This is a genomic window from Herpetosiphon geysericola (assembly GCF_001306135.1).
Classification (GTDB): domain Bacteria; phylum Chloroflexota; class Chloroflexia; order Chloroflexales; family Herpetosiphonaceae; genus Herpetosiphon; species Herpetosiphon geysericola.
In genome coordinates this window covers 57,672-115,342 of sequence record NZ_LGKP01000012.1, presented here as the reverse complement: position 1 = coordinate 115,342, position 57,671 = coordinate 57,672, and the positions used below count along the sequence as shown (strand labels likewise).

Annotated in this window: 47 protein-coding genes (2 of these 47 cut by a window edge); 28 read left to right on the top strand and 19 right to left on the bottom strand. The window is 49.2% G+C overall.

Features of this window, described 5'->3' with window-relative positions:
- Window positions 1–3,641: the 5' portion of a right-handed parallel beta-helix repeat-containing protein gene (locus tag SE18_RS06795; RefSeq protein ID WP_054533680.1), read on the bottom strand. The gene continues 787 nt to the left of window position 1, outside the view; 3,641 of the gene's 4,428 nt are visible here — the first part of the coding sequence; the start codon lies at window positions 3,639–3,641; the stop codon falls past the left edge of the window.
- 368 nt (window positions 3,642–4,009) lie between these two features.
- Between SE18_RS06795 and SE18_RS06790 the strand changes: the two genes are divergently transcribed.
- The 9 genes from SE18_RS06790 to SE18_RS06750 all read left to right on the top strand — a co-directional run bounded on the left by SE18_RS06790 (window position 4,010) and on the right by SE18_RS06750 (window position 13,142).
- On the top strand, window positions 4,010–4,867 hold the full coding sequence (locus tag SE18_RS06790; protein WP_054533679.1) for an MmyB family transcriptional regulator: 858 nt from the start codon (window positions 4,010–4,012) through the stop codon (window positions 4,865–4,867).
- Window positions 4,868–5,159: 292 nt separating this feature from the next.
- The gene (locus SE18_RS06785; RefSeq protein WP_054533678.1) at window positions 5,160–6,008 is read left to right on the top strand and encodes an ABC transporter permease; all 849 of its coding nucleotides are present in this window, start codon (window positions 5,160–5,162) and stop codon (window positions 6,006–6,008) included.
- Between the two features lie 2 nt (window positions 6,009–6,010).
- Window positions 6,011–7,294: an ABC transporter ATP-binding protein gene (locus SE18_RS06780; protein ID WP_054533677.1), complete on the top strand. Its 1,284-nt coding sequence runs from the start codon at window positions 6,011–6,013 to the stop codon at window positions 7,292–7,294.
- Window positions 7,294–8,535 carry a glycosyltransferase gene (locus tag SE18_RS06775; RefSeq protein ID WP_054533676.1) on the top strand — a complete coding sequence of 414 codons (1,242 nt, stop codon included), beginning with the start codon at window positions 7,294–7,296 and terminating at the stop codon, window positions 8,533–8,535. The genes SE18_RS06780 and SE18_RS06775 overlap by 1 nt, the downstream gene beginning before the upstream one ends.
- Entirely contained in the window at window positions 8,528–9,202 is a 675-nt protein-coding gene (locus SE18_RS06770; protein WP_054533675.1) for a class I SAM-dependent methyltransferase, read from the top strand. The genes SE18_RS06775 and SE18_RS06770 overlap by 8 nt, the downstream gene beginning before the upstream one ends.
- Before the next feature lie 2 nt (window positions 9,203–9,204).
- Window positions 9,205–10,242, top strand: coding sequence for a glycosyltransferase family 9 protein (locus SE18_RS06765; RefSeq protein ID WP_054533674.1), 1,038 nt, complete (start codon window positions 9,205–9,207; stop codon window positions 10,240–10,242).
- Entirely contained in the window at window positions 10,235–11,218 is a 984-nt protein-coding gene (gene rfaE1, locus SE18_RS06760) for a D-glycero-beta-D-manno-heptose-7-phosphate kinase (RefSeq protein ID WP_083469761.1), read from the top strand. Before SE18_RS06765 ends, rfaE1 begins: the two co-directional genes overlap by 8 nt.
- Before the next feature lie 11 nt (window positions 11,219–11,229).
- A complete protein-coding gene (locus SE18_RS06755) occupies window positions 11,230–12,006 on the top strand; it encodes an O-methyltransferase (RefSeq protein ID WP_054533672.1) in 777 nt (258 codons plus the stop codon).
- The gene (locus SE18_RS06750) at window positions 12,003–13,142 is read left to right on the top strand and encodes a glycosyltransferase family 4 protein (RefSeq protein WP_054533671.1); all 1,140 of its coding nucleotides are present in this window, start codon (window positions 12,003–12,005) and stop codon (window positions 13,140–13,142) included. The genes SE18_RS06755 and SE18_RS06750 overlap by 4 nt, the downstream gene beginning before the upstream one ends.
- A gap of 671 nt (window positions 13,143–13,813) precedes the next feature.
- On the opposite strand, the gene SE18_RS06745 is transcribed toward SE18_RS06750, so the two are convergent.
- On the bottom strand, window positions 13,814–15,076 hold the full coding sequence (locus tag SE18_RS06745; RefSeq protein WP_054533670.1) for a chloride channel protein: 1,263 nt from the start codon (window positions 15,074–15,076) through the stop codon (window positions 13,814–13,816).
- A gap of 30 nt (window positions 15,077–15,106) precedes the next feature.
- Window positions 15,107–16,267 carry a metallophosphoesterase gene (locus SE18_RS06740; RefSeq protein ID WP_054533669.1) on the bottom strand — a complete coding sequence of 387 codons (1,161 nt, stop codon included), beginning with the start codon at window positions 16,265–16,267 and terminating at the stop codon, window positions 15,107–15,109.
- Between the two features lie 510 nt (window positions 16,268–16,777).
- On the opposite strand from SE18_RS06740, the gene SE18_RS06735 reads away from it, so the two are divergent.
- From SE18_RS06735 to SE18_RS27115, 5 genes are read left to right on the top strand one after another with little or no spacing between them, the layout of a single operon-like run.
- Window positions 16,778–17,701 (top strand): phosphotransferase family protein, encoded by a 924-nt coding sequence (locus SE18_RS06735; protein ID WP_054533668.1) that lies wholly within the window; start codon window positions 16,778–16,780, stop codon window positions 17,699–17,701.
- On the top strand, window positions 17,698–19,143 hold the full coding sequence (locus tag SE18_RS06730; protein WP_054533667.1) for a zinc-binding metallopeptidase family protein: 1,446 nt from the start codon (window positions 17,698–17,700) through the stop codon (window positions 19,141–19,143). The genes SE18_RS06735 and SE18_RS06730 overlap by 4 nt, the downstream gene beginning before the upstream one ends.
- Before the next feature lie 53 nt (window positions 19,144–19,196).
- Window positions 19,197–20,429, top strand: coding sequence for a DUF262 domain-containing protein (locus SE18_RS06725; protein ID WP_083469760.1), 1,233 nt, complete (start codon window positions 19,197–19,199; stop codon window positions 20,427–20,429).
- The gene (locus SE18_RS06720) at window positions 20,426–21,607 is read left to right on the top strand and encodes an AAA family ATPase (RefSeq protein ID WP_054533666.1); all 1,182 of its coding nucleotides are present in this window, start codon (window positions 20,426–20,428) and stop codon (window positions 21,605–21,607) included. The genes SE18_RS06725 and SE18_RS06720 overlap by 4 nt, the downstream gene beginning before the upstream one ends.
- A gap of 3 nt (window positions 21,608–21,610) precedes the next feature.
- Window positions 21,611–22,558: a hypothetical protein gene (locus SE18_RS27115; protein ID WP_152976567.1), complete on the top strand. Its 948-nt coding sequence runs from the start codon at window positions 21,611–21,613 to the stop codon at window positions 22,556–22,558.
- 81 nt (window positions 22,559–22,639) lie between these two features.
- Here the strand turns inward: SE18_RS27115 and SE18_RS06710 are convergent, their stop codons facing one another.
- Window positions 22,640–22,936 (bottom strand): hypothetical protein, encoded by a 297-nt coding sequence (locus SE18_RS06710; RefSeq protein WP_054533664.1) that lies wholly within the window; start codon window positions 22,934–22,936, stop codon window positions 22,640–22,642.
- 100 nt (window positions 22,937–23,036) lie between these two features.
- Here SE18_RS06710 and SE18_RS06705 point away from each other — a divergent pair, with 100 nt between their 5' ends.
- Window positions 23,037–23,375, top strand: a complete 339-nt coding sequence (locus SE18_RS06705; protein WP_054533663.1) for a hypothetical protein — start codon at window positions 23,037–23,039, stop codon at window positions 23,373–23,375.
- Here SE18_RS06705 and SE18_RS06700 read toward each other — a convergent pair.
- Window positions 23,348–23,659, bottom strand: a complete 312-nt coding sequence (locus SE18_RS06700) for a hypothetical protein (RefSeq protein ID WP_054533662.1) — start codon at window positions 23,657–23,659, stop codon at window positions 23,348–23,350. The two genes, SE18_RS06705 and SE18_RS06700, sit on opposite strands and share 28 nt — an antisense overlap.
- 79 nt (window positions 23,660–23,738) lie before the next feature.
- Between SE18_RS06700 and SE18_RS06695 the strand changes: the two genes are divergently transcribed.
- Window positions 23,739–24,230, top strand: a complete 492-nt coding sequence (locus SE18_RS06695) for a hypothetical protein (RefSeq protein WP_054533661.1) — start codon at window positions 23,739–23,741, stop codon at window positions 24,228–24,230.
- Here the strand turns inward: SE18_RS06695 and SE18_RS06690 are convergent.
- From SE18_RS06690 to SE18_RS06665, 6 genes are all read right to left on the bottom strand, one after another.
- Complete coding sequence (locus SE18_RS06690) at window positions 24,202–24,714, bottom strand: shikimate kinase (RefSeq protein ID WP_054533660.1); 513 nt, start codon at window positions 24,712–24,714, stop codon at window positions 24,202–24,204. The two genes, SE18_RS06695 and SE18_RS06690, sit on opposite strands and share 29 nt — an antisense overlap.
- A gap of 440 nt (window positions 24,715–25,154) precedes the next feature.
- Window positions 25,155–26,447, bottom strand: a complete 1,293-nt coding sequence (gene aceA / locus SE18_RS06685) for an isocitrate lyase (protein ID WP_054533659.1) — start codon at window positions 26,445–26,447, stop codon at window positions 25,155–25,157.
- Window positions 26,448–26,620: 173 nt separating this feature from the next.
- The gene (aceB, locus tag SE18_RS06680) at window positions 26,621–28,213 is read right to left on the bottom strand and encodes a malate synthase A (protein ID WP_054533658.1); all 1,593 of its coding nucleotides are present in this window, start codon (window positions 28,211–28,213) and stop codon (window positions 26,621–26,623) included.
- Window positions 28,214–28,906: 693 nt separating this feature from the next.
- On the bottom strand, window positions 28,907–30,589 hold the full coding sequence (locus tag SE18_RS06675) for an MDR family MFS transporter (RefSeq protein ID WP_054533657.1): 1,683 nt from the start codon (window positions 30,587–30,589) through the stop codon (window positions 28,907–28,909).
- A 12-nt stretch (window positions 30,590–30,601) separates the two neighbouring features.
- Window positions 30,602–31,246 carry a TetR/AcrR family transcriptional regulator gene (locus tag SE18_RS06670; RefSeq protein WP_054533656.1) on the bottom strand — a complete coding sequence of 215 codons (645 nt, stop codon included), beginning with the start codon at window positions 31,244–31,246 and terminating at the stop codon, window positions 30,602–30,604.
- 176 nt (window positions 31,247–31,422) lie between these two features.
- Complete coding sequence (locus SE18_RS06665; protein WP_054533655.1) at window positions 31,423–32,901, bottom strand: helix-turn-helix domain-containing protein; 1,479 nt, start codon at window positions 32,899–32,901, stop codon at window positions 31,423–31,425.
- Window positions 32,902–33,103: 202 nt separating this feature from the next.
- On the opposite strand from SE18_RS06665, the gene SE18_RS06660 reads away from it, so the two are divergent.
- The gene (locus SE18_RS06660; protein ID WP_054533654.1) at window positions 33,104–34,114 is read left to right on the top strand and encodes a GNAT family N-acetyltransferase; all 1,011 of its coding nucleotides are present in this window, start codon (window positions 33,104–33,106) and stop codon (window positions 34,112–34,114) included.
- Between the two features lie 322 nt (window positions 34,115–34,436).
- Here the strand turns inward: SE18_RS06660 and SE18_RS06655 are convergent, their stop codons facing one another.
- Entirely contained in the window at window positions 34,437–36,173 is a 1,737-nt protein-coding gene (locus SE18_RS06655; RefSeq protein ID WP_054533653.1) for a serine/threonine protein kinase, read from the bottom strand.
- Window positions 36,174–36,184: 11 nt separating this feature from the next.
- Window positions 36,185–36,835: an FHA domain-containing protein gene (locus SE18_RS06650; RefSeq protein WP_054533652.1), complete on the bottom strand. Its 651-nt coding sequence runs from the start codon at window positions 36,833–36,835 to the stop codon at window positions 36,185–36,187.
- A 125-nt stretch (window positions 36,836–36,960) separates the two neighbouring features.
- Between SE18_RS06650 and SE18_RS06645 the strand changes: the two genes are divergently transcribed.
- Window positions 36,961–37,176, top strand: coding sequence for a response regulator transcription factor (locus SE18_RS06645; RefSeq protein ID WP_054533651.1), 216 nt, complete (start codon window positions 36,961–36,963; stop codon window positions 37,174–37,176).
- A gap of 222 nt (window positions 37,177–37,398) precedes the next feature.
- Here the strand turns inward: SE18_RS06645 and SE18_RS06640 are convergent, their stop codons facing one another.
- Entirely contained in the window at window positions 37,399–38,385 is a 987-nt protein-coding gene (locus SE18_RS06640; protein WP_054533650.1) for a helix-turn-helix transcriptional regulator, read from the bottom strand.
- Window positions 38,386–38,586: 201 nt separating this feature from the next.
- Here SE18_RS06640 and SE18_RS06635 point away from each other — a divergent pair, with 201 nt between their 5' ends.
- The 3 genes from SE18_RS06635 (at window position 38,587) to SE18_RS06625 (ending at window position 41,025) form a co-directional block, all read left to right on the top strand.
- Window positions 38,587–38,808: a helix-turn-helix domain-containing protein gene (locus SE18_RS06635; RefSeq protein ID WP_054533649.1), complete on the top strand. Its 222-nt coding sequence runs from the start codon at window positions 38,587–38,589 to the stop codon at window positions 38,806–38,808.
- Window positions 38,809–39,064: 256 nt separating this feature from the next.
- On the top strand, window positions 39,065–39,289 hold the full coding sequence (locus SE18_RS06630; RefSeq protein ID WP_054533648.1) for a response regulator transcription factor: 225 nt from the start codon (window positions 39,065–39,067) through the stop codon (window positions 39,287–39,289).
- 155 nt (window positions 39,290–39,444) lie between these two features.
- Window positions 39,445–41,025, top strand: a complete 1,581-nt coding sequence (locus SE18_RS06625) for a M23 family metallopeptidase (RefSeq protein WP_054533647.1) — start codon at window positions 39,445–39,447, stop codon at window positions 41,023–41,025.
- Window positions 41,026–41,114: 89 nt separating this feature from the next.
- On the opposite strand, the gene SE18_RS06620 is transcribed toward SE18_RS06625, so the two are convergent.
- Complete coding sequence (locus SE18_RS06620) at window positions 41,115–42,290, bottom strand: MalY/PatB family protein (protein WP_054533646.1); 1,176 nt, start codon at window positions 42,288–42,290, stop codon at window positions 41,115–41,117.
- Between the two features lie 134 nt (window positions 42,291–42,424).
- A complete protein-coding gene (locus SE18_RS06615; protein WP_054533645.1) occupies window positions 42,425–43,258 on the bottom strand; it encodes an STAS domain-containing protein in 834 nt (277 codons plus the stop codon).
- A gap of 251 nt (window positions 43,259–43,509) precedes the next feature.
- Here SE18_RS06615 and SE18_RS26685 point away from each other — a divergent pair, with 251 nt between their 5' ends.
- Window positions 43,510–46,143, top strand: coding sequence for a M16 family metallopeptidase (locus SE18_RS26685; protein WP_160319475.1), 2,634 nt, complete (start codon window positions 43,510–43,512; stop codon window positions 46,141–46,143).
- Window positions 46,144–46,398: 255 nt separating this feature from the next.
- Here the strand turns inward: SE18_RS26685 and SE18_RS06605 are convergent, their stop codons facing one another.
- Window positions 46,399–47,523, bottom strand: coding sequence for a trans-sulfuration enzyme family protein (locus SE18_RS06605; RefSeq protein WP_054533847.1), 1,125 nt, complete (start codon window positions 47,521–47,523; stop codon window positions 46,399–46,401).
- A 148-nt stretch (window positions 47,524–47,671) separates the two neighbouring features.
- Between SE18_RS06605 and SE18_RS06600 the strand changes: the two genes are divergently transcribed.
- The 3 genes from SE18_RS06600 to SE18_RS06590 all read left to right on the top strand — a co-directional run bounded on the left by SE18_RS06600 (window position 47,672) and on the right by SE18_RS06590 (window position 50,461).
- Window positions 47,672–48,214 (top strand): PadR family transcriptional regulator, encoded by a 543-nt coding sequence (locus tag SE18_RS06600; protein WP_054533644.1) that lies wholly within the window; start codon window positions 47,672–47,674, stop codon window positions 48,212–48,214.
- Entirely contained in the window at window positions 48,207–49,010 is an 804-nt protein-coding gene (locus tag SE18_RS06595) for an alpha/beta fold hydrolase (RefSeq protein WP_054533643.1), read from the top strand. Before SE18_RS06600 ends, SE18_RS06595 begins: the two co-directional genes overlap by 8 nt.
- A 74-nt stretch (window positions 49,011–49,084) precedes the next feature.
- A complete protein-coding gene (locus SE18_RS06590) occupies window positions 49,085–50,461 on the top strand; it encodes an MBOAT family protein (protein ID WP_054533642.1) in 1,377 nt (458 codons plus the stop codon).
- Window positions 50,462–50,492: 31 nt separating this feature from the next.
- Here SE18_RS06590 and SE18_RS06585 read toward each other — a convergent pair whose 3' ends face one another.
- Complete coding sequence (locus tag SE18_RS06585) at window positions 50,493–52,859, bottom strand: Kelch repeat-containing protein (protein ID WP_054533641.1); 2,367 nt, start codon at window positions 52,857–52,859, stop codon at window positions 50,493–50,495.
- Between the two features lie 193 nt (window positions 52,860–53,052).
- On the opposite strand from SE18_RS06585, the gene SE18_RS06580 reads away from it, so the two are divergent.
- A complete protein-coding gene (locus SE18_RS06580; protein WP_054533640.1) occupies window positions 53,053–53,664 on the top strand; it encodes a hypothetical protein in 612 nt (203 codons plus the stop codon).
- A 114-nt stretch (window positions 53,665–53,778) separates the two neighbouring features.
- Window positions 53,779–54,495 (top strand): phosphatase PAP2 family protein, encoded by a 717-nt coding sequence (locus tag SE18_RS06575; protein ID WP_054533639.1) that lies wholly within the window; start codon window positions 53,779–53,781, stop codon window positions 54,493–54,495.
- On the opposite strand, the gene SE18_RS06570 is transcribed toward SE18_RS06575, so the two are convergent.
- Window positions 54,492–56,060 (bottom strand): phytoene desaturase family protein, encoded by a 1,569-nt coding sequence (locus tag SE18_RS06570; RefSeq protein WP_054533638.1) that lies wholly within the window; start codon window positions 56,058–56,060, stop codon window positions 54,492–54,494. The two genes, SE18_RS06575 and SE18_RS06570, sit on opposite strands and share 4 nt — an antisense overlap.
- A gap of 166 nt (window positions 56,061–56,226) precedes the next feature.
- Here SE18_RS06570 and SE18_RS06565 point away from each other — a divergent pair, with 166 nt between their 5' ends.
- A protein-coding gene (locus SE18_RS06565) for a discoidin domain-containing protein (RefSeq protein WP_054533637.1) crosses the window boundary here: on the top strand, window positions 56,227–57,671 show its 5' portion. Its footprint extends 379 nt past the window's final position; the window shows 1,445 of its 1,824 coding nt (coding positions 1–1,445); it begins with the start codon at window positions 56,227–56,229; the stop codon falls past the right edge of the window.

Genomic DNA, 57,671 nt, shown 5'->3' with positions numbered 1-57,671 from the left:
GCATCGCTGCCACCATTGGCTTGGTTGGCGCTCAACGTCACATTGATCAAGGTGGTTCTGCTGCTCGCAAGCTCAAGCTGGATTGCGCCACCAGCGCCAAGCCCTTGCACCCCATCAACAATATTGCCATACAACAGGCTTTGGGTAATTGTTAAGACCCCATTACTATGAATTGCGCCGCCAGCATTGGTTGCCTGATTGGCTTGCAATAGCACCCGCTGCATAGTGGTGGTTGCGCCAGTGTTGCGTAAGCCGCCACCGATCGAGGCGGTGTTGCTCAGAATTGCGGTATCAACAATGTCAATCGTGCCACCTAAGGCATTGAGCAAGCCACCGCCAGCGGTTGAGGCAGTGTTGGTGCGAATAATACAATTGTCGATTTGGAGCTTGCCACCATTGGCAACCATAATTCCCGCGCCACGGGCCGCCGTATTCTGCTCGATAACACAATCGCGTAAGCTGGCCCAACCAGTGTTGTAGAGGCCGCCACCACCTTGGCCATTAACCGTAGCCGTTGAATGATTATCGACCAAGCGAACGGCTTCAAGCCAAAGCTGGCCTTGATTTTGAATCGCGCCACCGCTGGTTGCTGTACCATCAACAATCAGCAAATTGCTCATGGTTACGCTGGCAGTGCTGGCAATGAAAAATGGTTGCACATCAGCAGTTCCATTCTGGTCGCTATCGCCGCTAATTACAACATTATGTTCAGCAGCATCGATCGTTACCCGTTGATTTAGACTTAGCGGGCTTGCCAAATGAATGGTTTTAGCGCTATCAAAGTTAATCAAGCCAGCATCACATACATCCTCAAGCGCTTGGCGCAACGAGCCTGGGCCAGCATCCGCAGCGCTGGTTACAGTCATGTGCATGCCAGCACAGTTGCTTAAATGAAAGCTTATTTGGTTGGTTACGCCTAGCGCCGAAGCCTCAACCAGATAGTCGCCAATAAGTGCATTCGCGTTGAGCGTAGCACTAACCAAGCCTGTCTGATCAATTAAACTGGTTGTTTGGGTTGGAATCGTGCTAGCGCCACTCAATGGTGCAACAAAGCTAATTGCACCAGCTAAAATTGGTTCATTGGGATTATTAGCCTGAACGTGCACAGTCAAGGCTTGAGCTAATGGCTGATTAACAATCGCTGTTTGTTGATCGCCACTAACCAGCCCCAGCGTAAAACCTTGCGATTCGAATGCGCCAAGATCGCAAGTAGCCTCGCGCTCGATCCCACGTTGATCATGGCCAGCAACTGGCGTGCTCGCACAGGCACTCAGGTCGCCTGCATCAATCGCTGGGCTACCAGGCAACAGTGCAATCGTAGCAGTTGCACCACCATAATTGCCAAGCCTGCTCAGATACGCCTCGCCACTCAAATGCGCAGCGCAACTCGCATCGGCGATAAAGTTTTTAGTGTTTGTAGCAAGCGTAGTCGCCAAACAATCGCCACCAGCATTAGCACTGATCAGATTATTGACCAAATGCAATTGGCCTTGGCTGCGCAACCCACCAATGCTTGGTGAGCTATTAGAAACAATCGTTGTGTTGGTTAGGCGTGCGTTGGTTGAGCCACCAAAAATATATACGCCACCGCCGCGATTGCTTGCATGGTTATGGGCAATCGTGCTATTTGCAACCACTAACGTCCCACCAAGCGTATCAATCCCGCCACCTTCTAGGGCTTGATTAGCAATAATGCTGCTATTGTTAATGGTCAGGACACTATTATTTAATTCAAACCCAGCCCCAAAACTAGCAGTATTGCTGATAATTGTGCTATTAGTGACGCTGGTACGATTGCCACTGCCAGTAGTAAAAATTGCCGCTCCCATCGAGGCTCGATTGCTAGCCAATAAACTGTTTGTAACAGTTAAAACGCCATTATTATAAATCCCAGCTCCGCTTGAATTTTCGCCAACCCCAAGATTGGCCTGAATTACGCTCGTATCAAGCAACAAATCAGTTTCGTTATAGATGCCTGCGCCGCGCAAGGCTGAGCCATTGATCAGCCTCAAGCCTTTGAGCATGACAGGTTTGGTAGCGTTGACATAGAGAATGCCATTGCTATGCAGTGCGCCATCAAACGTAATCGCCTTATCCTCAGCATCAAGCGTCACACCTTTTAATAGTTCTAGCCGACTAGTTGGCGTAATGACCATGCTTTCCGCAAAGCTAACCGTTCCCGCAGTGCAGGTTTGGGCCACTGCTTCACGCAATGAGCCAACGCCGCTATCGTGATTGCTGCTTACCACACGATTGGGAAAACAATTGCTTAAGCTAAAGGCAATTGGATTTGCCACACCTTGCAGGCTGGCTGTAACGCTATAACTGCCGCTCATTGTGTTGGCAATTGGCAAAATACTCGCTTGAGCGTTGCTGGCTAAGGTTGTCGTGAGGCTCGACGTGTTCAGGCTGGCACCGCTGGCTGGCGCGCTCAAAGTCAGCACTCCACCGCCGCCAACTGGCTCGTTGGCAGCATTGGCAACTGCTTGAATGCGCAAGGCCGAGGGGAAAGTGCTCGCTAAATCGGCCACTTGCTGATTACCAGCCAAGATATTTAGCTGAAAACCATGTGATTCAAATGCGCCAAGATCACAGCCCGCCCCTTGTGGTCGGGCAATTCCGCGTTGATCGCTTAGCGCACAAACAGCGCTATCGCCTGCATCAATCGCTGGGCTACCAGGCAACAGGGCCATGGTTGGGGTTGAGCCAGCATACTCTGCTATAGGTGCCAAGAGTGGATCGCCAATCAGTGTAGCAGCACATGAACCATCTTCAATCAAGGTATTGATAAGTACTAAGCTACCTGCACAATTCGGCCCGCTACGACTATTGGCCAAAATAGTATTGAAACTATTCACGCTGCTACTTGTGATTCGCAAATCGGCTGCATTGGTGCCGCTATTGGCTGAAAAGGTGGTATGTACGAGATTTGCTGTAACATTAAACACGGCAAATCCGCCGCCATTCGGTGCAGTATTGCCCACAAGCGTGTTATTAATCAAGCTTGTCGTATTAGATTCGCTCCAAATTGCACCACCATTAACACCAGCACTATTCGAATCAAAAAAGGATTGATAAATTGTGAGGATGCCTGTATCTGCATAGACTGCCCCACCAGAATTACTAGCCCTATTGTTGGTAAATATGCTATCGCGAATCGTCAAATTACCGCGACTGCGAATAGCGCCGCCGTTGCTTCCGATAGCATTTTCAAGCCGCAGGTGGGTGAGCGTGATGCTGGTCGTTAAAGTAATATCAAAAATTCGCACATTGGCTGAGCCATCGTTATTACTATCGCCACTTAAAATAATCGAGCGCCCGCTAGCATCGATGGTCATAGATTTGCCAAGTTGTAACGCCGTATTCAGATAAATCTGATAATTATTGGCAAAGCTAATCGTGCCATGAACACAAACATCAGCAATTGCCTGACGTAACGAGCCAACTCCAGCATCATTGGCATTACTAACGATCGCCGAATTGCTACATAGCGGTGAGTTAGGGTTGTTTTGGGCAAAGCCAATTCTCACCAAGCCACTGTCACGTGGATTAAGCCAAAGCAAACCCATAAGTAGCATCAATGAGCATGCACTGAGCATCCGCCGAAAGCCAACCAACTGACTCGGAAAATAGGAGTTCATAGCCACCTCATGCATCCCCTGCCTAGCACCTAAGCATTCAAGGGCTGAAATTCAGGTTTAAAGTGAAAGAGGAGTTATATCAAATGAGCAGCGGGTAGGAATAATCTTACGCCGCTTGGCGCAATTAAGCGAGCTTAAATACCAACAGGATTGACATACCCCAATATGTCAATCCTGCCGTATTTGCCCAACTCTCCCACAAACTGATGCATATGGCGACCTTCTACGACCAAGCATAGCTGCTTAGCACCTATTTGGCTAGAGGTTTGTCTAGGGTTATGTTACGCTAAATCAAGCTAACTTGACATTGTTTCAAAGGCTTGTTAGCATCAAAAAAGGGGTTTTATCCTTGAAAAAGGCCAAGAAATATGACAAAAATTAATGATCGAGCTGGGCAAATCAACGCCAGCTTTATTGCTGCCGCTGAAACGATTCGGATTCAACGCAAGCGCGCCTTTGAAGATCAGCTTTGGCATAGTAAACAAAAAAAGCAGCCCAATCCTTTTAGTCAACAAGCAATTTGGGCCGAGTATCCAACCTATAAACGGCTTTTGGAGCAACGGGCCAAAAATCAGGTAGCCGAGCATGTTGTGCGAGGGATTGCCAGTTTGTTGGAGTGCCCAACTCATGAGCGCAACCATCTGTTGAGGAGCGCGGGCTACGCCGAAGATCCTGATATTCTCAGCGGTGCTGCCCTCGATGCCCAAATTGCCCAATATCAAAATTTACTCGATATTTTGGTGTATCCGGCATTTTTGGTTAATCAGGTTTGGGATCTTTTAGCGATCAATCAACCGATGGTGCATGTTTTTCAGCAATTTTTGGGGCTACGCTTTGAGAACATTCCCGAACAACATCGCAATATCTTGCACTTCATGTTTGATCCGGTGAATTATTCAGCCCGCAAGCTTTTGAATAAAGGTGGTTTGCAATGGGATCGGGTCGCCCGCAGCTATGTCTATAGTTTTCAACAGGCCAATCGCACCTGCCAATTTGAATCGTGGTATCAAGAGAAAATTACCAGTTTGATGCAACTTCCCGATTTTGAGCGCATTTGGCAGAGCATCGACCCAACAATCAAAGCCCACGATATGTTGAGCCAAATTCAAACCGATAATTTAGTCTATGGGTTGCGCACCATTTACATCAGCGAATCCGATAGCTATACCTACCCCCGCATCCATGCCTACGTCGATGCAACTGGAACGAAACCTGAGCATGGTTAGCCGAATTGGCGCAGAAGGCTCTTGGCTATCGGGCAAAGGCAAAAAAGGAGCAACGTTTTAGCGCAGAGGAAGGATGGCTATGGGCTGTTGGCTATCGGACATATGTTGGTACCATTAAGAGCCAACAGCCCATAGCCTAGAGCCATAAACCTTCGGGCGCTTCGTGTCCTTCAGCGATCAAAACTACCCCCGACCCCCAACGACCGCTCCCCACTCTTAACAAACTGCCAAGCCAAGCGTGATATGCTATAATGGCTTCGTCTGTTAACAAACATTGTGTGGTGAGAAAACAGTGCAAAGAGCCTCCACGACGTTACAAACAACCCCCATCACGCGGATAGAAGCATCGAATGGCTGGGTTTCGCTGCAATTACGCGAGCTTTGGGCCTACCGTGAATTACTGTTTTTTCTGATTTGGCGCGATGTCAAAGTCCGTTACAAACAGACAGTGCTTGGCGCAGCTTGGGCCATCATTCAACCAGTGTTTTCGATGATCGTCTTTACCCTGATTTTTGGCAGATTGGCCAAGTTACCTTCCGATGGCATTGCCTACGAAGCCTTTTCGATCACGGCGCTGGTGCCGTGGGCGCTATTTGCCAACGCCCTCAGCCAAGGCTCAAATAGCTTAGTCGGCAACGCCAATCTGATCAAAAAAGTCTATTTTCCGCGCTTAACTGTGCCAATTTCGACCGTATTAGGTGGCTTGGTTGATTTTGCGATTGCCTTTGTGGTGATGTTTGGCATGCTGCTGTGGTTTGATATTACGCCAACCATGCGGATGCTGGCACTGCCACTCTTCATTCTTTTGGTGATCATCACGGGCTTGGGTGTCAGTTTATGGTTATCTGCATTAAATGTGCAGTTTCGTGATATTCGTTATGTGATTCCGTTTATGGCGCAGCTTTGGCAATATGGCAGCCCAGTTGCCTACTCCAGCAGCTTAATTCCCAACCAATGGCGCTGGTTATATGGCCTCAATCCAATGGCTGGGGTGATCGATGGTTTTCGTTGGTCGCTGCTTGGCACTGGTCAAATTACGTGGTCAGCGATGTTGCCATCGGTTGGCATTGCCCTCTTCCTGCTGATCACCGGAGCCTTATATTTCCGCCGCGTTGAAAAACAATTTGCAGATATGGTGTAATAATGAGCGAGATTGCGATTCAGGTCGAGCATTTAAGTAAGCAATTTCGCATTGGGGCGAATTCGTTTCAGAAAACCTTTCGCGAAACTGTTTCAGATGCCATGCTTGCGCCAGCCAGGCGTTTGCGTTCGGCGCTGCGTGGCCAAGGCACTCAAGCCGCAACCAAAGAGTTTTGGGCGTTGCGCGATGTCTCGTTTGATGTCAATCAAGGCGAGGTAGTGGGGATTATTGGCCACAACGGTGCTGGCAAAAGCACCTTGTTAAAAGTGCTTTCACGCATCACCGAGCCAACCGCTGGCTCGGCCATGATTCGTGGGCGGGTTGGCACCTTGCTCGAAGTTGGCACCGGCTTTCATCCCGACCTCACAGGCCGCGAAAATATGTACCTCAACGGCGCGATCCTCGGCATGAGCCGTGCCGAAATTAACCGCAAATTCGATGAAATTGTGGCTTTTGCTGAAGTTGAACAATTTATCGACACGATGGTTAAGCATTATTCCAGCGGCATGTATTTGCGCTTGGCCTTTGCGGTTGCCGCCCACCTTGAGCCAGAAATTCTGATCGTCGATGAGGTGTTGGCGGTTGGCGATGCGCAGTTTCAAAAGAAATGTTTGGGCAAAATGGGCGAAGTTGCTCAAAATGGCCGCACGGTGCTGTTTGTTAGCCACAACATGGCAGCAATTCGCAGTTTATGTCAACGCGTTATTTGGCTTAGCAAAGGCTCAGTGCTCAAAGATGGGCCTTCGGCCTCGATCGTCAACGAATATTTGATGGAAACTGTGACCTCAAGCAGCTCACGAGTCGATTTGCGCGAGGCCGTGCGCCATTACGATTATGGCAAACGCTTCAAAATTAACGATTTGACCTTCAATCATGGCGAGCCAATTTTGCATGGCGAAATGCTCAACGTCAGTTTTAACTACGAAGCCTATGCCGATGTTTATGGCGTGTCGTTTGGCTATGGCTTTTCGTCGCTTGAAGGCACACGCCTGATGACGGTTGATAGCGATTTGAACGCTCCACGATACCAAATCAAACGCGGCCAGCATGGCCAACTCACCAGCACCATCGACACGCTCAATCTTCAGCCTGGGATCTATTTGCTTGATGTTGGCGTGCGTTCTGGTGATGGCAGCGCGCTGGATTATCTGCCTGGTTGCGCGCAAGTTGAGATTTTGCCCGGTCCCAGAACCCCGCCATCAATGAGTCGGCTCGATTATGCAGGCAATGTACGGCTGAGCGGGCAATGGCAGTGGCCTGAAACGGCGCAAGAGGATCGCGATTAATGCAACCATTAAAGATTCTGGTATTGACCAGCTTGTTTCCGCCACACTATATCGGCGGCTATGAGGTTGGTTGTGGCGATGTGGTTGCAGGATTGCGCGCCAAAGGCCACGATGTAACCGTGCTCACCAGCACCTACGGCGTCGATCGCGAAGTGCGCGAAGGCTTTATCGAGCGCTCATTGACGATCGATATTCACCCAGTAGCCCAAACCACATTAGCCCATCAACGGCGTTTGTACGAACGCGAAATGCACAATCAGCCACACATTTTAGAGCTTGCCAAAGCACTAAAACCCGATATTGTGTTTGTGTGGAGCTTTTACCAAGCATCGATGTCGGCAGTGCGCATGCTACAAGATCAGGGCTATCGCACCGTCTTTTTCATCTCCGATCACTGGCCAATTCGGATTGGCATTTTCGATCCATGGCACTATATGCCGCGCCACCCGTTGCGTTGGATTGGGCGCAAACTGTTGGGCTGGAAGCTTGGGCGCAAGACTGGCTTTCGCAATAATTTGCCAATTAGCTATGCCAATGCAATTTTTGCTAGCGACTTTTTGCTCAAGCAAACCCAGCCAATTGGCCCCATGCCCAACACCAATGTTATTCGTTGGGGCGTTGATTACGATTTGTTTGTGCGCCGCGAACGCTCAGCCTCGATGGGCCAGCGTCTGTTATTCGTTGGCCAAATTTCTGGCCACAAAGGCATGGAAACCTTGCTCGAAGCCTTTGCCTTGGTGCAACAAAAACATGGCTTCGCACAAGCAACACTCTCGATTGTGGGCGCTGGGCTTTCCGCCGAATACACCAGCGACATGCAGCGCTACGCCGAAAAATTGGGCATCAGCCAAAGCGTCGATTGGCGCGGCAAATTACCACGCCAAGAACTACCCGACATTTACGCCAGCCACGATATTCTGATTTTTCCATCACGCTGGGACGAGCCATTTAGCATCACCGTCGTTGAGGCCTTGGCCATGGGCTTGGTGGTAGTTGGCTCAGATACTGGCGGCACGACCGAAATTATCAAGCACGAAGAAACTGGCATGGTCTTTGCTCGCGACGATGCTGCTGGCTGCGCCGCCCACATTGCCAGATTATTCAATCAACCAGCTTTGGCTGAAAAACTACGCCAGCAAGCGACTGCGATTGTTGATCGCGAGTTTCGCATGACCACGATGATCGATCGGGTTGAAGCAGCGCTGTACGCTGCCTGTAACAAGGATTCGCGCCATGACTAAATATATTGCTCGCACACGCCAAATTGTTTGGAAAAATTATCTGCGGGCTTTGCCAGCACTCAAAACGGTCAGCCGCGCCTTGGGGGTCGAAAAGGTTGCCCGTTCGGCGATGCGCACAATTTTGCCAAAAATTCAGGCCAAACGCACCACCAAATGGGCTTGGGCCAGCGAAACCTCCAAATGTCGCGCACGGCTCGACCCATATTGCGTTGGTTATGGCTTAGATTTAGGTTTTGGTGGCGATCCAATTAACCCTCGCGCTGTGCGGGTCGATTTGCCGCAACCGTATACCGCAGTTGGCCAATATCCCGTCCAATTGGGCGGCGATGCAGATAATTTATATTGGTTTGCGGATAATGTGATCGATTATATTTATTCGTCGCACTTGCTCGAAGATTTTGATGATACCAAGGCGGCATTAAAAGAATGGTTGCGGGTATTGAAAGTTGGCGGACGTTTGGTTATTTTCTGCCCCGATGAGCAACGTTTTCGCGTACACTGCCAAAAAACTGGCCAGCCCTACAATCCGCATCACAAGCATGCCCATTTTTCGCTGGAGTTTGTCAAAGGCTTGCTGCGCGAACTCGGCCAAACCAAGTTTATCCATGAAAATCCCGATGTCGATATTTATTCGTGGGAATTGGTGTGCGAGAAAATTGAGGCCTAGTTGTGGCAGATCCAAACCAAATTTCATTTTTAGCGCGGGTTCAGCGCCGCTTGCGCTACGATTGGCAAAGTAAATTCGCGCCACGCTGGTGGCATTTAAATTTGCACCTGCGCAAGCCTACAATCAAGCGAGTATTAGGCTTTGGTGGTGGCCTCGGCGACCAATTATTGTGTACAGCGATTTTTCGCGCGTTACGCGAACATGGCGAAGCTAATCTGTGGATGCAAACCAATAATCCCGAATTATTCGCCCATAATCCCGATGTTGCTGGGATTATTCCGGTTATGCCATACTATTTTAAAATTATCGAACAGCATAATATGGCCTTTAAACGGCTGAATTATACGACTCATATTAAAGAGCAAGGCCGTGATTTACCACCTCAGCAACATCTAATTACTAATATGGCTTCAGTACTAGGCATTGATTATCCAGTTGGTGTGCGGCCTTATTTGCATTTAACTGCGGCTGAACGTTCACAACACATCATTTCTAAGCCTTATATTGTGGTGCAAAGCTCAATTTTAGCTGCGCGTTACCCAATCGCAACCAAAGAATGGTATCCAGAACGGATGCAAATTGTAGTCAACGAATTAGCCAAACGCTTTACCGTGGTACAACTTGGTATGCCCAGCGATCCCAAACTTGAGCATGTGCTTGATCTACGAGGTAAAGCCAGCATCCGTGAATCGGCAGCAATTTTGCAGGCGGCGCAATTATTTATTGGCTTTGTTGGCTTTCAAATGCACTTGGCACGGGCAGTCGATTGCCGTTCGGTGATTATTTTTGGTGGCCGTGAAGCGCCATTTCAATCGGGCTATAGTTGCAACAGCAATTTGTATACACCATTAAATTGTGCGCCATGTTGGCTGTGGGAGAATTGCCCAATCGAGCGTCAATGTATGCAGGAAATTACGCCTGAGCAAGTGCTGGCGGCGGTCGAAGCACAATTGGCCTTGGTTGATCAGCCCTTAAACGTCGATTATATCAAGCCGCGCCCTGCCCATGAGTTGATCGAATTGGAGATTCATCGTGCATGAATTAACCGCAACGCTGGCCAAATTAAGCAAACAACGGGTCTTAATTGTTGGCGATGTGATGCTCGATGAATATATTTGGGGCGATGTCACCCGCATTTCGCCAGAAGCGCCAGTGCCAATTGTCAATGTGCGTTCGCGCAGCTATCGGCCTGGCGGAGCCAGCAACGTGGCCGCTAGCATTGCGGCGCTCAACGCAGAAGTTCTATTAGGCGGTGTAATTGGCGATGACCTTGCAGCCCAACAGCTCAAACTGGTGCTCGAACAAGCGGGCGTTGGCGAAAGCAATGGCTTGATCAAGGCCCAACGTCCAACCACGCTCAAAACACGGATCATCGCCCATAACCAACAGATGTTGCGCTATGATAGCGAGGTCAACACCGCACTTGATTCAGTCAGCGAAACTGCGCTATGTACGTGGGTTGATCAACAGATCGCAAATTGTCAGGTCTGCATTCTTTCCGATTATGCCAAGGGCGTGCTCACAGAGCGGGTTTGCCAACATGTGATTCAACAAGCACGACGTTACAACATTCCGGTGGTCGTTGATCCCAAGGGCATTAATTATCAACGCTATGCCCAAGCCAGCGTGATTACGCCCAACCTGCAAGAAACCCAAGTCGTCACTGGCCTCAGCTTACACAGCCTTGAACAACTGCAACTTGCCGCCGATCACTTATTGGAGTTGCTGCAAGGCACAGCAGTGATTATCACCCGCAGCGCTGATGGCATGGCGCTCTATCGCAACCAGCATGCGCCAGTCTTTTTGCCAACGCATGCCCGCAACGTCTACGATGTGACCGGAGCGGGCGATACGGTCGTGGCTATTTTGGCCTTAGCGTTGGCCAGCGGCAGCAGTTTGGAGCAGGCCATGCAATTGGCCAATATTGCGGCGGGCATTGTGGTGGGCAAAGTTGGCACGGCCACCGTCGATCTGGCCGAATTATCGCAAGCAATTACCAGCCTTTATTCAGTCTAAAAGGAATCGCTATGTCGTGGAAAAGCCGAGTGCGGCCATTTATTCCCAAGCCCATTATGCAACGCTACATTGCTTGGCGCGTCGCCAGCAACCAAAAAACCGTGCGCCAACGCCTATTCGATCAATATGGGCGGTACGCCGAATATACCCTGACCCAACGCTCGTTGCCTGAGCTATTTCCCGAAGGCCGCCAAGCGAGCATCGAAGTGCCAGTCGCTTCGATTGTCCGCGACGATACCATGGAAATGCCCTTGGCCGAATTGTTGTCGTTGGCAGGCGTGACCCAAATTAGCCAACCAAAAACAATTTTTGAATTTGGCACCTACATGGGCGCAACCACGCGCATGATGGCCCAACATAGCAGCCCCGAAACCAAAATCTACACCCTTGATCTTGATATTAAGACACGCAACGAATATTTGCGCCGCAACGGCTATCAGTTTGAATTGAGCTTCACGCCAGGCCAGCATTTTCACAACACCCCTGAAGCCAGCAAAATCAGCCAACTTTGGCTTGGTTTAGAGCCATTCGATTTTAGCCCGTATTATGGCCAAATGGATCTAGTATTGGTCGATGCTGATCACTCGTATCCCTTTGTGAAGGCCGATACTGAAGTGGCCTTGAAATTGGTACGACCTGGTGGCGTGGTGGTTTGGGATGATTATACCTGGGTCGATGCCCACCCTGAGTGTGTTGGCGTAACTCGCTGTGTCAACGAATTAGCTGATCGGCTGCCAATTTATCGGATTCAGCAAACCCGCTTAGCAATTTATCGAGTGCCTGCGTGAAACAACGGCTGTGGTTTGTTACTGATAGCACTGGCCTTGGCGGTGCTGAAGGCTATTTAGAAACGCTGTTGCTGCATGCCGATCAACAGCGTTTTGAGCTTGGGTTATTGATGCCGCCGCGGGCAGCCACCCAACCTTTGATCGATCGGGCCAAAGCTCATGGCGCCAGCATCGCCACCCTAGATGCAGTCCATGAGCATGGTTTAGCGTTTAAAGAAGTTAACCAAGCAGCCAAACTATTTCGCCAATTACGGCCTGATATTGTGCATTTTGTAGTGCCCTCACCACGCCGCGCTGCCGAGTTGGTGCTGGGTGCGGCCTTGGCGCGGGTTCCACGGCGCATTATCACCTTCCAATTGGTTACGCCAATCCCGCGCTTCAATTGGCTTTCGCACCATTTGCGCTTGCTCAATCGGCGCTGGCAATATGCCACCTTGCACGCTGGGGTTGCGGTTTCTGAAGGCAACGCCCAATTGTTACTTGAGCAATTTGGCTTTCCCAAACGGCGCTTGCACACCATTTATAATGCAGTAGATAGCCAGCACTGGCAGCCACAACCGCGCGATCCTGCAACTCGCAAGGCATGGCAAATTCCCCACGATGTGCCACTTTTAGGCGTGGTTGGCCGCTTGAGTCGTCAAAAAGGCCATCAAATATTGTTCGAGGCCTTGCCAGCAATTTGGCAACAGCAGCCAAACGTTCATGTAACACTCATTGGCGAAGGCGATTTGGAGGGTGAATTACGGCAAGCAGCCCAGCATTTGCCCAAGCCTAATCAGGTTCATTTTGTCGGCCAACAACGTGATATGCCCGCAGCCCTCGCAGCCCTTGATGTGTTTGTACTCCCTTCGCTGTACGAAGGCTTATCGTTTGCCTTGCTCGAAGCCATGGCCAGTGGGCAGGCAATTGTGGCCAGCAGTACCGACGGCACGCGCGAAGCGATCAGCGATGGTCAACAAGGCTTATTGGTTGAGCCAGGCCACAGTGCTGCACTTGCCCAAGCCATTGGGCGCATGCTCAACGATCAAGCACTCAACCAAGCCTGTCGCCAAGCTGCTCGTCAACGCATTCAGCAGCAATTTGAATTGCAAACGATGCTACAACGCACGTTTGAGCTGTATGAACATAGAACATAGAACATAGAGCATAGAGCATATCCAAAAAAAGTCAGAAGTCAAAAATCAAAAGCCTATTGCCATATCTTCGTGGGTCAATTAACCCAGAGGCGCAGAGAATGTATGGCTTTTGGCTATGGGCGCTAAGCTATTGGGAACCAAATCATAAAAATCTGTGCCAATCTGTGGCGAAAAAAACTTAATCTTCGCGTTCTTCGTGCTCTTCGTGGTTTCAGCCCCTGCGTGCTCTTTGGGAGCTTCGTGAATCAGCCTAAAGCACGATTGCCCAAAGCGGCAAACTGGCCTACAATACTGTTGCGCAAGAGCGCAAGCTGAGACTAAAGCTCAAGCTGAATCGGCACAGTGTGTTAGAAAGTGGAGGTTCGAATCCTCCCCCAGCCACCACATTTGGCTGGGTAGCCCAATTGGCAGAGGCGCTGACACAGCCACTCAAATTCAGATTATCGCTCTAGATTCAGTATTCGCTGTTGAACATCAAGTCAAGCACTATCATGCATATACCGCTGGATGCTAGTTCGAATCTAGCCAGCTCCGCCAAACTTTGGGGCCGTAGTTTAATGGAAAAACCCAGCGCTTTTAGGACTGACGTGGTAGTTTAAACGTATTGATGTGTGCAAATCAATAGCACCAACGAGGCCCGAAGCTAGGCTAGAGTTCGGGCCTCACTTTTGTTAATCAACCTCCAACTCATCAAGCCGTTTGCCAGTTTGATGTGCCAAATGCTGACGTTTCGCCCAGCCAACTCGTTGCGCCGCATAAATTCCCCGATGGCCAGAAACTGTGTAGGCAATGCAGGTGGTAATCATCAATGGCACAAGCAAGCTTGAGCCAAACAATTCAATCCCCATCAAAACACAAGCAATCGGGGTATTAGCAGCCCCGGCAAAGACCGCAATCAAGCCCAAAGCTGCCAGCAAATCGCTTGGCAAGCCAAAAAGCTGGGCCAAGGCCGAGCCAAGTGTCGCGCCAATCACAAACAATGGGGTTACTTCACCACCCTTGAAGCCCACGCCCAAGGTCAAGCCAGTTAACAATAACTTGAACCCAAAAGCCCATGGCACAACGCCTTGTGGCTCAAATGCTTGGGCGAGCAACGGCAAACTCAACCCATTATAATCACGAGTATTCAACACCAAACTTATAATCACAATCACGCAGCCGCCAAGCATTGCCCGCCGAATTGGGTTGGGCAGCCAACGCCGCGACCTACTCTGCACCAGTTCAATCCAGCTCACAAACGCTCTGCTAACAAGCCCAAAGCAAATTCCAGCTCCAATCAACCAAGCCCAAATCGAACCAAGCTCGGGCACACTGGCAACTTGATAATGGCTATGCGCAATATTCAGCCAACGCACCACGCCATCGCCTACCAAGGCCGCTGCCAAACATGGCAATAATGCTTCATAGCGCAAAACTCCAAATGCAAGCACCTCCAGCGCGAAGATCGTGCCTGCAATCGGGGTGCCAAACACGCTCCCAAAGCCAGCACTCATGCCCATCATCAGCACTAAACGCACTTCAGCCTGCGGCAAACGCCACCAACGCCCAATTCGCGCCGCCAAACTTGCGCCCATTTGCACCGCCGTGCCTTCTCGGCCAGCAGAGCCACCGCCAAGATGGGTCAGCACGGTTCCAAGCAATACTAAAGGAGCCATGCGCAAGGGAACGCCAAGCAAATCTGGGCTATGCAATTGTTCAATAATTAGATTATTGCCAGCCGCCACACTTTGGCCAAAACGTTGATAAAGCCAAGCCACCAAGCCGCCAAACAACGGCAAACAAAGCAAAAGCCACCAATTGTTGGTTTGCAGCGTTGTGACCCACGCCAAACTAACTAAAAAAAGCGCACTTGCCAAGCCAGCAGCAAGCCCAATTGCCAAGGCCAAGCCCGTCCAGCGCCCAATTTGGCGCATCAGAGGAACAATTGTTGCCACTATCTGCTTCCTAAACTATCCAATCTGATCCTAAAAACTATCCCCAATCCCTGACCCCTGATCCCTCGTCAACCGAATCACGCTAATTTCTGGGCGTTTGGCAAAGCGCAACGGCGGGCCGGTAAAACCCCAACCACGATTAACATAGACTTGGCTGTTGGCAAGTTGATAGCGGCCCTCCACAAAGCGATCGCGCGAACGCACCGCTTGTTCGGTTAAGATCGGCACCCAAATCTGGCCGCCATGGGTGTGGCCAGAAAGCACAAGTTGCGGCGCATAAGCCCCAATTACGCTTGGCGCAAAAATCGGGTTATGCAACAAGGTGATGCATGGATCGCTAGCACGCAGATTGCCAAACGCTCGCGCCAAATCAATATTGCCATGGCTCCAGCCATTGCCAGCATTATGCTTGGGATCGTCCAAGCCAACCAGATTTAAGCGCTCAGCGCCACGTCGAATCACGGTTTGCTGATTGATCAACAAACCCAAATCAGCGCGTTTAATCGCCCAAATCATGCGCTCAATATCGCCAGTATAGTAATCGTGGTTGCCAAGCACCGAAAAAATGCCTTCGCGGGCTTGTAATTGACGCAAGGGCATCGTCGCATCATCAGCAAATTTCGCATGACGATCAACAAAATCACCAGTGATGGTCACAATATCTGCATCAAGCTGATTAATCAAGGCCACAGCGCGGGCCACATCATCGGCGGGAGTGTAAGCACACACATGCAAATCACTCAATTGCACAATCCTCAAGCCCTCAAAGCGGCTTGGCAAATTGGCAATTGGCAACTCAAGCTCAACAACTTCAGGATTAAATGGCTCAATCAAGCTGCTATAACCAACCAAGCCACCAAGCAGGCCAGCCTCGATTACAAAACGCCGCCGATTAAGCGTTTCATGGGCCAACGGAGCAGCACTCACGCTTGAATCAGGCTTGGGTGATGGTAACAAGCGCCGACCAAGCCACATAGGATGGAGCAACAAAAGCAGGCCAAGAATTAAAGGCAGCAACAACACGATGCGAAAAATCGTTTGAGCCAGCCAGAAGCGCCAGCCAGTTTGTTCAGCCAGCCATTGCCAATCCTTCAGCCAAGCCAAATTCCAGCCAAAAAGACTGCCACAGATTGCCAACCCAAGCAGCCAAAGCAGCAGACCCAACAGCCCAAACCCAAGCTTGCGTTGCACAGCTTGATCCCCACTATTACAGCATTATTGATCATTCTAGCACTCAAGTATGCTGGCAAGCCTTGCCCAATTCAATCAATCGCTAGTCCACCTCCGCAAGCCAGTACTCAGCGCAATGGGGGAGATAAATAGAAGGATGAAGGATGAGGGATGAAGGCAAAAATCAGAAGTCAGAAGTCAACATTTAACCCAGCGGCGCAGAGGAAGCATGGCCATTGGCTGTAGGCTATTGGCTATCGGGCATCAATTGGTGAAATTTAGGCAATTCATGGCTAAAAAAGATCAGCTTGGTGGCACTGCGGAATAATCACATAAATCTGTGCCAATCTGTGGCCAACAGCAAGGATGAGGGATGAAGGATGAAGGGATATGCTCTCCACATGGAGCTTGACGTTCTTCGCGTCCTTCGCGCTCTTCGCGGTTTCCATCCTTCGTGCCCTTCGTGTCCTTCGTGGATCAAATACTTCGCGGTACAATGCTGATGGAATATTGTCTGTGTGAGGATGTTTGATGCACCTCGATTCAGGTTTACACCAAGCAATCGAAGCCGATTCGGGCTTTCAGCTTGAAAACATCAGCTTTATCGGCGCTGGTTGGTTTGCCCAAGCCTATCAATTTGAACACGATTCCCAACCTTATGTAGTGCGCATTAGCAAGCACTACCAAGATTTTTTAAAAGATGCCTACGCCGCCCAGCACTGGGGCCAATATTTGCCAATTCCGCCAATCCTAGCCCATCAGCAATTTGCCGATGGCTGGGTCTACGCGATTAGTCCCTACCTCGCAGGCCAAACCATCTCAGCACTTGAGCTACAGCAGCTCAGCCAAATTCAGCCGCGCCTTTTTCAAATACTGCATCAACTGCATCAACAAGACATCGGTTCAAGCACTGGTTGGGGTTTAGCCAACAGCCAAGGCCAAGGCCGTTACCAAAGCTGGGCCGAAGAAGTTTTAGATCTTGGCAATTATAAGTTTGATTATAATTGGCGCGACTGGTACGAGCGCCAAGACCAAACCGGCAGCTTGTTGCGCCAAGGCTATCGGGTCATGGAGCAATTAATCGGCAGCATCACTACCGAACGCTCGTTAATCCATCGTGATTTTGGCTTTAATAATGTGATTTGCCAGCAGCAAACGATTGTGGCCGTGCTTGATTGGGCCGAATTTGGCTACGGCGATTGGGTCTATGATCTTGCTCAACAAAGCTGTTATGAGCCAAGCACTATCTATTTACAACCATGGCTTAAATTTGCCCAACAGCACGATATCATTCCCGATAATGTTGAAAAGCGTTTACGCTGCTATTGGCTGCACATGAACTTAACTGATTTGATTGTCGCGCAGCTACGCAACGATTGGGCTTGGCATCGCGAGATTGTGCTCGAGCTAACCGAGTTAATTGATAATCCTGTGCGAGTGAGGCTGAATTCATGAACATTACCACGCATCAAGAATTAATTGGCTGGCATCGCTATCTCGAAGCATTAGGGCCACGCCTAACCGGAAGCGAATCTCATCAGCGCTTCATCGAATTTCTGGCCGCCGAATTAACTGCCCTCGGCTGCGAAGTCCAACGTGATCGCTATTATTTCACGCGCTGGGAAGCTCAAAACTGGGGCTTGGCGCTGCAAAACGCCAATCGCAGCGAAACCGCAATTGCTACAAGTTTTCACTACCCCTATTCCGGCTGCACGCCCGCCGAAGGCATTGTTGGCGAATTGGTCGATTGTGGCAAAAGCCCAGGCAATTTTCAACAAGCAGCTGGCAAAATTGCTTTGGTCGAAGTTGCGGTTCCAGCTTTACCAACCATGCTGTTTATTCACCCAACCAAGGCGGCTCAAGCCAGTGCAACCCAACTCCCAAAAACGCTGCGTAACCCAACCCTTGGCTCGTTTCTCGGCGGCCCCGACCTGCAAGCTGCCAAAAAAGCTGGGGTCAAAGCCGTAATTTGCATGTGGTCAAACATCTCGCCAGCCAATGCAGCAGCCCAATATCTACCCTTCACCAGCAGCTATCAAGATTGTCCGGCGCTATGGGTCGATTCAGTGGGAGGCCAGCAACTCAAGCAAGCAGCTGCTCAAGGCCAACAGATTCGCTTTACGCTGCAAGCCACACTCACCGAACAATGCCCAACTGAGAGTTTGTATGTGGTTTTGCCAAGCCAAGCATCAAACGAAAGTATTTTGATTAACACCCACACTGATGGGCCGAACGCCCCTGAAGAAAACGGTGCGTTGGGGTTATTGGCCTTGGTACGTTGGTTTAAACAACAGTCACTTGAGCGCAATTTAATTTTTATTTTTGCCACGGGCCACTTTCAACTGCCGCAACTTGGCAAGCACGGCCAAGCAACCAGCACATGGCTCGCCGAGCACCCAGCATTATGGAACGGCCAGCAGTTTCGGGCAGTCGCTGGCGTTACGTTGGAACATTTAGGCTGTACTGAGTGGCACGATAATCGAGCCTTCACCAGCTATCAACCAACGACCCAACCAGAAATTGAGTTGACCTATACCACCAGCCCAATGCTTGAGCAGCTCTATTACACCGCACTTTTGCAGCGCACCAAGCAGCGTGTGCTCACCATTCTGCCGATCAACGATATTTATTTTGGCGAGGGCGAGCCATTCTACAAAGCCAATATTCCCACAATTTCACTTATTCCTGCACCCAATTATTTATGCGCCACGCCCAGCAATGCAGCCATCGATAAACTTGATTTTGATTTGATGCAGCAACAAATCGAAACCTTCGCCCGCGTGATTGGGTTAATCGATCAAACAAGCGCTAGCCGCTTGGGTATTGCCGAACCGCAACCATTTAGCCTCGTTGGCAGCCTATTCCGCCGCATGGTCGGCGCAAATCAGGGTCACTAAAAATCAATCAGCTATAGTACAATACAACAGCATTCTACGATGAGGAAGAACCAATGGTTGATAATACTGAAGATTTAGATCTGAATAACGATGATGAAGAGGAGTTACCACAAGGTGGATTTCAAGGCTTCCAGCTATCATCACAGGCAGCATTATATGGATTAAGCAACGATATTGAAGAAGAAGAGGAGGATGATGACGAATTAATTATTACACCCTTTAATCCTAGCCAGATCCGAATTGATTTTAAGCCAATGACTGTCGATCTCTTAATTTCACGGATGGAAAATAATGAGATTGATATGCAGCCAGCTTTTCAACGTCAAGCAGGTTTATGGACACGCGAAGCCCAAAGTCGCTTAATCGAGTCGATTCTAATTCGTATTCCACTGCCAGCATTCTATATGGATGCAACAAACGAAGACCGCTGGATTATTGTTGATGGACTCCAACGATTAACAACTCTCTATAATTTTATTTTAGCAAAAAAAAATCATCCAGAAAATCAATTAAAACTCAAAGGCTTGGAATTCCTCAATACGATTACGGATAAAGGCTTTGATGATCTGCCTAGAAATTTCCAACGGCGGATTATGGAAACTCAAGTATTAATTTATCAAATTGCTCCAGGAACACCAGAAGAAGTTAAATTCAATATCTTCAAACGGATTAATACTGGTGGATTGCCACTTTCGCCCCAAGAGATTCGCCACGCGTTACATCAAGGGAGAGCAACCGAATTGCTCAAACGAATGGCTGAGTTTCCTGAATTTAAGCAAGCTACTACCAACTCTGTACCTACATCGCGCATGAGTGACCGTGAATTTGTTTTACGCTTCATTGCCTTTCATCTGGTACCGCCTGAAAAATATAATCGCAATGAATTTGCCGATTTTGATAGCTTTTTAAGCAATGCAATGGCCACGATTAATAAGCTTGATCAAACTGCTCTCGATTCATTTGAACTACAGTTCCGACGGGCAATGCGAGCAGCGAAAGCCATTTTCGATAAAGATGCTTTTCGCAAACGCTATAAAGCAAATGCTTCCCGTGGAATGATCAATAAATCGCTGTTTGAATCATGGTCAGTTAACTTAAGCAATTGTAGCGATGATCAAATCAAAGTTCTTGTCCGAAGAAAAAATCTATTAATGCAAAAATTTATTTCATTATTGAATAATGACCGCGAATTCGATAAAGCAATCTCACAAGGCACTGGTGATACAAATAAGGTTAATATTCGTTTCCGCCGAATTGCTTACCTTATTCAAGAGGTATTAAAATGAGTGAACAACCATTACAAACGCTTGAATCGATCGTTCTACACAACTTTAAGTGCTTTGGTCACCAAAAAATTAATCTTGGTAAACTAACCTTGCTGTCGGGATTAAATGGGATGGGCAAATCCTCAGTCATTCAATCATTGCTTTTATTACGTCAATCGTTTCAACAAGGCCTCATAACCCAAGGCTTAGCAGTTAATGGCGATTTAGTTCGACTCGGTACAGCACAAGATGTATTCTTTGAGTCTGCCGAAGATGACACAATTAGTATTGGGTTGAAGCTACATAGCAAAAATAGCGTTGATGAATGGAGCTATCAATATAATTCATCAACTGATGTCTTGGATATTGAAGCTGCGCCTGATGGATTAAATAGCATACTGGTTGGAGCATCGGATACCTACTTCAATAACGATATTATTTTTAGTAATCTATTTACTGATGAATTTCAATACTTGCAAGCTGAACGAATTGGCCCTCGCACATCATTTGGCACATCGGATTATCTCGTGCGCCAACATCGCCAACTTGGTCCAAGTGGTGAATATGCGATTCACTATTTATCATTATTTGGCAATGAATTAATTCCCAACGAAAAATTACATCATGAACAATCAAGCACGTTAACCTTACGCAATGAAGTTGAAGCGTGGCTAAGTGAAATTTCCCCAGGCACACGAATCAACATTTCAGGAAACCCTGATATTGATTTGGTCAGTTTACGATTCTCATTCGTTAATGATGGAGTTGTAGGGAATGCGTTTCGGGCAACCAATGTTGGCTTTGGATTAACCTATACCTTACCTATTTTAGTAGCGGTTTTATCAGCCAAGCCTAATTCATTATTATTAATCGAAAATCCCGAGGCTCATTTACATCCACGCGGTCAAGCACTCATGGGTCAATTTTTGGCCTACGCAGCAGCAGCTGGAGTCCAAATTGTGGTTGAAAGCCATAGTGATCATGTATTAAATGGCATTCGTTTAGCTGTTCACGATGGCAAAATTGATCCAGCCGATGTGCAATTAAATTACTTTGAGCGCCGCATGATCGAAGGCCAAACCCGCCATACAATTTCAACTCCAACGATTGATCAAGATGGATTGATTGATCAATGGCCAGATGGATTTTTTGATGAATTTGATAAGAGTTTAGAACGATTAATGACGCCAAGGAGTTGATCCATGGGAATTGATATCGTATTAAATGATCGTTCAATCACCATCGCTGCGGATCAATATCAAGTTAAACAATTACTAATCCAACTTATTGATACAATTAGAGCAGCTGGCATAGGTAATACAGTTCGTCAACACAGACCGCTTTATGAAATAGAATTTGCTCCAAATTATTATCTTATTGATCTACTCAAAGATCCTGAGATGAAAGGTCGTTATAAAAACTATAGTGATTATCTTAGAAGAATGAACACAAAAATACCGTACCTACAAGATCATCCTCAAGAAGCTAGCCTGACTCATAAACAACATACTTCTGAATTTATGTTTAAGCAGCAAACTGCCCTTGGTTTAGGTATGGCTGTCATACTTGATGGTATTGCGATAAGTTTAGCAAGCCATTCTGATTGGGATAACAATCAATTAACAATTGAAGAATTTTTTCTCGATGATTCTGGTGAATTATCTGAAAAGCACCATGATGTGCTTCATCATAGCAATCCCAAGCATATCCAACAAAATAAACCGCTAATCGAGGAAATTAATAAACGTTCAGTTCGTGATGGGCGTGATGCGTATGAACGGCGTAGTGAGTTATTCCCTGATTTAGAGTGGACAGAAACAGCACTAGATGCGCTAAAACAATTGGAAGCAAATGACCAACATTGGACACATATTAAACGTCATTTATTCCAATTTCAAGCCTATGCCGCAAGCTGGCAAACAGGGGCATTTAATAAAAATGCATTAAATTTAGTTTGTAGCCCTGAGAGCGAAGCAACTATTAATCTATATGCCAAAGAGCGAACCTATAAGTGTGCGGATGATGAATATCGCTTATTTACATGGCATAGCAAGCTCTATGATGCTATTAGAATTCATTTTTTTCCTGATGGAGCACGGCATAAAATTATTATTGGCTATATTGGTAAACATCTGCCAACTGCTACCTAATTAATTTGCCTAAAAAGTAAGCGGTATAGCTGCCTATTTTCGCCATGCCGCTTACGATTCTCAATTTTGTATTTTAGAAAACTACTCAAATTCCAAATCAATTTCATAATTGCCAAATAAAAAACCGCGATAGCGCAACCAGCCACTGATATTTTCGCCAGCTTGATCACGTAATTCAACTTTATAAACCTGATCATTTTCGGCGGTGCGCCAGAGAAATGGCCCAAGACTCAGCCATGGGCGTTTGATTTCGAGAATATTATAGCGTTGCTGCAAAGCCCAAGCTTCAATATGTTCGTTGCGCTTGAGAATTTGATAGCGTCCAAGCAAAAATGCGCCACTCACAACTGCTAAAGTAACCAATACATACCCAATCATACAAATCCCTTCTTTCAAAACAACCCTGCATATGCTACGCATTGAGCGGGATAAACGTTGCGCTGGCATCATTTTTGGTATACAACTGCAAGGAGCAGCTATGTCAAAACACTATCCAACAACTCCCGATGGACGCTATTTTGTGGTCAAGCAACGTTTATGGCGTTGTAGCAACCCAAACTTAGATCCCGCAGAACGCCAACGTTTGGTTAATCAATTAATGAACGCTCGCCGCGCCGTTGGCCAAGCCAAGCGCCAACAAAACCAAGAGGCCGAACGCGCTGCTCGCGCCGAGGTTCAGCGCTGTAAAGTGGCGCTTGGCGAACGCGGCCCAGTTTGGTGGAACGACCAAGCACCTGATTATAATCGGCGCTTGATCAAAAACACACCTTATTGGGATTGGTTTCAAGCTTATGAATCAAATCGGACTGTCAGCTGATCGGAGAAAAGCCCGCTAAACCAGCCACCACAGCGAATCCATACCGCTTGCGTCGCGCCTTGAGCATCAATCACATCAACATAGAACACGGTATGATATTTACTAGAGCGCCAAAAGAAAGGGCCGCGCCGCAACCAGCGTTGTTCAAGCTCGAGAATCTGATAGCCATTGCTAGCAGCCCATTGCTGAATCAACTGAACAGAGCGTTTATGTTCAAAGACGTGCCAAGCGATAATCAGCCCAACCAAACCGACAAATACTAAAAACGGCAACATCGAATCCATAACAACAATCCTTTCAAACTCTCAATCCGTAGAATACATATCCTAAAGCTATACGCTAGGATGCATGGGGAGTTTCAGCATGAGCAATGAGCTATTTTTGCGCCGTAAATGGACATTCAAGGCCCATGGTTCGCAGGTGGTGATGATTAAACGCCCAGTTGAATCGAGCGAACATGTGATGATGAAGGCATTAATTTGGGCGTTATATTTGCCCACTTATCCAGAGGCCCGGGTTGAAACCCCGATTGGCCTGCGCTATAAGCCCGATGTAATTGCCCTCGATAGCCAAGGATCGCCGCTGTTTTGGGGCGAGGCTGGCCACGTGGGCATGGATAAATTGGAAACGTTGCTCAAACGCTATCGCCAAACCCATTTTGTATTTGCCAAATGGGCCAGCAACCTAGAACCATTAACCCAAGTAATTGCCGAATTAACCAGCACGATTAAACGCTCAGCGCCAATTGATTTGCTGTCGATCCCGGCTGACAGTGGCGAGCGTTTTTTCGCCGCTGATGGCACGCTCATGGTTGATCATAGCCAAATTAAGTATGTGCAGCTAACGCCGCCATAATTTGGTTGACCGTATGCTCGTGATCGTCGCCAGTGCACTGCACCGTAATATCGGCAAATTGTTGGTACAGCGGCACGCGCTCGGCATATAAATCGGCAAATGTTTGGCCTGGCTGCATCACAATTCCCCGCGAATCCATATCGCTGATCCGCGGCAACAGTTCAGCAAATTCAATCGCAAGATAGACAATTGTGCCAAGCCGCTGGAAATTGGCCATTGCATCGGGGCTATAAATCACACTGCCGCCAGTGGCAACGACATAGCTATCAAGCTCTAGCTCGGCGCAATATTGGTTTTCGACGGCACAAAATTGCTCAGCGCCCAGCCGTTCGAGAATGTCAATCAAGCGACCATGCTGACGGGTTTGAATCACCACATCGGTATCGATAAAATCAAAGACCAAGGCTTTGGCCAATAAAATACCGAGCGTACTTTTGCCCGATCCAGGCATACCAATTAAAATCACATTGCGATGCTGCGCCATTGCCAAATCTCCAAAACACAAGCGAGGCTGTATTATACGCCAAGCAAGGGGTTTTAAACCAAAAAAACTCGCACCGCGATCTCATGGAGGGATCAGCGCGGTGCGAGCAATGCAGGGTATTTTTTACCATCGCAAAACCGGCTCACTGGCTTTGCAATAGTCGCAGATCAAGTAGGATTTAGGATGTTGAAACCACGAAGAACACGAAGAGCACGAAGGGAAATTGGCTATGGGCTATAGGCTTTTGGCTATAGGCAAGCAAATTATTGAGATACCATCCAATATTACGATAGCCAATAGCCCTCAGCCAATAGCCAAACTGACCTCTAAAGCCTACTTTTGCCTTTTGATTTCTGACTTCTGCCGTTCCTTATGTTCTATGCTCTATGTTCTATGTTCTGTTTCTACCCCTTAATCCTACTCTTCATCCTTCATCCTTTCTAATGGGCTCCAACAAATTGCTCGTGCTCGGTCGAGCCGCTCAAAGCGGTGGTCGACGACATGCCACCTGAAACTGCTTGGGCAACCAAATCGAAGTAGCCAGTGCCAACTTCGCGTTGATGCTTGACGGCGGTGTAGCCTTCGCTTTCGCGGTTGAACTCAGCTTCTTGCAATTGAACATAGGCGCTCATGCCTTGGTCGCGATAGCCAGATGCCAAATCGAACATGCTGTAATTCAAAGCGTGGAAGCCAGCCAAGGTGATGAATTGAAATTTGTAGCCCATCGCGCCAAGTTCGCTTTGGAATTTAGCAATCGTGGCATCATCCAAGTTGCGCTTCCAGTTGAACGATGGCGAGCAGTTGTAGGCCAACAATTTGCCTGGATATTGAGCATGGATCGCTTCAGCAAATTTCCGTGCTTCTTCCAAATCTGGGGTTGAGGTTTCACACCAGATCAGGTCGGCATATGGCGCATAGGCCAAGCCACGGGCAATTGCTGAATCGATCCCACCGCGAATACAGAAGAAGCCTTCTGAGGTACGTTCGCCGGTACAAAACTCGCGGTCACGAGGATCAACGTCGCTGGTCAAAAGATATGCACCATTGGCATCGGTACGGGCGACGACCAAGGTTGGTACGTCCATCACGTCGGCAGCCAAACGAGCAGCTTGCAGCGTGCGAATAAAGTGGCTGGTTGGGATAAGTACTTTGCCGCCCAAGTGACCACATTTCTTTTCCGATGACAATTGATCTTCGAAGTGCACGCCTGCTGCGCCTGCTTCGATCATGGCTTTCATCATTTCGAAGGCATTCAATGGGCCACCAAAACCAGCTTCGGCATCGGCAACGATTGGCGCAAACCAGTAGGTGCCATCTTTTGCTTCCGAATGATAAATTTGGTCGCAGCGTTGCAATGTTTGGTTGATCCGTTTGACCACTTGGGGCACGCTGTTGGCGGGATACAAGCTTTGATCGGGATACATTTGGCCTGCCATATTGGCATCGGCGGCAACCTGCCAGCCACTCAAGTAAATTGCTTTCAAGCCTGCTTTAACCATTTGCATTGCTTGATTGCCAGTCAGCGCACCCAACGCATGCACGTAATCTTCGCTGTGTAATAGATCCCACAAGCGTTCAGCACCCATGCGAGCCAAGGTTTGCTCAATAATGACTGAACCGCGCAAACGCACAACATCTTCTGCTGTGTAATCGCGCTGAATCCCCTGCCAACGTGCGTCCGTTGCCCAACCCCGTTCCAGTTCTGTTGTTGAGATACCGTTCGTGGTGTTCATGGCTGACTCCTTTGTCAAAGTAAAATGGTGGCATGTAGCTCGTTACAATCGCCAAAGCGCTAGGGCAACGTCGCCAAGGTAACGAGTGAAAATCAAATCTATCCCGACACAGCATTGCAGGTTTTAGTCATTATTGTTTGATGCTAGCGCCTGCACGCTGCCAATGAATGCACTTAATCGATTTGTTCGTAAGCGGGAAGGGTGAGAAATTCGGTAAAGGTTGGGTTGGCAACCAGTTGATCAAACAATTGGCTAGCGCGGACATAATGACCATTGTGATAGCGTTCTGCACCAACTTCTTGTTCAATTGTGGCTAATTCTTCCACAACCAACTCGCGCACCCAATCGAGGGTGATTTTGCGAAAATCTTCGGTGATGCCATTCGGCTGATGCACCCATTGCCAAACTTGCGCCCGCGAGATTTCGGCGGTTGCTGCATCTTCCATCAAGTTGTAGAGCGGCACGCAGCCTAAGCCACCAAGCCAAGCCTCGATATATTGGATGCCAACGCTGATATTTTTGCGCAAGCCTTGCTCGGTAATTGGCGCTGATGGCTCGAAACGCAACAGATCATCGGCGGTAATTTCGACATCGAGTTGCTTGCCAATTTGGTTAGCTTCAGGCATCAAGGCATCAAAGGCGGCCTTGGCCAAGGGAACTAAGCCTGGGTGGGCGACCCATGTACCGTCGTGGCCATCGCGGGCTTCGCGCTCTTTATCTGCTTGGACTTTGGCGAGCGCTTCGGCATTGGCTTGGGCATCGTGCTTAATCGGAATCTGGGCTGCCATACCGCCCATCGCATGCGCACCACGCCGATGGCAGGTTTTGATCGCCAGCAACGAGTATGAGCGCATAAAGCGCGAGGTCATGGTTACGAAAGCCCGATCAGCCAGCACAAAATGCTCAAGTTTGGCAAATTTTTTGATGCAACTGAAGATATAATCCCAGCGACCACAGTTGAGGCCAGCCGAGTGGTCACGCAATTCGTAGAGAATTTCGTCCATCTCGAAAGCCGCCAAAATTGTTTCAATCAAGACAGTTGCTTTGATCGAGCCATGGGGCAGGCCAAGTTGCTTTTGGGCAAAGACGAAAACATCATTCCACAAACGAGCTTCGCGATGGCTTTCGAGTTTTGGCAGATAGAAGTAGGGAGCAGAACCGCGCGCAAGCAAGGTTTTGGCGTTGTGGAATAAATACAAGCCAAAATCGAACAAACCGCCAGCGATTGGTTCGCCATCAACGGTGACATGCTTTTCGAGCAAGTGCCAGCCGCGAGGCCGCACAAACAACACCGCAACATGGTCGTTTAAGCGATAGGCTTTGCCAGCTTCGTTGGTGAAGCTAATCGTGCGGTTGACTGCATCGCGCAAATTTAATTGACCGCTGACCAAGTTATCCCAGCTTGGAGTGGTGGCATCTTCACAGTCGGCCATGAAGACGTTGGCTCCAGAGTTGAGCGCATTGATGATCATTTTGCGATCGATTGGCCCAGTGATTTCAACCCGCCGATTGCGAATTTCATCAGGAATTGGGGCAATTTGCCAGTCGCTAGCACGAATATTGGCAGTTTCAGCGAGAAAATCAGGGCGTTCGCCTGCATCAAGCCGACTTTGACGTTCCACTCGTCCGTGCAATAAGTCGCGGCGAGTTTGGTCAAAAGTGCGATGCAAAGCAGCTAAAAAGTGGAGAGCTGGTTCCGTCAACAATTCCGCCGCAGCGGGGGTGATGGGGGCGTTGATTTTCACGCCATGTTGCCGATCAGTCATGCGGTCGTTCCTTTCCGGTGCGTCACCATCGACGTTGGATTGGTGCATGGATTTTGGTAAAAATATGCTTACTAGATAATTATTACTATCTAGCGAATATTCACTGAATGAAGAATATCACAATGTCGCTATCGTGTCAAGCGAATATTCGCTAGCAGATAATTTTGTATATTTTTAATCCACGAAGTACACGAAGGAACACGAAGGCTGTTTTAGCCACAGATTGCCACAGATTATTTTTAGCCACGAATTACACGAATTACACGAATAGCGTATGCCTCATCCCGCATCCTTCTTTTCTCTGCGCCTCTGCGTTAAAAATGTGATCCACGAAGGACACGCAGTTAAAACCGCGAAGCACGCGAAGAGCGCGAAGACTGTTTTACCACATGATTGATTTGATCAGTAGGATTAGGCTTTTGACTTTTGACTTTTGCTTTCTGCCCTTCATCCCTCATAATTCATCCTTCTTAAATCTCTGCGCCTCTGCGTTAAAAATGTGATCTATGAAGGACAGGAAGAGTACTAAGGTGAGGTGGCTATGGGCTTTTGCTTTCTGACTTCTGATTTTTGCCTTCTAATTTTCATCCCTCATAATTCATCATTCATCCTTAAAAAAAGAGGATCGAGCTACAACTAGCCCGATCCCCAATAACCGATCCCCGATCCCTATGCTCTATGTTCTTTGTTCTTCTAGTGAAACGCCGCCATGCCAGCAGCGCCGGCTTCGCCATCTTGCTCGACTTGCGCGCCAGCTTTTTTGCGTCCGCCGCGCAACTCGATTTCTTTGAGGAAGAAGACGACTACAAAGCCCAAAACCGTGATCCCAAAGCTGAAAATAAACACATGGTGAATGCCATCAACCAAGCCATATTTGACCGCGCCCAACAAGGTGTTGTAGAGCGCTTGGCCTTGCTCGCCGCCTTGAGCAAACTGAGCCTGAATCAGCGATTGGGTTTCGGGCGAAAGCAAAATTTGTGGGTTGTTGAAGGCTGCCAAGCTTTCGGCTGGCACATTTTGGGCAACTTCGGCGGGAATCGCGGCCTTGAAGGCTGGCAAATAGGCCGAGTTCATCACCGAACCCATTGCTGCCAAGGCAATTGTGCTGCCAATCGAGCGGAAGAAGGTCAAGGCTGAAGTTGCTTGGCCAATCTTGTTTGGCAAGGCATTTTGGGTAATCAAGGTATATAGTGACATCCCAGCGCCCATACCCAAGCCCAACACAACCATATCAATCGCCACGTTAGTATTGGTCGAATTCAAATCGAGTTGGAGCAGCAAGAAACCACCCAACACGCTAATCGCCATGCCAACGATTGCAATAATTTTGTATTTGCCAGTTGCGGCCACGATTTGGCCCGCCACCACGCTACAAATAATCGCGGTCAGCATCAATGGGGTCATAATCAAGCCACTATTGGTAATCGAGGTGCCAATAACCCCTTGAACAAACAAGGGCAAGAAGAAAATATTACCAAACAGGGCCATATTCGAGATGATCGTAATCAGCACCGAAATACGGAAAATGCTGTTTTTGAACAAACTTGGCTCGATAATTGGCTGACCATTATTGCGTTCGAGCCATGCTTCATAGGCAATAAATGCTCCCAAAAACACAATCGATAAGCCAAACATCCCCAAGACTTGAGCCGAAAGCCAAGCATATTTCGAGCCAGCCCAAGTGAAGCCCAGTAACAGCGGAACCGTCCCAACAACCAGCAAAATCGAGCCGATATAGTCGATTTTAACCCGTTGGGCTTTACGGCCAAGGGTTGGCATCAAGAAAATCAAGGTCAAGAGCGCGATAATCCCCAATGGCAAGTTGACGTAGAAAATCCAGCGCCATGAGACGTGTTCGGTCAACCAGCCGCCAGCGGTTGGCCCAAGGATGGCCGAAATCCCAAAAACCCCACCAGTGATGCCTTGCCAGCGAGCGCGTTCGCGCGGCGTGAACAAATCGCCCACAATCGCCAAGGCAATCGGCATCAAGGCGGCTGCGCCTAAGCCTTGCAAGCCACGAAAAATAATCAATTGGTTCATGCTTTGGGCAGCGCCACACAAGCCAGAGCCAATTAAGAAGACAATTAAGCCAAAGATAAAGAGCGGCTTACGTCCAAACATATCCGAAAGCTTGCCATAAATTGGCACCATTACCGTCGAAGCCAACAGATAGGCCGTCGTAACCCAGGTATAGCGATCAAAGCCGTGCAATTCGGTGATGACTTTGGGCATCGCCGTACCAACAATTGTTTGATCAAGTGAGGCCAACAGCATCACCAAGAGCACGCTCAACATTGTGAGCAAGGTTTCGCGCTTGGTATAGCGTGGCTGTTCAAATTCGGCAGCTGAAGCCGTTTGCTTAATTGCCGTTTCCATTCCGCGCCTTTCTTAAGCTTGCTTCCGTGAAATCCCATGGAAGAAAATTTGAATTATTTGAGGCAGCAACTCTTCAAACGCCACTGTTTGATCAGTTGTCAGATGATGATAGTTGCGAGGTGAAAGCAAATTGAGATACATCACAATCATCACTTTGGTTGAGATGTGCTGATCAAATTCCCCCTGAGCTTTGCCTTGTTCGATAATTGCCCGTAGCAACGTGCGGGCGTGATCGATAATTGGCTGGGTACGTTCGTGTTTTTCAGCAAAGCGCGAACGCATATCAGCACTACCAAACACTTCGAGAAAAATCTGCATGCGCCGCGCTTCGCTTGGATCGTAGGTACGACGCAAAATCGCTTCCAAGCGTTCGCGAGCGCTGCAGGTGCTCGCAGCCACTTCTTCGATCACCTGCACAAAGTTTTGTAATTGCCCTTCCACCAAGGCAATCATCAAATCTTCTTTGCTGGGAAAGTGTAAATAGACCGTGCCTTTGGCAATGCCAACTTGGCTCGCAATATCGTCAATCGAGGTTTCGTGATAGCCACGCTCCAACAAAATCGTTTGGGCTGCCTCTAAAATCAGGCGCGCCCGTTCCTCGCGTTGGCGCTCTTTCAACGACACGGCAGGCTTAGTTGGTTTCTCAAGGCTTGGCATGCTCAATTCCTTACGCTCAGCCATTATTTGACCATCAAATAAATTATGACTGACAAGTCAAATAATAACCCTAGCACTATTCGATGTCAACTCGGTCATAAGTCCTAGGACTTAGGGTTAAATACGAACAGCGCCAAGGGCTGGCGCTGTCGGCGATTGCTTGAGGATTAATGCCATTATGGCAATAAAGTCCGCCGAATCTCAGCAATCGCGGCGTTGCGCCGATCGCGCAGTTGCTCGCCCCACAGCACAGTTGGAACCGATTTCCGCACCGCACAATCGTCAATTGGGCAGCGCTGACAGGTTTCATGAATTACTGTACGATGAATTGCTGGATCATCGCCAAATTTAATCACCTTCGATAACTCAGGCGTGAAGCGAAAACCAACTACCACGCTGCTGCCGACGGTTGGCGTAAGCACCAATGGCCGCGCAAACCCAATATCCAAAAAGCGATCTTGGCTTTCTAAAAACTGCGAAATTTGCACATCGACCAACGGCTGATGCTGTGGCCCACTCTGCTCAGCTAAGTTAATCAGCAGGCGCGAGGCCAGCCAGCGTCGACAATAGTGTTCATGTAAACCGATTCCACTTGGCAACAACAAACGATTCATGTTGATCCGCTTGATCAGTTTGTATGAGCCATCAACGTTGTGAAAGCGCAAAAAGTGCAGCGAAATGCCAAAGGCCGCTGGAATCACTTCGCTAAACCGATAGAGCAACATTTCTGGCGTTACATCATAGTGATTGAGCATCGCCAGCAGCGGCTCAGCGCTCCATGTGGTTTGATTGAACAAGGTCGAAATATCGGCGATCATCGGCTGACGGGGCATCAATAAGGCTCCGCCAAAATATGAGGCTTTAAAATCGTTAGAAACTTGGCGAAACGACAAGACTTGATCAGGCGTTGAGGTTACTGAGCGCTCGTTCAAGCCCAAGGCAGCATAGCCAAGCTCGCGCGCCAAAATAAATTTGCGCTGCAACTCATAGAGATTTGGGTTGATCAGCAAGGTTTTGCGCGGCGTGTCGATATAGACAGCACGATAATGCGAAAGTAGCTCGTGATCAGCCAAGCTGGTTTCATCAACCCGATAGCCAAATTGCTGTTGCAAAATCTGCTTAAGCTGCTCAATGCGCACCGGAAACAGATTAAGTTGATATTTGGCAGCAAACGCTTCGGCCTCTTCTTCGATTTCGGGAAAATAATTGTCATGAATTTCTTGATACGAGCGTAGCGCTGCCCGAAAGAAATGCTCATCCTTCATATCGTATTGGCGCGCAATCTCCCAAATTGCGTGCAACAAGGCACTCGCTTTATCAGGCGCTTTGGTAAATAAGCCGACCAATTCATTGGGATCTAGCTCAAATTCCTCGAAGGGAAAATGGCGCAACAACGGCGATGAAAGCATATTTTCGAGGTAGGCCAACGCAGGATTCAGCTTGATCGAGACTAATTCATCGTAGGCTTTGCCCAACACATGGGCCATTTTAACAATTTTATCGGGCTTGGGATATTTGCGTCCCTTCTCCATCTCGGTCACATACGATGGCGATAACTCGGCTCGTGCAGCAAATTCGGTCAGACTTAAATTGGCTTCGAGGCGGGCTTGACGCAGTTTCATGCCAAAAATTAAATTAATAACATCAGTACTCATTCGATTCCTTCATGCTGCAAAGTCTCTGAACATAGCGTGAGGCAAACACTCTCGCTTAACTATACCATCAGAATCGACTGGCTTAATTATTCTCAGTCGCAAGGCGGAGAGCCTGAATCGGCCTAAGGCTGATGGCAAAGCATGACCAGCAAACGATACTTGCAGCAGCAATACCAACTTAAGCAGGAGCAACCTTAGAATTATGCCTGAGCAACAAGCAGCAATTCAACTGAGTAATCCACCCCAAATCGATGGCTTTCAAGTACGTTTCTTTCGCGATGACACAGACTTTGTCGCGATGGCTGAGATTTTCACTGCCGCCTCAAAAGCCCTAGCCGAACGCAATATTACAACGACTAAAGATATTCAACGCCAATATCGCAACACCCCCAACACCGATTTGTATAAAGATCTGGTGATTATCGAAGTTGATCAGCAACCAATTGGCTATGCATTTAGTCGTTGGTACGATGAAACTGCTGGCAATCGGATTTTACGCGCAATCGCGCATATTCGACCAGAATGGCTCAATCGCGGGATTGGTCACGCAATTTTGCCGTATCAAGAGCAGCGTTTACGCGAAATTCATGCAGAGAACCCCACCAGCAACACGCCCTTTTTCCAAACCTATGGCTTTGATCGCAACCCCTATAGTGCCAAGCTTTATCAAGAATTTGGCTATGAGCCAGCTCGACAAGGTTTTAGCATGAAACGCGATTTGAGCCAGCCAATTGGCAGCCAAGAGCTACCAGCAGGGATCGAAACTCGCCCAAGCCCGCCTGAAGTTTATCGTCAAATTTGGGCAGCAGATGCCGAAGCCTTCCGCGACCACTGGGGCTATTCTGAGCCAACCGAAGCCGATTTTCAACGCTGGGTTCAATCGCCATTCTTCCAGCCAGAGCTTTGGCAAGTGGCATGGCAAGGCGCTGAAGTGGTGGGCATGGTGCTCAACTATATTGATCATAACGAAAATAGCGAGTATAACCTCAAGCGTGGCTATACCGAAGGCATCAGCGTGCGTCGACCATGGCGCAAACAAGGGGTTGCTTCAGGCTTGATCAACCGTAGTTTAGCGATCTTCCGCGAGATGGGTATGACCGAGGCGGCCTTAGGCGTTGATAGCGAGAACCCAACTGGGGCACTGCGCGTCTATCAGCAATGTGGTTTTGAGGTTGAATATACCTCAACCACCTATCGTAAGCCGTTAATCTAGACGATAAATGTACTGGTTCATTGAGGTAGCAACCGCAGCATTTCCGCATCGCAACCCTATCCCAAGGGTTGGTTGCGACGGAACACCAGCCATCCGCAGGGTCATCAACAGATGCGGTTCGGTCACGAATGGTCCTTGCGGGGGTGCAGGGGGATTAAAGCCCCCTGCGTCTCCCGCTGGCGGGACGGAAGGGTGGAAAAGAACGATGGTGGTTAATGTGATGAACCATTACAGATAAAACAAAGAACATAGAACTTATACGAAGAATACAAAGCGCTTGGCACAGCAACCCAAATCTGTGCCAAGCAGCTTTTTTTGCGCTTTAGCGTTTGGTACGATTAACGTGATCCGGCGGCACAGCTAAATAGAGGTTATCGAAGCTTACTTGCTCGGTCGTTGCGCCCTCAACATACACCGCAAGATGCGGATAGCCCGATGCGTAGGTGCTATCTTCGACCTTGAGCGCATAGCGATCGTTGATAAAGACCGCCATCTGATCGCCTTTGACAATCAACTCTACATGATGGGTCATATTCTTGCGCTGATCGATGCTTGGAGCCATATCCCAACCAACCCGCAAGGCAGCGTAGGGCACTTGCTTAATAATTCGTACCCGTTGATCAAAACCATACAAAAGAAAATAATAGGTTTCAGCGTTGAGCAAGCCACTTTTGCGAAAAACCAAGCCTGGCTCGGTTGAAGGCTCGCAAACAACACAGGTAATATCAACCGACAGCGCAAAATCTTCAACATACGGCATCGTTGGCTGCAAATTCCAAGCAATTGCGCCGCTTGGCGTATTTGAGGTTACATCAAAAATAAGCTTGCCAGCTTGCAATGAGAGGGTGCTATTGGCATAATCGTCAATTGTGGGTGTCAAGGACCAGTTATTGCGATTCAGCTCAAACGTATCAGAAAAAATCTGCGTCCACTGGGCAGCTTCAGCCCGTAATTGGGCAGCTTGGGTTTGCAAAATCGTAGGATCAACCAATTGGCTCGCTGGCAAAATTGTTGGCTTTGGGATGGTTGGCGTTGGCGCATCCTGATCAAGCGCAGCCGCAGGTCTTGGAGTCGATGGGAGTGCTTGAGCCAACTCAGTTGATTGATCTGAAGCAATCCGATTCAGATCAATGATTGTATAGGCAATAATCAGCAAGCCAATCAGCAGCATAAAACTCAATCCCAGCCGAACAGGCCAGCGCCGTTGCCGTGGCACAACCAGTGGCGAAGCCACTAATTGGCGTTTAAAATCGCCAATCGAGGCTGGGCGGAGCGCTGGATTTAAGGCCAAGGCTTGGGCAAAGGCATGGTCAATGTGGCTAGGAATCGTCGGCTGATGGGTTGCTAATGGAATCAAGGGATCAGCCATGCCCGCCGCAACTGCAACCGCCCGCTCCAATGAATCGGCTGGCGCAACCCCAGTCAAGCCATAATAGAAGGTTGCCGCCAAAGCATACAAATCACTGCGCTGATCGACTGGGTTGCCATTGCGCTGCTCCAAGGCCGCATAATTGGGGCTAAATCCGTTGATACCCTCATCAATTGTCGAATTGGCCGTAACTTGGGATGAACCTTGGGCCAACCCAAAATCCAACAGCACCAAATTGCCGCGAGCGGTAATTTTAATATTTTGCGGTTTGATATCGCGATGGATAATCGGCGGCGTTTGCTGATGTAAATATTCGATAACCCCACCCAAAGCGTTGATCCATTCCAAGGCCTGCTCTAGGCTGAGCGGCGCAGCTTGACGGGTAACAAGGTCTGCGAGGGTATCGCCTGCGATTAATTCCATCACCACAAAGAACATTGCTTGTTCAACGAAACAATCAAAGACTTGCGGCAAACCAGCATGATTAAGCCCGCCTAAAATCCGAGCTTCAGGAATAAAGCGCGCATAATTTGCTTCCTCATGCACAATTTGCTTAATCGCCACCCAGCGCCGAATAGTTGTATCAAGCGCTTTATAGACGATTCCTGAGCCGCCGCGCCCGATAATTTCGTGCACCTCATAGCGCTGCTGAATCAAACTGCCTTGGGCAAAGATCTTGAATTCATGCATCAGATCACCACTCACAGTAACTTATAGCCAAGGTTGGGATAGGTCACAATTATTTCGCCTGGATAAATATCAGCCAACAGCATGCGTAATTGGCTCATATGGGTATGCAAATTGGGGTGATCCAAGCTTGGTTGGTAGCGATAATCTGGGGCTTGGTAGGCGCGGACACATGCTTCAAGTGAACAAATTCGACCCCGTTGATCATAGAGATGTTTGAGTAATTTAAATTTCATTGTTCCAGCCCGAATTGGCACAGGCGTTTGATTAAGGTAAAACTGCAACTGTTGCTCTTCGAATAATAATGTATATTCAGTTTGGGCTTCTATCTCAGTGGTTGCATTATCACACATAAATACTAATAAGCGCCGATTAGTACCAAAGCCAATGCTATCGTTATTATTTAATCGATAGGGCTGATTTGGCTCAATCTTATAATCATTAACAAAGGTTCCATTGCGACTTGCCCGATCAAGCAACCAAAAGTGCTCAGCAGCAAAATAAATTTCGGCATGATAGCGCGAAACGTTGCGTTTATCAATATGCACCGTATTATCAACCATACGGCCAATTGTGCACGGTTGATCAAAAAGAAAACAACTTTGCGGAGTAATCGCACTATCAGTTGCAAGGAGTTTGGCCAAGGCCAATCTAGTGATTGTCATCGACGAGATACCTCGGCAGATAGTCAAAAAAGTTTTAGCTTGATTAAAGGCGATCTAAATAGATCTTTGCGCGCCTGTTGGGTAGGATGAGCAGCATCAAAGCAATCAAGCCAAACGGAGTATCTATGCCCAAGCCAGCAACCCAACTGACCGCCAGCGAACAGCGCATTATGCAGATTCTAATTCAAGGCAAAACCAACAAAGCAATCGCGCACCTGTTGCAAACGACTGAAGGCACGATTGAAAGTAGCCTGCATCGGATTTATGCCAAACTCAACGTTGATAATCGCGTCAGTGCGACGCTGGCCTATCTTGCGCTTGAACCTACTCATCAACGCTAGGACTACCAACATGCTAGGAAATCCTAGCAGCGCAATTATACCGCAATCCATACATGTTGCTCACTGCCAACTACGCTAGCAAGCAGCCATGTTCAGGCTTCAGCAACTCGCAGATTGTGATCAAAGCTCAGGGTATCGGCCTGAAGCAGCATCGATTTGGGCCGATACCCTGAGCTTGTTTAATAACTTGTTGGCGCAATTTAAAGCGACATTTGTTGCTGACTAATCGGAATGTTCGTCGGCTGCGAAGCTATTTGGGGGCGTATAGAGCCGAAAATCTTGGAAACGGCAAATAACCGGAGTTGGCGATTGGCTAATAATTCCAAGATCAAGCCGCGCCTGCGGCAAACGCTCAATTTCTGCCGAACCAACCCAAACATTATTGATAAAAAACCGATGTTTGCGCCCAACAACCAACAAGCCCAATTGATTAAACTCAGCTGGACGGATCATTGGGGCATTCGTGCGATCAAGGTGAATCTGAAAATAGTCGCCACCGTTGCGCGTGCTAATCACCGACGCAATTTGCAGTTGGTCGCGAATGCGAAAAATTGCGTGGCTGGCATCGCTAATTTCTTCAAAAATAAGCGCAAAACCATCGTTTTCGCTGCCGCCTGCGACTCGTTGAGCATAGACGCTCAGGTAATAGCTTGGTGGCGCAAAACAGTGAGAATCGCCACCAATAAAAACATCATTATGAAAACGATTATGTAAGGTTAGTTGATAATTACCGTTGATCATCGTTCGTTCAACGCGACAAACCCCATCATCTTTATAGCCCAAGCCCCAATGCTGGCTATTTGAAACAAACGTATCGTGAATCATAAGTTGCCATGTTGATTGCACCGTCGCCAGCGAAACATCCAGCTCCGCAACTCCATCGACCCGCGAAACCAACTCCTCGCGATAGCGCACAATCGCATATTTCTGCAAAACATCATGCGGCGTGTTATAGGTGTTCCATGCTTCTTTGACCGAACACAGCAGCAAATCGGCCTCTAGTGCCGTCAAGCCCAAGGCAGTGGCTAAACGCAAGACCTGATCTTTGAAGCGCGGCGTATGTTTGCCAGTGAACCAATTACTGAGGGTTGGCACCGACACGCCAACTGTTTGGGCCAAACTATTTTGATTGAGTATCTCGCTACGGCTGCGTTCAAAAAAGATGCGTAACAATTCGGCAAAAGTATAGGCTTGATAGCGATAATCCATTATTCCCCCTGAAAATCCACCCGATTGGCTGTTCAAAGCTGCAATTGGTTTGCGAGTGCTAAAAAAACATAACTGCAACGTGCAGCAGCTTGGTAGAGTAGCTGCATCAAGTTCTTGTGCTGCGCAGCATACGGAATTCAGACCAACTAAACAGCGTGAATCGCAAATTCATGCTTAATTGAAGCAAGGAGCCTGTGCCGTATGAATAGCCTGAGTGCGCGTGAATGTGATGTGTTGGAATTGGTTGACCAAGGCTGTAGTGATGCAGAAATTGCCCAACGTTTGGATATTTCGATTTGGACTGTGCGCACCCATCTGCGCAATAGCGCGAGCAAACTTGGGGTTAAATCGCGCCAACAAGCAGTCTATGCCGCCCGCAATCTGCAAGCGCTCAAACCGGCGGCGCAGGGCAAAAATCGCTAAATATAGCGATGTGTTTTCCTAGACGATTGGGTATTATCGTGCTAACCCATAATTCAATGTTTCACAACGAGAGAGCAATGCTTGCAACAGGTTCCTCATGCGTTTTTGCCGCTTGCAGAACGCTCAAACTATCCAGCTAGATTGGGTAAACCATTGTTCATGGATGGCAGGCGGTTTGCAGCCAGCATAGCCATGCCTGCATCCATGAGCATCGATTCAAGCTTGAGTTAGGCATCATTACGCCAAAGGAGCATCGATGAGCAAGCAAACAGTTCAACTTACGGTTAACGAGCAGCGGATTATGCAAATTCTGATTCAAGGCAAAACCAACAAAGCGATTGCCCACCTGTTGCACACCACCGAAGGCACGATTGAAACCAGCCTCCACCGCATCTACACCAAACTCAATGTTGATAATCGGGTCAGTGCCACGTTAGCCTATCTTGCGCTTGAACCCACGCAGCATGCTAGGGATGCCTAGCATAACCCTTAATTACTAGGAGATCCTAGCAGCGCAATTATACCGCGATCGTTATACTCTGCTCAACTCAAATGTTTAAATTTTGTAAAAGGAGTGTGGTTGAAATTCAAGGTTCATCAAAAATTACTGCATTCAATTAGTGAAGGAGTGGGATTATGCACTACAAACGAGTAGCTTCATTGCTAGTTCTTTGGTTAGGCTTGAGTTTAATCATCATTGGGCAACCAAGCGTCAGTCAAGCCGCCCCAAATCAAAAGTTTCTGCGCAACCCTTCATGGACGGTTTATAATCGCAGTCAGGGCTATCACAATGGCTATGCGGTAGATTTCCCAACTGGAACAAGTCCAATTGTAGCCGCTGGTGATGGAGTGGTTAATCGAGTAGGCACAAATCCACCACGAAATTGCGGGAGCGGGGTTTCGTTTAACGGTAGTTTTGAGCGCGAATTTCGAATTGATCACCAAAATAGTTATGCTACAGGCTATCTGCATCTTGGCTCATTCGGCACAAATCCGCGTACAGGTCAACAATGGAAAGCAGGCGATCAAATTTTTGCAGGTGAAGTCATTGGCAATAGTGGCAATAGTGGTTGTGCAACAGGCAATCATCTGCATTTTTGGGTCTATCAAGGCAATACTGGCATCAATCCTGATACAACAAATCTGTGGATGCCAACCTATCCTGACATGGGCAGAATCGAAAGTCCAGCCTCTAATAGTATGGTAACGGGCGTTACAACAATTCGTGGTTGGGCAAAAGTTACCCGATCATTTCAATCGAATGGCTATCAGCCTACGCCTGGTGGCGCAATCGATCGGGTTGAAATTTGGATGTATATCCCAAGTTATCAAAATTACATCAAACTTGGCAATGCCAACTATGGTGAATATCGTAGTGATCAAGGTGGCAACTTTGGTTGGAGCTTTGCATGGGATACATCACGGATTACTGCTAGCCGCTATCAAATTCAGGCTCGTGCTGTTTCTACGACTGGTGGAACTACGGTCTTAGAAGGCTATGAATCAGGCTCGGTGTGGGTTAATACTAGTGGGCCGCAACATCAAACCAAATGGCATCTACGCAATAGCTTATCAAGTGGTAATGCTGACTTTTCTTTCCATTATGGCCAGCCCAATGATATTCCAATCGTTGGCGATTGGGATGGTGATGGCGATGACACCCCTGGCGTTGTGCGCGGCACAATGTGGTATCTCTCAAATAGCTATGGCGAACCCTCTACAATCAGCTTTGAGTACGGCTCGCTGGGCGATATTCCGGTCGTTGGCGATTGGAACGGCGATGGCAAAGATACCCCTGGCCTTTTCCGAGGCACAACATGGTATCTCTCAAATAGCCTCAATGGCGGCTGGGCCGATCTCTCCCTCGGTTTTGGCGAGCCTGGCGATATTCCGGTTGTTGGCGATTGGGATGGCGATGGCGATGATACCCCTGGTGTTGTGCGTGGTATAACTTGGTATCTTTCCAACAATCTGAATGGTGGTTGGGCCGATATTTCCCTTGGGTTTGGTGAGCTTGGGGATACATTCATCGTTGGCGATTGGGATGGCGATGGCGATGACACGCCTGGCGTTGTGCGCGGCAATAAGTGGCATCTCTCCAACAAGTTCAACGGTGGTTGGGCCGATCTCTCGTTTATGTATGGCGATCCAGGGAATTATCCAATTGTAGGTAATTGGGATACCGATCCTCAAAGCGAAATTGGCGTAATTCCTTAGAACATCAATCTATCGAAGCAGCACGCGATCACTCAAATCGCGTGCTGCTTTCAAATTTCTTCACATCCTCAGCCTCTCTGTTCTCTGTTCTATGCTCTTTGTTCTGCTAATGCCAATTGCATGCGCCGCAAGCCTTCGGCGAGCACTGAACGCGGCGTGGCAAAATTGACTCGCCAGAAGCCAAGGCCAGCCTCGCCATACAAGCCACCTTTTTCTGGCCCAACTTTGGCCTGAGTACGAAAACGCTCGGTCAACTCGTCTTCGCTCCAGCCAGTTGCCCGAACATCGAGCCATGCCAAGTAGGTGCCTTCGAGCGGGGTTAGCCGAACCAACGGATTATCAGCAAAGGTTTGTTCAATTAGGCGGTAGTTTTCGCGTAGATACTCACGCAACCCATCGAGCCATTCAGCGCCCGATTCGTAGGCCACGGTCAGGCCAATATCGCCAAAGACGGTGCCAATGTGATAGCCGCTACGACCTTTTTCTTCCTCATAGCGCTTACGCAATTCTTCGTTGGCAATCACGCCATACGAGGTGGTCAAGCCAGGCAAATTGAAGGTTTTGCTGGGCGCAGCCAAGGTAATCAGCAGGTCAGCCAAATCGGGGCGCAAACGGCCAAGCGGAGTAAATTCGGCAAATAACGTTAGGTCGCAGTGAATGTCATCGCTCACAATCATAACGTTGTGCTGCAAACATAAATCAGCAATTCGATTCAGTTCATCGGCGTTCCAAACCCGACCAACGGGATTGTGCGGGCTGCACAAGACCAACATTTTGGCTTGGGCTAGTTTTGCATCGAGATCAGCAAAATCGATTTGGTAGCGACCATCAACTTCAAGCAACCGATTTTCAATAATCGTCCGGCCATTATCAGTAATCGCGCCATAAAACGGGGCATAAACTGGCGGCTGAACTACAATTCCATCGCCTGCTTGGGTAAAAGCACGCACTGCCACGTTCAGCGCAAACACAACTCCAGGATTAATGACGATCTGTTCTTGGGGAATTTCCCAGTTATGGCGGGTCTGATTCCAATGTTGAATCGCCTTGAACATGCGCTCAGGACGAGCAGCATAGCCATAAATTGGATGTTGAGCACGCTCAATCAAGGCGGCTGTAACCGCTGGCGGCGAGCGAAAATCCATATCAGCAACCCACAATGGCAACACATCAGCGCCACCAAGGTATTCCTCGCGCATATCCCACTTGACTGAATTGGTGTTAACTCGATCAATCACCTGATCAAAAAAATCCGCACTGATCATGTATGCTTCCTCACAGCCACAAACAAGCTTCTTCAGCAAGAGAACCATTTAGCAATGCGGCGCTGAGCCGCCCAACGGTTCTGTTGGCAGTCATTGTACTACCAATTTGCAGCCGCTTTCAGGCGAGAAAGCAATTAAAAATTGCGGCGATAGGCTTTGGCTGCTTGCTGTTTCTGGCGCTCAAAGGCATATTCAACGCCTGCTTGCAACGTGCCTTGGGTGCGCACACCCTGCAAATTCACCCCAAGTTGCACCAGCGTTTGCGCCATCTCAGGCCGAATGCCTACCAACAATACTTCGGCGCCAACCAATTTGGCAGCTTGGGCCGATTGGATTAAATGATGGGCAACTTGGGTATCAACCACCGGAACCCCAGTTACATCAATTAACACGGTTGAGGCTTGCTCCTCGCTAATGCGATTTAAAAGCGCTTCGGTAATGCGGCTGGCGCGTTGTTCACCCAGCGTACCAATCAAGGGCACCACCAATACCCCTTGCGAAAGCGGAATAATCGGTGTGGAGATTTCGGCAATTTGGCTGGCCTGATCACGAATATGCTGTTCGCGCGTCTTGAGAATCGTATCCGAAAGTTTCATCGCGCCAGTATAAATAATTGCATGCATCCGCTGCATCCACCACAAGAGGGCAACGGGATTCGATTCAAAAGTTTGGTTCAAATCATTGCTAATCACCTCGACGCCCATATTGATGCCAAACAAAATATCTTCGACCGATGCGCCTTGTTCGGCACGCTGTGGCCCAATGCGCAGCAGAAAATTGGGCATCGCTTCAACCGTGCCATTGTTCAGATCAGTCACAAACGCCATATAGGCATAGCGAATTGAGGTTTCTAGTTGCTCATAGCTAAAACTACGATAAAGCGTAATTTTGGCATTGAACACGCGATCAGTCGCGGTTTTAATATAGTGGTCAAGGTGCGCTTGCACATGGTCAAGGATGATTTGCATGGGAGGCTCCATTGCTGGCGCACCAGTGATCGCACGTGGGACATTGATCAGATTGGCGCTGAATGATTTTGTTGATCAATAAGGGCTAAATCCATCATAGCCTAGAATAATCGCCCTCGCAATCCTGTTTATTCGCCCGTACTTTGTCCCCTGTAAGTGGGATTTTGGCGCTGCGAATGTTAATAGCTTGTAAGCAGCGCCGCCAGCTTTTCGGTTCTATAATACTCACAGGTTTCTTTTGCAGGAGACAGATGATGACACTTGCAACCAATGTTCATCGGCTGCCCAATGGCTTGACCGTAATTACCCGTGAGGTGCATACTGCGCCAATCGCCACCAACTGGATTTGGTATAAAGTTGGCGGGCGCAACGAGCGGGTGGGGATTTCGGGCATTTCGCACTGGTGCGAGCATATGTTGTTCAAAGGCACGCCCTCAATGCCCAAAGGCGCCTTCGATGCGACAATTGCCCGTAATGGCGGTACCTTTAACGGCTTTACTTGGATCGACTACACCGCCTACTATGAAACGCTGCCAGCCGATCGCCTAAAATTGGGCTTGCAAATCGAAGCTGATCGCATGGTCAATTCATCGTTTGATCCTGATGAGGTCGCTTCTGAACGCACAGTGATTATCTCCGAACGTGAGGGCAACGAAAATAGCCCTAGTTTTTGGCTCGACGAAGAATTACGCTCCACCGCCTTCAAGGTTCACCCCTATCGCAATGGCGTAATCGGCTGGAAGAGCGACCTACGGGCCATGACCCGCGAAGATCTCTACACCCACTACAAGACCTTTTATGCCCCCAATAATGCGGTGCTGGTCGTTGTCGGTGCTTTCAAAACCGACGAAGTGCTCAAGCAAATCGAAGAATTATATGGGCCGATTCCTCAAGGCTTGCCATTACCCGAAGTGCGCGGCGAAGAGCCAGAGCAACAAGGCGAACGGCGGGTCCATGTTTCACGGCCCGGCCCCAACTCAATGATTCAAGTCGCTTTCCATGCACCAGCAGCCACCTCGCCCGATTGGGCCGCATTAACCGTGCTTGATGCAGTGTTGACTGGCGGCAAATCGCCGTCGTTCACTGGTGGCGGCGCCCAAACCAATCGTTCAGCCCGCTTGTATCGAGCCTTGGTCGAGGGCGAATTGGCGACCGGAGCCTATTCGTCGTTTATGGCCACGCTCGATCCCTTTTTATTCGAAGTTGGCGCAACCGTGCGTCCAGATCGCACAGTCGAACAAGTTGAGCAAGCGCTCTACAGCGAAATTGAAAAGCTGCAACAAACGCCAATTAGCACTGAAGAATTGCACAAAATCCAACGCCAAGTACGTGCCCAACAAGCCTATAGCCTCGAACGCATTAGCAATCAGGCGATGGTTTTGGGTATGTGGCAAACCCTCGATAGCTACGAACGCGCCGATAGTTCGTTGGAAGAAATTGCCGCAGTTACTGCTGCCGATGTACAACGGGTTGCCCAAAAATATCTTGCACCGCAAAAGCGCAATGTCGGGATTTTCACCCCAAGTAATAGCAGCGGCGGTGGCCAAATTACCCCGACCGCCCGCACATTTCACCCAGCGCTGAGCTTTTATAATGCCAAAGCCGCTGAAGCCGAAGCAACTGCCGCAACCAATAATGGCTCGCAAGCAACCCGCCATGTGCTGAGCAATGGCATTGTTGTGTTATTGCAGCGCAATCCCAATAGTCCAACCGTGAGCATTCAAGGCGAAATTGCGCTTGGGCAAGTGCACGAGCCAGCAGCATTAAATGGCGTGGCCGTGTTCACCGCCTCGGCGCTCAATCGCGGCACAACCACCCGCAGCTTCCACGATATTACCAACATCACTGAAGATCGCGGCTGCTCAATTGCCGCCAGCGCGGGCCGCCATACCACCTCGTTTGGTGGCAAAGCCTTGAGCGATGATGCACCATTAATTTTGGAATTATTGGCTGATGTGCTGCGCAACCCAACCTTCCCCGAACGCGAAATTGAGCGCTTGCGCACCCAATTTACAACCATGCTGCGCCAAAGCGAGCAAGATACACGGTCGCAAGCAGCCAAAGCCGCCCGCGAACAACTGTATCCAAACGATCATCCGTATTATTTGTCGCCCAATGGCTCGCTCGAAACGGTGCCAGCGATTACAACCGCCGATTTGGCAGCCTTTGCCAAGCGCTATCACCCAGCAGCAACCACAATTGCAATTGTCGGCGATATTGATGAAACGGCGATTTTGGCCGAAGTCGAGCGCTGGTTTGGCGATTGGCAAGGCCACGGCGAGCCGCCAACCACCAATGTGCCCGAAGTAGCCCAACCGCCGAAGGTCTTGCGCCGCGAGATTGTGGTCGAAGGCAAAACCCAATCCGATTTAGTTTGGGCAGTGCCTGGTTTAGCTCGCACCGACCCCGATTTTTACGCCGCCATGATGGCCAATTTGGTGCTTGGCCAATTAGGCTTGATGGGCCGTTTGGGTGAGAATGTGCGCGACAAACAAGGCTTGGCTTATTACGCCACTAGTCGGATCGATGCAGATGTTGGGGCTGGCGCATGGGTTGTTTATGCAGGCATCAACGCCAAAAACGTTGATCGCGCCCTCAACGCCATTCAAGAGGAAGTCGATCGTTTGCTGGCTGAAGGCATTAGCGAACTCGAACGCAGCGATTCGGTTGCCTATCTCACAGGGATGTTGGGCATTAGCCTCGAAGCCAATAGCGGTATCGCCAACATGCTCTTGAATATTGAGCGCTTCAAGCTTGGGCTGGATTATGTTCAACGCTATCCCGAGATCATCGGCTCAGTCACGCTTGAGCAAATCCACGCCGCTGCCAAACGCTTGCTTTCCGCCGATCGCTATGTGATTGGCGTAGCTGGCCCAGCTGCCTAGAATCGACGAGGCAGCTTTCAGGGGTCAGGGTTGAGAGAACTATTCATCAATTGGTATCAAGGGAAACGCAAGAGTTTGATCGCTCTGCGTTTCCCGCCTTGAGGCGGGACGGAAGGGTGGTGATGATCAATGCCTGTTAAAGCACAGATTAAAGCCCCAGACATTTCCCACCAACGGAGCGCTGAAAAGTTGGTGAATCTCGATTCGACCAAATTCTCAGCTGCCATCGATTACAGATTAAGCCACGCACTAGGCTTAAATTTTGCTGGTTGCAACCTCGATCGCTGCTGCAAGATCAGTCCACAGATCTTCTCCATCCTCAATCCCAACACTCAAACGCAATAACGATGGCGGCAGATGCTCCTGCCCAGGAATTGCCGCGCGCCGTTCCATCGTCGATTCAACCGCCCCAAGGCTAGTTGCATGCTGAATTAATTGCACATGCTGACAAACCGCATCAGCAACCTCAGCTCCGCCCACGAGATCAAATGAAATAATCGTGCCAAAGCCTTTAAGCACCCGTTGCGCCGTCGCATGAGTTGGATGCGAGGCCAAGCCAGGATAGCGCACGCGCATCACATGTGGATGCGCTTCAAGCCGCTCGGCTAGTAGCATTGCACTTTGTTGCGCCCGCTGAAGCCGCACTGCCAATGTCCGCGCACCACGCACCGCGAGATAAGCCTCAAGCGTCCCGGGTGTGGCTCCAGTTAGTTCACGCGATTTCTTAATCGCATGCCAGAAGCCAAGATCGTTGGTTGTCGCAACGCCCGCCAACAAATCTGAGTGCCCGCCAATAAATTTGGTTGCTGATTGCAAGGCCACAGTTGCCCCAAATTTGAGCGGCTGTTGGTTGAGCGGAGTCGCAAAAGTATTGTCGACCGCAACAATCGCGCTTGCTTTGCGCGGCGCTGCACAAATAACCGCTAAATCGGCAACTGTCAGCAATGGATTTGATGGCGATTCTAGCCAAATCAAATCGGCAGTAGCACAAGCAGCAACCCATGCAGCAGTATCATCAACTCCAATACGCTGCAACGTCCAACGTCCGCGCTCAGCTCCAGCTATGGCCAACCCTGCAACTCCTTGATAACAATCATCGGGCAGCACCACCAGCGCGCCAACCGCCAGCTGATCAAACACTGCCGCAATCGCCGCCATGCCTGAGGCAAACGCCAGCGCTTTACCGCCTTCTAAGCCACCAACCAGCGCTTCAAGTGCCTCCCACGTTGGCGTGCCATCATCGCGCGAATATTCACGGCCACTGCCAATCAGAAAGTTCGAGGCCGGCACCAGCGGCACATTCAGTGGATCACCTGGCTGCGAACCACGACCCGCTGAAACTAACCACGATTCCGGTTTGATGTCTGATGAATGGGTCATAGCGATCTCCCAAATAACAAGCAATTCGCTCCGAAGCTCGTGGTTGATCATAGCAAATTATGGCTGGCGATTCAAAATACTGCTCGCCTAATCAGTTGACAAGCATAAAATCTATATTACTATTAGATATATCACGGAAGGATATATTATGGAATATGTAATTCTCGGCTTATTACTGCTCAAGCCGCGCAGCAGCTACGACATTAAGAAAATTCTGGAGGAAACGATCTCGCTGTTTTATAGCGCTAGTTTTGGCAGCATCAACAGTGCGCTTGAAAAACTCATCGCTAAGCAAGCAATTACGGTGGAAGAACAGATTGAGGCTGGTCGATTTAAAAAAATCTACAGCCTCACACCTGTAGGAAAAATTGCCTTCGAGCAATGGCTGGCAAGTACTATTCCTCAAGAGAAGGTCAAAGAACCAGCCTTAACCCGCTTGTTTTTTATGGGCTTTCTCACGCCAAATGAGCGGCTTAGGCTGGTGCGCGAGCATCTCACGAGTCTACAAATAGTGCATGCCCAGCTCAATAGCTTGCTACGCGAGCGCGAACAAACCAATGTTGACCCACACCAACAAGCAATCGCCGATTTTCAATGGCTTACCTTGGAATATGGCGTAGCCTACTACAATTTCAGCATCAACTGGTATCAACAATTATTAACCAAGCTTGAGGAAACGAGCCATGAATGATGCGCTAAACGCCAAAATAATGCCATTGCACAACTTCAAGCTGCATTACTACACCTTGGGCAATCCCAGCAACCCAAGTTTGGTGTTGATTCATCCAGCGTTTGGTGATCATCAATGTTTTGTTCAGCAGATTGAAATGTTTGCCAAATATTATTATGTTATCTTACTCGATCTACCTGGCCATGGCCGTTCGCAACCAAGCCAAAGCTTGATTGGGATCGAGCGTACCCCAGAATATGTGGCGGCAATTTTGCAAGCAGAAAACCAGCCACAAGCGCATGTGTTGGGAGTTTCGCTTGGCTCCCTCATCGCGCAAGAATTTGGCTATCGCTACCCTGCTTTGGTCAAAAGCCTAATTGTGGTTGGTGGCTATAGCATTTTTGGCGATCAACGAGCGATTATGCGGGCGCAACGCAAAGAAATGCTGAAATGGATTTTCTTAGTGATATTCTCGATGGAGCGTTTTCGGCGCTATGTTGCCCGAACCAGCGTGTTGTATCCAGCAGGCCAAAGCTTATTTTATCAACGCATGCAGCATTTTTCACGCTCATCGTTTCGATTAATGAGCAAACTTAATCAACTGATGCACCCAAACCAAACAGCACCCAAGCACCCATTATTGATTCTGGTTGGCGAGCATGATCAGGCGGTTATTGTGCAAGCAGGTCGCGAATGGCAGCAGCGTCAGCCAAGCGCAGCGCACCAGTTGTTGCCAAATGCTGGCCATTGCGCCAACATGGATAATCCAGAATTATTCAATCAACTGGTGCTCGATTTTCTGCACCAAGCCCAATAAGCTTGTAACAGCTACGTAACAACGTGGCCTTATGCTCAGCTTAGGTTAATAAGCTTGAAGCAAATGAGGCTACGATGCAAACATTAATCTGGTGGATGTATTGGCCAAGCTGTTGGGTTGGCATTATCGCGAGTGCTTGGTATCTACCCAATCGCTGGCGCTACGGCGCAAGTTGGAGCATCTTGGGGGCTGGCGCAGCGTTCAGTTTATGCTTGGCAGCAGATTTGGCCGCATGGCAACGGCTAATAACCAGCACTGTTGGATTAATTTTATTGCTCAAAGCGACGGTGCTTTTACAGCTCCCCCGCCAAGAATTGCGGCGCTATTCGCGCTTGGGTTTGGGCTTGTTTATGACGATCTGGCCGGGCATGAATCCAGCGCCATTTCGCCAACGCCGCCAGCTTCAGCGCGAGCTTGGGCCAACGATTATTCAAGGTTGGGTTGGGGTGATGGCTGGGAGTTGCGGCTTGGTGCTCAGCGCCTATCTTTCGCCATGGCTTGGCCAAGAATTAGCAAGTTGGGTGTTCATCCTCAGTATTTTGGGGCTTGGGCATTTTGGCCTTGCCCATTGGTTAAATGCCAGCTTATGGTATTGGGGCTGGTCAGTTGCCGCATTATTTCGTCAGCCATTGCGCAGCCGCTCGTTGCGCGATTTCTGGAGCGTGCGCTGGAATACGGCCTTTGTAGAAATGAACAAACACCTTTTTTTGCGCCCGCTCGCGCGCTTTGGCGCAACAAGTATGTTGCTTAGCATGTTTCTGCTCTCGGGGATTTTCCACGAATTTGGTTTGAGCTATCCGGCCCAAGCTGGTTGGGGCCAACCGCTAGCTTATTTTGGCCTGCACGCTGGGCTAATGTTGCTTGAACGTAGGTTTAATTTGGCCCAACGCTGGCCAGCATGGTGCTTACGCATTTGGACATGGCTGGCGATTCTTGGGCCGTTGCCATGGCTGTTTCATAACCAATTTCGCCAAGCGCTGATTGTTCCAGCGCTGAATTGGGGCCAGCAACTTTTGCATAGCCAAACGCTTGATTGGTATTTGGGCTGGGGCCTTAGTTTGGCAGCAGTAGCCCATGGCGTAATTTTGATCGCGAGTTTTCAAGTGCCCAAACGGCTCAATTGGCACAGCGATCTTGCGCAATTAACCCCATTCAATCGCAAAATTATGTGGACGTATGGTGGCTTTATTGTGCTTTGCATCGTGATGTTTGGCTGCTTATTGGCCTGGCTCAAAACCGATATTTTACAAGGCCAAGCAGCGGCCTTAGGCCTGGTCGCATTCAACGGGCTTTTTTGGACAGCAAGAATTGTGGTCGATTTTAGCTATTTCAAACATAGCGATTGGCCAGCAGGCTTGCTGTTTATCATCGGTCATTGTTGCCTTAGCAGCACCTTTCTGGCAATCGTGATCGTCGATTGGGCGGTAATTGCTTGGCATGTATTAGGCTAATCCAGAATGCGGGTGCGGCAACGTCCCTCGGCTACTTGCTTGCCCACGGCAAATAGATCTGGGTTCGATGGTTAATTGGCTGGGTCGGCTCAAAGGTTGCAGTTGGCAGCTCGGTCGGCGTATGTGTTGGAATGGTAGTAATCGTTGCCGTTGCTGGATTCGTTATGATTGCAGTTGGCACGTCTGTCGCCGTTGGCAATTCAGTTGGCATCGCCGTCGCAGTATTGGTTGGCGTATTCGTCGGTATTTCGCTTGACGTGGCGGTTGGCGTGTTGGTCGGTAGCACAGTTGGCATCGCCGTCGCAGTATTGGTTGGCGTATTTGTCGGTATTTCGCTTGGCGTAGCCGTCGCAGTATTCGTCGGTAGCGCGGTTGGCGTAGCCGTACTCGTCGGCGTGTTAGTTGCGGTTGCCGTATTAGTTGGCGTATTGGTCGCAGTATTGGTTGGCGTATTCGTCGGTATTTCGGTTGGGGTGGCTGTTGCAGGCGCTTGGGTAGCAGCTCCAGGATTATAGACCTCAAAAATACGCGATTGACTGCTCGTAGCTTGGGTTCCACCAGCAGGCACATAGATCCGTCCGCCAACCAACATTGGGGCATGACCTTGGCGCGCTGTAGGCATGGCGGCCACGCTGCGCCAGGTTTTGGTTACAGGATTATACACATCAACTCTATCGCTGACGCTTGCTTGATCGGCGCCGCCCAGCAGATAAAATTCGCCTTTGTACCAAATTGCTTGGCCCAAATCAGCTCGCGCTTGCGGCAACGGCGGAATTGTCTGGTCGCTGGCGCTGCTCGTCCAGGTTTGGCTAAGTGGATCATAGATTTGCACATCGGCGCTGGCCGCCCCAGTTGTGCCACTGGCGCGCCCACCAAACAAATAGAAATAGCGTCCATCAGTGCCGCCAGCAGCGCCATTGCGGGCCAAGGGCATGGTTGGCAACGAAGTCCAGGTATTGGTTGCTGGATCGTACACTGCATGATAATTTGAGGTATTGCCACTCACGATCCCACCAGCAACATAAATTTTTTCATCAATTAATGCAGAACTAGCAGCCATTGTGGCAAATGGGATGGCCGCGCCTTGCGACCAAGTATTGCTCGCAGGTTGATAGATTTGGACTTTGCCAGCGCTTGTGCCTGCGCCGCCAAACAAATAGAGCCGTTGATTCCAAACTTGGGCGCTGTGGCTATGGCTTTTATACGGGCGCTGGGCCAAACCAGCGTTCCACGAGTTTGCCCCAAGATCGAAGGCCGCCGTGGCCCCGTTGCTCTCGCCAACCAAATACATTTTATTGCCAATAATCCCGCCAGAAGCCTCGCCCAGCGAGATTGGCAAGGTTCGAGCTAATTCCCAATGATCTTCAAGCTGGCCAATCCACATTTCTGGGTTGGGTACGTAGCCGCCTGTTGTGACCAAAATTTTATTGCCATAGGCTGCGCCAACCGGAGTTTTGCGCACCCCGGGAATCGAGGTTAATTTCATCCAAACATTGTCATTGGGATCATAGAGCATCACATCGGCAGAAGCTAAGCCGTAATCGCCGCCATTGACTGAGCCGCCAACGACCATAATTCGGCCATCAACTTCAAACACCGATGAGGTGATATGGCCACGGCCTTTGGGCAAATCGGCCACCCGCGTCCAGCTATCGCTAACGGGATCATAGCGATCAACTTCAACTTGGCTACTCGTCGATTCAGCGGCTAAATATTGGCCGCCAATCGCATATACAGAGCCATTCAGCGTCGCCGCGCCAAGGTGATTGCGAGCGTTGGGCATGGGTGCTGCTGTGCGCCAAACTTGGCTATCCAAATTAAGCACAAAATGCTGGTCGCTATCCCATTCTTCGAGCTGGCGATCGCGGCGATGTGCACCACCAAAAAAGTGAATCTCGCGGCCCAACTTGGTTGCGCCAGCTGCGCCCCGATCTTCTGGCAAATCTGGGCCACGGCTCCATGCATTGGTAATGGTGTTGTAAACCCAGACATGCTGCGTGCTGCCGCCTGGCGAATCGCCAATATAGCCACCAAGCACATAAATCAAATCCCCATCGGCAACGACAGGCGCATGGGTGATCGCTTCAGGAATATTGGCACAGATGCGCCATTGATTGGTGCTGATATTGTAGGCAAAAACCGTATCTGTTGCTTGCACTTGGTTGGTATAAAACCCGCCAATCACATACAAGCTATCGCCCACAATTGCCCCGCCAGCCTCAAAACGAGCCAAGGGAATCGGCTGAAACGTATCCCAATTAAACATATTTGTGCTGGCAGCAACCCGAGCGTGCGAAACATGCGCAGGAATTTGGGCTTGAATCGGTTTTAAAGAGCTAAGCCCAAACAAACCCAGCATGCTGAATAGCAGCAACCAACGAACCGAGATCAAGCGCATAACATCCCTAAAGCAGCGCCAATTAAGCACAATGCTGTTAATCGGCAAACTGGATATAGCCAAAACGTCTGGTGCAAGCTATTATACAAAGCAGGTCAAGCCAAAAACTCCTTAATTTCATAATCATTCATAGTGCTGCAACAACTATGAACTTGTTGGCGTCCAATCGAGGCCAAAACCATAGGAGGAAGTTATGCAACCATACACCGATCACGATACCGAACGCGCACGCCAAATCGAGGCTGCTCAAGCTCAATATCCAATCTATCAAACCAATCAACCAGCACCAAGCAACAAACTTTTAGATCAACTGACTACGCAGCGCGATTCACGCGGGATAGCCGCAATTGGCTTGATTGTGTTTGGGGTGTTATGGTTTTTAGCTCGTTTAATGGGCGGTGCCGACTTTGGGATCGATACCGACGCATTCATTCCAGCCATGATCTTATTTACGATTGCCAGCTGTTTCTTCTTCTTTGCCTTTGCTAAACGCCTATTTGGGCTTTTCATTCCTGCGGCAATTCTGACTGGACTTGCAGTTGGGATTCCCTTTGCCAACCTCACCAATGGCTTGTCGGTTGTCTGGGGCTTAGCCTTGGGCTTCGGGTCAATTGGCCTGCTTGGTAAGCCACTCTTCCGCACCAACGGCTTTTGGGGCTTTATTCCGGCCTCGATTTTGTTTGTTGTTGGTACGATCATCGCGATTGCCACCTTGCCAGGTTTACTAAGTCTTGGTATGGTATGGGTGCCGATCGTGCTAATCGGGGCAGGTCTCTACCTTGGGTGGGGCCGCAGCCGGATCTAGTCATACTCGGCAGTATTGAACAACCACGGAGCCAATTCCTCGGCTCCGTGGTTTTTTTGTTGGCCTTAAGCCTGCTATAGAGGCCCACCAGCTAACTTAATGGAGTTCGATTCGATGCAACAATCACCAACCAACGATACGTGGCAAGCAGATGTTTCCGAAACTGCAATCGGCGGTTTGCGCGCAATCCTGATTTCTACCGCTGCCACTGCTTGCTTGATTGCCATTTTTTGGTGGCTTTCTGGCTTTATTAATAGTGACATTAATCAATTTGATCTTAATGGCTTGGCTGGTGGGTTTTGGTTGCGCAGCCACGCACCATATCTCACGCCAATATTTTATCTGGCAACTTGGATTGGCACGCTCTATGGTTTAAGTTTCCAAACTCTGCTCGTTGGTTATTGGCTGTGTCGGCGCAAGCCAACAGCATGGCGCAGCCGCCTAAGCTTAATTGTTTTAGCCCTGCTTGGTGCAGCAATTTGGATGACGGTGCTCAAACAGGGCTTCGAGCGGCCACGGCCCAGCATCTTCGAGCCAGCCTACCAGATTAGCACCTATAGCTTTCCCAGTGGCCATGCTATGGCAGCAGCAGCATGGTACGGCAGTTTGGCGATTGTCCTCAGCTATGGCCAGCGCCCACAACGGCGCTGGGGCCTTATTAGTGGCTTGGCTGTAATGGCAGTGCTCATTGGCATCTCACGGGTGGTTTTTGCTGTGCATTATCCTACCGATATTAGCGCTGGCTGGATTGGCGGGATCGCATGGTTGGCATGTTTGCGTACCTTCTGGCATGGCATTAGTTGGCAGCGACAGCGCCGCCGAGCCAATTAACTTAACAATTGCTTGGCCACAATATAGCCAGAACCACCATTAATTCCATGGCCCGGCCAGGTTGCAGCCCCAAGCATAAAAATATTGGGTACCAAGGTTTGGTGGCTTGGTTGGGCTGGCATTGGCCGCAACAGATAGCTTTGCGCCAGATCATGCGCACCGCCATAGGGATCGCCAGGCCCAAGATTGGGGCTAAATTGGGCCAAATTGGTTGGCGTAATCACGTTCATGCCCAAAACACTCGCTGGAATATTCGGAATATGCCGTTCAACGATTGCCAAAATGCGTTCAACAAAGCGCTTAGTTAAATCACCAGTCCATGTGCCATCGCCAACCGAAATCTGGCCAGCAGCATCGCCAAGCGGACGACATGGCACTTCGAGCACTTGCACCCGCATAATCGCCTTACCTGCTGGCGCCCGGCTTGGGTCGAGGTTGGTTGGGCAATCCACAGTAAACGTTGGATTACTCGGCAACAAGCCAGCCATTGCTTGGGCAACTGCCAAGGTGCATTGATTCAAGCCATCGGTTAAATGCGGCTGACCAATTCGATTGAAACGGGCATCAGGCCAGCGTGGCGGCTCGCTGAGCGCCAAATGAATTTGCACGCAACCGCGCCCATAACGATAATTGGTTGCTTGCTGAATCACATGATCCGGCTGCGGCGTATCTGCTAACAAACGCAAATAGAGCTGATCAGGATTGACCGACGCAATCACATGCTCGCGCACCTTGAAGGCCTCGCCGGTATTGGTATGGACTTCGCTGGCCTTGCCATTAGCCAGCACAATTCTGGTTGCTGCGGTTTGCGTGCGAATCACCCCGCCATGGTCGCTAATTAAACGGCCCAAAGCCACAGCTAATTGCTCACTCCCACCCTCAGGCGTGGCCATGCCCGCGCCCATCGTCGCCAACACAATCAGATATACCCATAAACCACTGCCAATTTCATCAGGATTACGGCCAAGATGCATGACCCATGGCGCAAGCATGGCCTGCATCACTGGCGATTGAAATGGGCTGACCACATGGCGCGCTGTTTCAAACAGCAACTTACTAAATGGCGAGTACCCTGCTTCGCTATGCAGCAAGCGTTGAATAATCGTTTGCGCCGTGGGCGATTGCAAATCCAGCGCAAACAAGCGAAATACATCCTCAACATAGGGGTTGAATGAACCAAGCATTTGGCCAAAGATTGCGCCATCGCCCGCTGCTAAGCGCTCAGCCTCGGCCAAAATAGCCTCAAATGCTTGAGGTAAAATCGCGGTTCTGCCATCGCTAAACGATACGCCAGTTGGAATATCGGTGTTGATGTAGCGCAACCCACGGGCAGTTAACTCAGCGCCAAGCTCAGCATAGGCTTGGCTGGTCGTAAAAAGCGGGTGCGCCGAGGAATAGACATCGTGCTCGAAGCCAGGCAAGGTTAATTCTTCTGTCCGAACCAGCCCGCCAATCCGATCGTTATTTTCGAGCACCAACACCGATTTGCCTGCCCGCGCCAAGTAGGCTGCTGCAACTAAGGCATTGTGTCCACTGCCAATCACCACACTATCGTAGCTATCCATAACACTCCTTTCACACGCCGATAGAGCAAAAGGTAGCTCTAGCTAGCTATTCAAACAGCAATTTCAAGTCATCTTTGGTTAAAACCCTTGCATGAATATATCTTAACGTGTTTTAATTACTTTCAGTGGAATAAGTATTGGTCTTTTGATCAAAGGAGCGCCAACGATGTTCTTAAATGGACGCTTTTCTGTTCGTGGTGGATCACGCTTGGCCTTATTGGCCTGTTTGCTGCTCAGCCCAATGCTGTTTTTGAGCAAGCCCCAAAGCACATTTGCCGCAACCAACCTAGCGTTGGGCAAAACCGCGCTTGCTTCAAGTAACGAAAATGCCGATTTTAGGGCTGCGTTGGCACTCGACGGCAACCTGAATACTCGGTGGAGCAGCAGCTTTGCCGATGGTCAATGGTTGCGGGTTGATCTTGGCAGCGTGCAAAGCTTCAATCGAATTGTTTTGCGTTGGGAAGCAGCCTACGCCAGCAGCTACCGCATTCAAACCTCCAACGATGCCAGCACTTGGACGACCATCCAAACCATCAGCAATAGCGATGGCAATCTTGACGATTTGAGCATCAGTGGCACAGGTCGTTATCTACGAATCGAAAGCATCACTCGTGCTACTCAATATGGCATTTCGTTGTTTGAGGTTGAGGTTTATAGTGGCAGCATTCAACCAACGGTTCAGCCAACCGCCCAACCAACCACAATTCCAAATAGCTGCCCAACTTCAAGCAACATTGCCTTGAACAAACCAGCCTATGCTTGGTTTTATGAATCGAAAACTTCAACTCCAGCCCAAGCGGTTGATGGCAATGCCACGACCACACGCTGGAGCCATCTCTGGTATCCAAGTGGCCCAGTTAATGCTTGGTTGTATGTTGATTTAGGTTCAACCAATGCCACAATCAATCGCGTGCGCATCTTGTGGGAAGCAGCTTTCGCCGCCGATTATCAAATTCAAATCTCGAATGATCGCAGCAATTGGACGACGCTACGCAGCGTGGTTGGCAATACCCAAACTAACAACGACTACAATTTAACCCCGGTTACTGGGCGCTATTTACGCATCAATATGACCAAAAAAGCTACCGAGTATGGCTATTCGATCTGGGAATTGGAAGTCTACGGCTGTAATGCTGGCAATCCTAGCTACGATCCAGCCCCAGCGCCGTTGACTGGGAGCTATAGTCGGGTTTGGGTCGAAAATTTCGATGGCAATAGCTTGAACATGAGCAATTGGGCCTACGATAACGATGTGCATGTCAATGGCGAGCAGCAACAATATACCAGCAACAACGTCGCGGTTAGCGGCGGTACGCTGAAAATCACTGCCCGCAAAGAAACCGCCAATGGCTATCCCTTCACCTCAGGCCGAATTTTCGGCTTAGGCCGCCAAAGTTTCTTATATGGCAAGATGATTGCGCGTATGAAAATGCCAGTTGGCGAAGGCTACTGGCCAGCTTTCTGGATGATGGGCGCAAATATTAATCAAGTTGGCTGGCCTGGCAACGGCGAGCTTGATATTATGGAAAATATTGGCTATGGCAATTGGACATCAGGCGCATTGCATGGCCCAGGCTACTGGGGCGCTGGCTCGGCTGGCGGCTTAGTCAA

Coding starts and splice junctions, on each gene's coding strand:
- SE18_RS06770 (WP_054533675.1), top strand. CDS start 8,528: ATGACTAAATATATTGCTCGCACACGCCAAATTGTTTGGAAAAATTAT.
- SE18_RS06720 (WP_054533666.1), top strand. CDS start 20,426: ATGAGTGAACAACCATTACAAACGCTTGAATCGATCGTTCTACACAAC.
- SE18_RS06775 (WP_054533676.1), top strand. CDS start 7,294: ATGCAACCATTAAAGATTCTGGTATTGACCAGCTTGTTTCCGCCACAC.
- SE18_RS06570 (WP_054533638.1), bottom strand. CDS start 56,060: ATGGATAGCTACGATAGTGTGGTGATTGGCAGTGGACACAATGCCTTA.
- SE18_RS06625 (WP_054533647.1), top strand. CDS start 39,445: ATGCACTACAAACGAGTAGCTTCATTGCTAGTTCTTTGGTTAGGCTTG.
- SE18_RS06755 (WP_054533672.1), top strand. CDS start 11,230: ATGTCGTGGAAAAGCCGAGTGCGGCCATTTATTCCCAAGCCCATTATG.
- aceA (WP_054533659.1), bottom strand. CDS start 26,447: ATGAACACCACGAACGGTATCTCAACAACAGAACTGGAACGGGGTTGG.
- SE18_RS06580 (WP_054533640.1), top strand. CDS start 53,053: ATGCAACCATACACCGATCACGATACCGAACGCGCACGCCAAATCGAG.
- SE18_RS06635 (WP_054533649.1), top strand. CDS start 38,587: ATGAATAGCCTGAGTGCGCGTGAATGTGATGTGTTGGAATTGGTTGAC.
- SE18_RS27115 (WP_152976567.1), top strand. CDS start 21,611: ATGGGAATTGATATCGTATTAAATGATCGTTCAATCACCATCGCTGCG.
- SE18_RS06590 (WP_054533642.1), top strand. CDS start 49,085: ATGCAAACATTAATCTGGTGGATGTATTGGCCAAGCTGTTGGGTTGGC.
- SE18_RS06655 (WP_054533653.1), bottom strand. CDS start 36,173: ATGCATGAATTCAAGATCTTTGCCCAAGGCAGTTTGATTCAGCAGCGC.
- SE18_RS06615 (WP_054533645.1), bottom strand. CDS start 43,258: ATGCAAATCATCCTTGACCATGTGCAAGCGCACCTTGACCACTATATT.
- SE18_RS06670 (WP_054533656.1), bottom strand. CDS start 31,246: ATGCCAAGCCTTGAGAAACCAACTAAGCCTGCCGTGTCGTTGAAAGAG.
- SE18_RS06605 (WP_054533847.1), bottom strand. CDS start 47,523: ATGACCCATTCATCAGACATCAAACCGGAATCGTGGTTAGTTTCAGCG.
- SE18_RS06790 (WP_054533679.1), top strand. CDS start 4,010: ATGACAAAAATTAATGATCGAGCTGGGCAAATCAACGCCAGCTTTATT.
- SE18_RS06620 (WP_054533646.1), bottom strand. CDS start 42,290: ATGATCAGTGCGGATTTTTTTGATCAGGTGATTGATCGAGTTAACACC.
- SE18_RS06660 (WP_054533654.1), top strand. CDS start 33,104: ATGCCTGAGCAACAAGCAGCAATTCAACTGAGTAATCCACCCCAAATC.
- aceB (WP_054533658.1), bottom strand. CDS start 28,213: ATGACTGATCGGCAACATGGCGTGAAAATCAACGCCCCCATCACCCCC.
- SE18_RS06710 (WP_054533664.1), bottom strand. CDS start 22,936: ATGATTGGGTATGTATTGGTTACTTTAGCAGTTGTGAGTGGCGCATTT.
- SE18_RS06595 (WP_054533643.1), top strand. CDS start 48,207: ATGAATGATGCGCTAAACGCCAAAATAATGCCATTGCACAACTTCAAG.
- SE18_RS06735 (WP_054533668.1), top strand. CDS start 16,778: ATGCACCTCGATTCAGGTTTACACCAAGCAATCGAAGCCGATTCGGGC.
- SE18_RS26685 (WP_160319475.1), top strand. CDS start 43,510: ATGATGACACTTGCAACCAATGTTCATCGGCTGCCCAATGGCTTGACC.
- SE18_RS06575 (WP_054533639.1), top strand. CDS start 53,779: ATGCAACAATCACCAACCAACGATACGTGGCAAGCAGATGTTTCCGAA.
- SE18_RS06600 (WP_054533644.1), top strand. CDS start 47,672: ATGGAATATGTAATTCTCGGCTTATTACTGCTCAAGCCGCGCAGCAGC.
- SE18_RS06640 (WP_054533650.1), bottom strand. CDS start 38,385: ATGGATTATCGCTATCAAGCCTATACTTTTGCCGAATTGTTACGCATC.
- SE18_RS06630 (WP_054533648.1), top strand. CDS start 39,065: ATGAGCAAGCAAACAGTTCAACTTACGGTTAACGAGCAGCGGATTATG.
- SE18_RS06675 (WP_054533657.1), bottom strand. CDS start 30,589: ATGGAAACGGCAATTAAGCAAACGGCTTCAGCTGCCGAATTTGAACAG.
- SE18_RS06725 (WP_083469760.1), top strand. CDS start 19,197: ATGGTTGATAATACTGAAGATTTAGATCTGAATAACGATGATGAAGAG.
- SE18_RS06695 (WP_054533661.1), top strand. CDS start 23,739: ATGAGCAATGAGCTATTTTTGCGCCGTAAATGGACATTCAAGGCCCAT.
- SE18_RS06690 (WP_054533660.1), bottom strand. CDS start 24,714: ATGGCGCAGCATCGCAATGTGATTTTAATTGGTATGCCTGGATCGGGC.
- SE18_RS06585 (WP_054533641.1), bottom strand. CDS start 52,859: ATGCGCTTGATCTCGGTTCGTTGGTTGCTGCTATTCAGCATGCTGGGT.
- SE18_RS06705 (WP_054533663.1), top strand. CDS start 23,037: ATGTCAAAACACTATCCAACAACTCCCGATGGACGCTATTTTGTGGTC.
- SE18_RS06645 (WP_054533651.1), top strand. CDS start 36,961: ATGCCCAAGCCAGCAACCCAACTGACCGCCAGCGAACAGCGCATTATG.
- SE18_RS06700 (WP_054533662.1), bottom strand. CDS start 23,659: ATGGATTCGATGTTGCCGTTTTTAGTATTTGTCGGTTTGGTTGGGCTG.
- SE18_RS06730 (WP_054533667.1), top strand. CDS start 17,698: ATGAACATTACCACGCATCAAGAATTAATTGGCTGGCATCGCTATCTC.
- SE18_RS06665 (WP_054533655.1), bottom strand. CDS start 32,901: ATGAGTACTGATGTTATTAATTTAATTTTTGGCATGAAACTGCGTCAA.
- SE18_RS06650 (WP_054533652.1), bottom strand. CDS start 36,835: ATGACAATCACTAGATTGGCCTTGGCCAAACTCCTTGCAACTGATAGT.
- SE18_RS06780 (WP_054533677.1), top strand. CDS start 6,011: ATGAGCGAGATTGCGATTCAGGTCGAGCATTTAAGTAAGCAATTTCGC.